This is a genomic window from Actinoplanes utahensis (assembly GCF_016862455.1).
Taxonomy (GTDB): Bacteria; Actinomycetota; Actinomycetes; order Mycobacteriales; family Micromonosporaceae; genus Actinoplanes; species Actinoplanes utahensis.
On sequence record NZ_BOMZ01000095.1, the window covers coordinates 1 to 54736 of the forward strand.

The window sequence follows — 54736 nt, forward strand, 5'->3', positions numbered from 1 at the left end:
CCGGGGCTGAAGCCGACGGCGCCGCCGGGGCCGGGATCAGGACCAGTGCCACGATCGGGGCCCGGGCTGAAGCCGGCATCGACGCCGAAGTCGGGACCGGCGCGGGGGCCGCGAGCAAGGCTCGAGCACAGGCCAGGATCGGGACTGAAGCGCAGGCCAGGGCCGAGGCCGGGAGCGAGGCTCAAGCGCAGACCGGCGACGAGGCCGATGCGCCGGCCGTGATCGAGGCAGACGCGCGGGCCGGAGCCGGGGCCGAGAGGCGGAGTGGGGGCGGGACCCGGAGAGGGTGGCTGAGGCGGCCGGGGACGGCGGTGGTGCTGGGGGCGGGTTCGTCACTGGCCGGGATCATGTTGACCGGGGCGGCGGCCTGGCTGCTGGTTCGGGCGTCGTCGTTGCCGCCGGTGCTCAGCCTGTCGGCGGCGGTGGTGCTGGTACGGGGAAGCGCCGTCGCCCGGCCTCTCCTCCGGTACCTGGAGCGGCTGGTGGCGCACGATGTCGCGTTCGCACGGCTGGGGCGGCGGCGGGCCCGTGTCTACGCCGACCTGATCCCGCACGTGCCCGGGCCGCGCCTGCACCGGCGGGGTGATCTTCTCACCCGTCTCGTCGACGATGTGGACGCACGGGTCGACGGGCTGCTCCGAGGCCGGCTGCCGACCGTCGCCGCGGCTGTCACGGCGGGAACCTGTCTGGCCGCGGTGGCGTGGTTCGTTCCGGCGGTCGCGGTTCCGCTGGCGTTCGGGCTGCTGGTCACCGGTGTGCTGGCTCCGGCGGTCGCCGCGTGGCAGGCCGATCGGCAGGAGGCGGCCACGGGTACGGCCCGGGCCGAACTCCGGGACGCCATGGTGGAGACCGTCGACGGGGTCGAGGAGCTGGCCGGCGGCGGTGGCCGTCCGGGCGTACCCCAGCGGAGAAGCCGCACCCTCGCCGACCTGGAGGCGCGGGCGGCGCGGGCGGCCGGACTCGCCGCGGCGATCGCCCACGTGGGCTGGGGCGTGGCCGTGGCCGGTGTCGCCGTGATATTGGCGGGTGGGGCGCTGTCCGCGGAATGGAGCGCGGTGGCACTGCTCGGCACGGTCGTCCTCGGCGAGGCGGTCGTCGCCCTGCCGGAAGCCGCGATCGCCCGCCGCCGGGCCGCCGGCGCGGAACGCCGGGTCGCCACGCTCACCGCCGCCGACGAGCACGATCCCGCGGTCGCCACGGACAGGGCCGCCGCCATCGACAAGGGCGCATCTGCTGGCGACAGGGACGCGACCGTCGTCGGCGGGGACGCCGAGATGAACAGGAACCCGTACACCGGCACCCGGACGGTGGCGGAAGAAGAAGAGCGGACGGAACCGAGGGCGGGAGAGAAGGAGCGAACCGGTTGGGGGGCGGACGGGACAGAGGGAACCGGTTCGGGGGCGGCGCCGGTCGGCCGGCGGTCCCGACGGGCCGGAGACGGCCCTGACGAGCAGCCGTGCCGGGTTCACGGCGATCCGGGCGGGCTCGCCGGCGTGCGGGTCAGTGGGCTCGTGGCCGACTGGGGTCCCGGGCGGGGCGCGGTGCTGGACGGGCTCGATCTGCGGCTTCCGGCAGGGTCACGGACGGCCGTCGTGGGGCGATCCGGTTGCGGGAAGTCGACGCTGGCGGCCGTGCTGGCGGGGCTGCTGGAACCGCGGGCCGGAACCGTCCGCTCCGGTGGGAGGACGGTGCTCGTCGGGGATGAGACGGGGCATGTGTTCGCGTCGACCGTACGGGAGAATCTGCGTCTCGCCGCGCCGACCGCAAGCGATGATCGGCTTCTCGCGGTGTTGCGGCGGGTCGGGCTGGGTGGGCTGGCGCTGGACACGTGGCTGGGCACCGGCGGCAGCACGATCTCAGGGGGGCAGCGGCGACGGCTCGCGACGGCGCGGGCGCTGCTGGCCGAGCCGGATCTGCTGATCCTGGACGAGCCGACGGAGGGTCTCGACGAGGCGGGCGCCACGGAGCTGATGGCGGATCTGCTGGACGCGGCCTCCGGTCGTACCGTGCTGGTTCTCGCTCATCGCCGGGAGGGTCTCGACCTGGTGGACCGGACGCTCGTCCTGGACGGTGGCACGCTGCACGAGCACGGCGGAAGCTGAGGCGGGATCGGGCCGGCTGGTGCTACATGTCCGATTGGACTGATCGGTCCGTTAAAGTGGCTTTCATGGCACGGACGCCCGCTCCCGGAACCCGGGACACGATCCTGACCGCCGCCGCCGGGCTCTTCTACGAGTACGGCGTCCGCGCCGTCGGCATGGCGCAGGTGGTCGAGGCGGCGGGCTGCGGCAAGAACCTGCTGTACAAGCATTTTCCCAGCAAAGCGGAGCTGGCGGCGGCATATCTCACTCTCGTCCGCCGGGAACGGGAGCGGGCCGCCGCCGAAGCCCTCCGCTGGTCGGTGGATCCGGCCGATCGGCTGATCGCCATGGTGAACGAGATCGCCGACATGGTCCGCCGCCCCGGCTACCGGGGTTGCGCCTTCCGTAACTATCTGACCGAGTTCCCCGGCGAGTCCGACGAGCCGGCCCGGGTCGCGCAGACCTTTCTGGCCGACAGCCGCGCCCAGCTGGATCGCCTGGTCACCGGCATCGGCGGGGACGAACTGCTCGCCGACCGGATCTGGTTGATCGTCAACGGCCTGCACTCGGCCCCGCCCACCCAGGCGCAGGTGGCCGTCGACTGGGTCACCGAACTGGTGCACGCCGCCGCACCCGCCTGACCGGCGCCTACATCCCGGCCAGGGCAGGCGGACGCGAGCACCGCCGCACAGAGCCCGGCTACCGCGGCGAGGAACCACGGGGGTACGGCAACCGGCCAGGGTATTCCGGGACCCGTTCTCCCGCATGCATTGCGACCGTCGCGGGGGTAGATGCGGCCGGATGCGGGAAGCCGGCACCGGGGTAGATTCGGCCGGATGAGGGAAGCCGTCGTCCCCTACGACTGCGCCGACTGCGGCCACGACGCCACCGCGGCGTTCGGCGAGCTTCTCCTCCACGGCCGTCTCCACTGGTCGCTGTCTCACGCCTGCGCCGCCGGCCCGATCGAGGCGTGCGGCCGGGACGAGTCCCCCACCGGCCTGCGCCAGGCCCTCCTCGACCAGTGCGGCACCTACCACCTGCGCCTGCTGTCCGGCGATCACGTCCGGGTGATGAAGGTCCTCCGCGACCGCGGCACCTCGCTGCGGGACATCCCGGCCGCCGTCGCGGCACTGCGGGACCCCGGGCTGCCGGGCACCGAGGCCGAACTGCGCCTGCTGGCCACCCACCTCGCCGCGATCGGTGCGACCGTGCGGTTGGAGCGGCCCGGCTGATCGGGATCGGGCTCGTCGGCGGCGTTGCTGCGCGCGGTGGAGGAGCCGGGCCTGCGGAGTCGCGGATGATCGTCGAGCGCCGGGACGGCGGCGATCTTCTTTCCGTACGGCTACCGGCCCATCGACCAACTCGTAACGTGGTGGACCCACAGTCTTCGATATGACATCATCGTTGTCATGTCAGAGCGAGGCACGATGCTGTACGAACTCTTGCGCCACGTCCGCCCACTGGTGCTGAACTCGGCCCGGGTCGTCGAGGCGTCCCTGCGCGGCGACGGCCTGAGCGTGGGCATGCGGGCGGTCCTGGAGATGCTCGCCGAGCGGGGCCCGATGACCGTCCCCGACATCGCCGACCGCCTGGACCTGGCCCGCCAGGGCATTCAGCGGCACGTCAACGATCTGACCGTCCTGGGCCTCGTCGAGTCCCGCCCGAACCCCGCCCACCGCCGATCCGTCCTGATCGTCACCACCGGCACGGGCGACGCCGTGTTCACCCGGATCCGCAGCGGCGAACTCGCCCGTCTCGGCGCCATGGCCTCCGAACACAGCGACGAGGAGATCGCCACCGCCGTACGGGTCCTGGCCGCGCTGAACCGCGACGTCCGCCATCACGCCGCCGCCCTCCGCGAAGCCGGCGAACCACGCGGCGCCACCGAGCCGCACACGGCCACCGATGCCCGCCCCACAGCCGGACGCGAGGCCACCGAGCCCCGCGGCACCGCCGCACGCGGGACCGCCGATCCCCGCGGGACCGCTCGACACGGGACCGCCGATCCGCGCGGGACTGCCGACACTCGCGGGACCGCCGCACGCGGGACCGCCGCTTCGCGGGGAGCTGCCGGATGACCGAGATCTACCGGCTGACCAGCGAGAACCGGCTGATGATCGCCGACTTCATGGAGGGACTCGACGACGCTGCCTGGCAGACGCCGACCCTGTGCGACGGCTGGACGGTCCAGCACATGGCGGCCCACTTCGTCCAGCCGATGCTTGTCGGGTTCGGCCGGTTCTTCCTGGCCGCGCTGCGCTACCGCGGCGACACCGACCGCACCGTCGACCACTTCACCCGCCGGCTCGCCCGCCACCCCCGCACCGAGTTGATCGCCCTGCTCCGGCAGCACGCGGACGACCGCGTCGATCCGCCCCGGGTCGGCCCGATGGGCCCGTTCGCCGAGACGTGCGTGCATCTGCGCGACATCGCCCGCCCGCTCGGCTCTCCCGCCGACGTGCCGTCCGAGCACTGGCGCATCCTGCTGGACTACCTGGTCTCGCCCGCGGCCGCCCCGGCGCTGGCCCCGCCCGGCCGCCTCGACGGCCTGCGCCTGACCGCCACCGACGCCGACTGGTCCACCGGCGACGGCGCGCTGATCACCGGCCCGGCCGAGGCCCTGGGCATGGCCGCCACCGGCCGCGCCGCCGCTCTCCCCGACCTGTCCGGCCCCGGCCTCCCTCTTCTCACCGCCCGCCTCTGCACGGCTCAGGCTGATCACGGGAGAACTCGCCCCCTGAACTGAACAGGGTGGAGTCCGGCCGACCGGACGGCGCGAAGGCCTGGCGGCTCGCGATCGCCGGGCTGCGCGGGGGTCCTCGACCCGCCGTAGGAGGAACGGACTGCCCGACAACCCCGGGTCGGCTCGCCCGGCGTTTTCGGTTCAGCGGGGCTGGCCGGGGATTCCTACGCTGGCGGCATGCAGTTCACGGAGATGAGCGTCACTGGATTCCGGACGTCGGTGACCGTCTTCCGGCGGGGTGCCGCCGGGCTGCGGTGGGTTCTGATTCCGACGATCCATCTGGGGCACGCGGACTACTACTGGGCGATCTGGCAGCGGCTGCGGTCCTGTCAGGCGGTGATCGCCGAGACGTGGGACGGGCCCAGCTCGACCGGGTTGCTGTATGCGCGGGCGCTGCGCCTGGCCCGGCAGCGGGCCGGCCGGGACCTGGTGAATCAGGACATCGACTACGGCTCGCTGGGCGTGCCGGTGATCTTCCCGGACGCCTATCTGGCGCCGGACGCCGGCCCGGATCGGCGGATGTCCGACGAGGAGCGGGTCAGCGTGGCCGTGCTGACGCCGCTGATGGCGCTGCACATGGCGCTGACCGGGGACGGCGACTGGCTGGGCGGCACGAACCTGGAGGTCACCGACAGCACCGTGTACGAGCGGGACGAGGAGACGATCAAGCGGGACGAGTTGCTGCTCGGGGTGATCCGGGAGATCGACGGCGAGTTCGCGGGCGAGGACATGGAGGTGGCGATCGTCTTCGGGGCGGCGCACATGCCGATCGTGGTGCGGGAGCTGGCGGGCCGGATGGGTTACCGGGTGATGCCGGGGGCGCGGTGGCTGACCGCCATCGACTTCGACGAGCCGCGATACATGGGCAGGCCACCGTTGGACGGCTGGATGGACTGGTGAGGCCGGCTCAGCGGAACTCGCGCAGGTCCAGGGCGTAGAGCAGCCGGTCGTAGCGGGCGTCGCCGACGGCGACGAAGTTCTCCAGCCGGCCGTACTGGTGGAAGCCGACCTTCTTGTAGAGGGCGGCGGCGGCGCTGTTGTCGCCGCGCAGGTCCAGGGTGAGCACTTCGACGCGGTGGCGCAGCGCGGCGGCGATCAGGGTGGAGAGCAGGGTCCGGCCCAGGCCGCGGCCCTGTGCGGCCGGGTCGACGGCGAGTCTCTCCAGGTCGGCGTGCGGCCGGTGGGTGGGCCGCTGGTGCCGCCGCCAGTAGCCGAACCCGGCCACCCGCTCCTCGCCGCCGGCGCCGAACCGCACGGCGACGGCCATCGCCGCGTCCCCGGCCGGGATCCCGGCGGTGATCGTGACGAGCAGATCCCGGATCTCCGGCACCTCGGGCGGTTGCAGCCAGCCCAGGGCGGCCCCGTCGGCGACCAGTTCGCGCGTCAGCGAGGCGATCCCGAGGATCTCTTGTTCGCCCGGCCCGCCGGAGCCGGTCAGCCGGACCTCCCAGTCACCCATCCGCCCAGTCAAGCAGAGTCGTCGGTGAGCAGGTCGATGACGGCCTCTTCGGAGGCGGCGGGCGCCGGCGGTTCGATCACCTCCCCTTCGGCGTAGGACTCGAGGACGCGGGGGTCGACGTACGATTTCCGCGCCACCGTCGGGGTGTTGCCGAGCAGATCCGCGACTTCCCGCATGGCGTGCGCGACGGCCTTGCGGCGTTTCGTCTCGGTCGGCTGCGGCCCGGCCTCGGCGAGGGATTCGGCGGCTTTCACGGTGCCGTGCCAGGTACGGAAGTCCTTCGCGGTCATCTGCTCGCCGCTGATCTCCCGCAGATAGTCGTTGACGGTTCCGGCCCGGATCTCCTGCCACCGGTGCCGGGTCGCGTCCCAGTACGCGAACAGCCGCTCCTCGCCGCGCCGCCGCCGTTTCAGGTCGCGCAGCACCGCGCACACCTCCCCGTCGCCGACGGTCGCCGCGTGCTCGACCCCGGACTTGCCGCGGAACTCCAGCAGCACACATCCACCGCGGGAACGCACGTGGGCGGGCCGCAGCGTGGACAGGCCGAACGTCGGATCCTCCTCGCGGGCCGCCGACTCCTCCCCGCCGACCCGGAACATGCCCATGTCGAGCAGCGCGACGATCGCGGCGAGGACCCGTTCCCGGTGGAGACCGCGGCCGGTCAGGTCGGCGTGGATCCGGTCGCGGACGGCCGGCAGATGTTCGCCGACCTCGAGGGCGTGGTCGAACTTGGCGCGGTCCTGCTGTTCACGCCACGCCCGGTGGTAGAGGTACTGCTTGCGCCCGGCCGCGTCGATCCCGGTGGCCTGGATGTGGCCGCGCGGGTCCGGCGAGATCCACACGTCCCGCCAGGCGGGCGGGATGATCAGGTCCTTGACCCGCTGGATCTCGTCGTCGTCGTGCAGCGGCTCGCCGTCCACGCCGAGATAGCTGAATCCTTTTCCGGCCGGGCGCCGGGAGTAGCCGGCCTTGCGCAGGTCAGTGCGCCGCAGCCGCATGGTGCACCCGTTCGGCCGCCGCCAGGACCTCGTCCTCCCCGATGGCGAGGAGGGCGGGATGGACCGGGCCCGGCAGGTCCCCCCGCTCGCTGCTGGTCCCGTGCCAGAGCGCGTGATGGTACGGACGGTCCGCGGGCGGTCCCCACCGCGCGGGGGAGACCGGCCCGAACAGGACGACCGACGGCGTGCGGTAGGCCGTGGCGAGGTGGGCGATGCCGGTGTCGCCGCTGATCACCAGCCGTGCCCCGGCCACCAGGGCCGCCAGTTCCGCCAGGCCGGTGCGCGGGACGTCGTCCGCGGTCAGGCCGGCGAGTTCGGCCACCCGTACCGCCAGATCCCGCTCGGCGGCGGAACCGGTGATCAGCACGCGGTGGCCGGCCGACCGCAACCGTCGTGCGACGGCCGCGTAGCGGTCCGGAGGCCAGCGCCGGGCCGGGGACTTCGCACCCGGATGGATGATCGTCACCCCCTGCGGCACGTCCACGTCCGGGATCCCCAGATCGAGATCTTCTTCCGAGCACGGTACGCCGTAGTAGCGCACCAGCCGGCACCATCGCCGCACCTCGTGCTCGTCGTCGTGCCAGCCGGGACCGTCGTGATGGCCGGCCGGCGCGCTGGCGAACCCCCACAGCGCGCCCGGCCGCAGCGCCTGCAGCCGCCGATGCGACTCCGGGCCGGAACCGTGCAGGTTGACCGCGAGCCGCGGCATCGCCGGCGCCGTGTCCAGGGGTTCCAGTTCGGACGCCGGAACGATCCGGTCGATACCGCCGATCGCCGTGATCAGCGGGGTGAGCCAGGTGGGGGCGGCCAGGCTCAGCGTCTCGCCGGGGAAGGCGGCGCGGAGCCCGCGCAGGGCGGGCGCCGCGGTCGCCAGGTCTCCCACGCCGAGCGCGCGCAGGACGAGGATCACGGGTACGACGTCTCCGTCTCCGCAGCCACGACGATCTCGCGGACCGCGCAACCGGCCGGCTGGCCGAGCGCGAAGACGACAGCGGCCGCCACGTTCGCCGGGTCGTTGAGGATCGCGTCCGGGCCCGGCTTGTACCGGTCCTCGCGCTCGTCGAAGAACTTGGTACGCATCCCGCCGGGGATCAGCAGGGTGACGTTGACCTGGCCGGCGAGTTCGGCGGCCAGGGCGCGGGTGAATCCGACGACACCGAACTTGGCGGCGCAGTAGGCGGTCGCGTCCGAGACGGCCTTGATGCCGAGCGTCGACGAGATGGTGACGACCCCGCCGTGGGTCTGCTTGAGCGCGGGGATCGCGGCCCGGATCACGGCGGCGGTGGCGAGCAGGTCGACGGCGACGATCCGGTCCCAGGTCTCGCCGGGGATGTCGGCGAGCGCGCCGGGTACGTCCATGCCGGCGGCGGTGACCACGCCGTCGATGCTGCCGCCGGCCCGTTCGATCAGCTCAGCGGTGGCTCGTTCGGCGGCACGGGTGTCGGCCAGGTCGCATTCGATCCAGTCGACACCCTCCCGGGGGGCCTGGCGGTCGATGACGTACGGGCGGCCGCCGGCCTTGATGACGGCGTCTACGACGGCGGCGCCCAGGCCGCTCGATCCGCCGGTGACGATGACAGCGTCCATACAGCTACCTCCTGCGTGCTTGCGCGATGGTTTTCGTGGTGGAACGACCGTCCAGGTACGGCACGATCACGGTCTGGCCGCCCCAGCGTTCGACGACCTCGGCCTCGGGCAGCTCCGGGCCGCCGTCGGCGTAGTCGCCGCCCTTGACCCAGACATCCGGCCGCAGCCAGGTCAACACCGGCACCGGGGTCGGCTCGTCGAACACGACGACGGCGTCGACGCAGTCCAGGGCGGCGAGCAGGCGGGCCCGGTCGTCCTCCCGGGTCAGCGGCCGGCCCTCACCCTTGAGGCGGCGTACCGAGTCGTCGCTGTTGAGGCAGACGATCAGGCAGTCGCCGAGCGATCGGGCGGCGCGCAGGGTGGCGAGGTGCCCGGTGTGCAGCAGGTCGAAACAGCCGCCGGTGGCGACGACGGTGCCACCGCGGGCCTTCACCTCGGCGGCGAGGCGGCCGGCGTCGTCGGCCCCGATCCGCTCGAGGGCGACATCCGGCGTCCCGTCCAGCTCTCGCCCGGTCGGTGGGGAGACGTCGACGTTTCCGGCGACGTAGGCGCTGGCCGCGGCGACCGCGGCCTGGACCGCCTCGGACGTCAGCGCGCCCTCGGCCAGCGCGAGGGCCGCCGCCGTGGCGAACGCGTCCCCGGCGCCGCAGGTGTCCCCACCGGAAGCCGCGGGAACGGGGACGACCAGCGGCGTCGGGCTCCCCTGGCACAGCACCGCGCCGTCGGCGCCGCGGGTGACCACGACCGCCCCGGCCTGCCACCGCTGCCGCAGCGCATGCCCGGCCCGCTGCGCCGTGGCGAGCCCCGGCCCGTGCCCGGCATCGCCGGAGAGCCGCCGCGCCTCGGCCTCGTTCGGCGTCACCAGGCGAACGTTCGGCACCGGCGCGGGCCCCTTCGGATGCGGATCCCACACCACCGGCGCCTTCGACTCCTCGATCGCGGCCCGCAGCGCCGGATGCCCCGCCACTCCCCTGCCGTAATCGCTGACCAGGATCGCGCCGGCCTCGCGCAGCACGGCCAGAACGGTGTCCGGCGCGTCCCCGGGCGGCTGCGGCGCGCCACCCCGGTCCAGGCGCAGCAGCACCTGGCCGCCGGCCCGCATCCGGATCTTCTCCGGTGTGGACCCGGGCAGCGGCAGCGCGTACACCTCGACGCCCGCAGCCGTGAGCAGCTCGCTCAACCGCGCCCCGGCGGCATCCGCGGCCAGCGCGGTGACCAGCGCGACCCGATGTCCCTGCCCCGCGGCGAGCAGAGCCGCGAGGCCCGCTCCACCCGGCCGTTCGTGCGTGGTCTCCTCGTCCAGGACGGGCGCCGGGGCGTCCGGGGCGATCCGGCTCACCGTCCCGAACACGTCCCGGTCCAGCAGCGTGTCGCCGACGATCACGAGCCTCATACGTTGGCCATCTCCTCGATCTCGCCGTGGTCCAGGTCGAAAGGGTGATCACGGTCCGCCAGCGCCGGCCGGCCGATGAACGCCGGCAGGTAGCGGTCCACGTACTCGCACATCAGGTGCACCGAGACCAGGTGCAGCTCCTGGACGACCTGGCTGTCCGGGGACGGGCAGCACAGCGCCTCGTCGCAGATCTCGGCGAGCGGGTTGGGCCGTTCGCCGACCATCGCCCAGGTCCGCACCCCGATCTCGTTGGCGGCGCGGGCCGCGGCGATCAGGTTGGGGCTGCGGCCGCTGGTGGACATCACGATCAGCACGTCGTCGCGGCGGCCGTGCGCGCGGACCTGCCGGGCGAACACCTCGTCGAAGCCGTAGTCGTTGCCGATCGCGGTGATCGCCGACGAGTCCGGAGTGAGCGCGATCGCGGACAGCGGCATCCGGTCGTCGCGCAGTTTGCCGACCAGTTCGGCGGCCAGGTGCTGGGCCTCGGCCGCGCTGCCGCCGTTGCCGGCGACCAGCAGGCGGCCGCCGCCGGCCAGGTGCCGGGCGAGGTACATGCCCCAGCGGGCCAATCGCCCGGCCTGTGCGCGGTACGGCAGAAGTGCCTGGATGAGGCCGGTAAGGTGAGCATCGACGGGGCTCACGTCGGTACCGCGTTCGGTGGCGTCGCGGTCAGCCGGGACGGCGGTCATGCGGCGACCTCCAGGTCGGCGACGGTGGAGTAGACGGCGGTGAGGCGTTCGGCGATCCGCGGCCAGGAGTAGGAGGCGGTGGCTCGGTCGGCGGCCGCGGCGGCGTACGAGAACCGGCGCACCTCGTCACCCAGCAGCCGCCGCAACGCGGTCGCCAGGGCGCGGGGGTCGCGGGGTGGCACCAGGTCGCCGGTGACGCCGTCGACGACGGTGTCGGTGAGCCCGCCGACCTCGGTGGCGACCACCGGCACGCCGCATGCCATCGCTTCCAGGGGAGTGAGCCCGAACGGCTCGTACCAGGGGGCGGCCGCGAGGATGTCCGCCGACCGGTACCAGGCCGGCATCTCGTGCGCGGGCACCGCACCGGCCAGGGTGATCCGGTCGTCGACCCGGCAATGGCGGGCCAGGGCCAGAAGCTTCTGGGCGTACGGGTCGGCGCCGAGTTCCGCCGCGGGCGGCCCGCCGACGACCACCAGCTCGGCGCCGGGAACCGCGGCCATCGCCCGGATGGTGTCCTCGACGCCCTTGCGCTCGACGAGCCGGGCCACGGTGAGGATCCGGGCGAGCCCGTCGCGCCGGGGCACCGCCGGCCCGCGTTCGCTGAACCGTTCGGTGTTCACCCCGGACGGCACGAGCGCCATCCGGCTGCGCGGCACCCCCATCCGCAGCAGTTCGCCGATCTCGTCGCGGCACTGCACGATCACCCGGTCGACGGCCTGCGCGAGGTGGCATTCGAAGGCGATCCGGCGGGGCGGGCTGGTGTCGGCCCGGCCCTGGTGGCGGCGCTTGACCGTGCCGAGCGCGTGGAACGTCTGCACGACCGGGACCCCGCACGCCCGGCCGGCGTCGAGGGCGGCCAGGCCGCTCATCCAGAAGTGGGCGTGCGCCACGTGCGGCATCCACTCGCCGCGCCAGTCCGCGGCCATCCATTCGCCGAACGCGCCCATGTACGGCAGCAGTTCGTCCTTCGGCAGCGCGGTGGCCGGGCCCGCGGGCACGTGCACCACGTCGACCCGTTCGCCCATCGGCACCACGGTCGGCAGGTCCGGGTTGTCGCGCCGGGTGTAGACGCGCACCTCGTGGCCCTGTCCGGCGAGCGCGGCGGCGAGTTCGGCGACGTGCGAGTTCTGCCCGCCGGCGTCGACGCCGCCGAGCGCGGCGAGCGGACTGGCGTGTTCGGAGATCATCGCGATCCGCAGGGGCGCTCCGCCCCCGGTCGTCGTTTCCGGGTCGGTCACAGATCCTCCAGCAGTCGGTCCCAGTCGGCGAGGAAACGGTCGAGGCCGTACCGGGCGAGCGCGACCTGACGGGCACGGGCACCGAGCCGGGCCGCCTCGTCGGGTTCGTCGATCAGCCATTGGGCGGCTTCGACCAGGGTGTCCACCCGGGTGGACAGGACTCCGGCGTCCGGCGGAATCGCCTCGATCGCCTCGGTGGTGGCGAGCGCGAGCACCGGCATGCCCATCTGCATCGCCTCGATCAGGCTCAGGCCGAGCGACGTCCACCGGCACAGGTGCAGGTAGGCGCGGCGCTTGGCGACCTCGGCGTGCATCACGTGCTGCGGCGGGTCCTCGTGGACGGTCGCGCCCTCGAGCCCGGTGACGCCCATGCCGAACACGTCGAGCGGGGCGACGCGGGCGAACCGCGGGAACAGGTCGGTCCCGGTGACCCGGCCGCGGCGGACCGGCTCGTTGGTGACGATCGCGAGCCGGTCGAGCTCGCCGGTCCAGCGGGCCTTCGGTTCGACGATGCCGTGCTCGATCACCGTGGTACGGGTGCCGCCGCAGTCCCAGAACAGGTCGTTGAAGTCGGTGACGTGCGCGATCAGCAGGTCGTCGCGGTCGGCGAGGGGGTGCCGGGTGTTCGGCACGTCGCCCTTCGGGGTGTTGTGCTCGACGTAGACGACCGGAACGTGCGGCGGTATCAGGTCGAGTTCCTCGGGCCGCTGTGCGATCGCCACGTCCACGTCGCGGATCTGGTCGAGCGGCAGTTCCTCGACGGTGTCCGGCCAGTCGAAGGTCCGGGCCCGGCCGCGGCCCCACGCGTCCCGGCTTTCGTTGACCGGCACCAGATAACGGTGCTTGCCCTGGACGAACGAGGTCGTCCAGGAGCCGTGGACGTGCCAGAGCAGGATGTTCACGCGGCAACCTCAATCTGGTCGGCACGCGGCACGCCGAGCCGGCGGACCGCGGAGAGGACATCGTCCGGATCGATTCCGGACAGGCAGGGATGACCGGGGACCGGGCAGCGGGTGGCCCGGGTGTCGCGGCAGGCCGCGGCGGCGTCGCCGAGCCGGACCACCGGCACCCGGTACGGGCCCCACTTGCCGAACGGGACGGTCGGCGCGAACAGGCTGACCACCGGGGTGCCGACGGCCGCGGCCAGGTGCGCGGGGCCGGTGTTGGCGACGATCAGGCAGTCCGCGGCGGCGATCAGCGCGGCCAGGTCGGCGAGCGGCATCGGCCCGGCGTCGACGCCGTCGGTCCCGGCGACGTAGCCGGCCAGGTGCCGTTCGCCCGGCCCGCCGGTCACCACGACCCGGTGACCGGCCTGGGCGAGAGCGGTCACGATGCGCCGCAGGTCCTCCGGCGGGCAGGATCGGGCCTGGCAACTCGCGCCGGGGTGCACCACGACGTATCCGCCGCGCGGCCGGGGCGCGACGGTCACCCGCAGGCGCCCGTCGTCGCCGGGCGGGAGTCCGAACCCGGCGGCGGCGGCGACGCTGCGGGCACGTTCCGGTTCGGGCATCTCCTCCGGTACGCGATGACGGACGTCCAGCAGCGTGCCCGGGTAGTCCTCGCTGATCGCGGTGATCCGGCCGATCCCGGCCATCCGCATCAGCAGGGCGAGGGGCAGCGCCGACTGGTGGAACGACGTGAAGATCACGGCCTCGTCGGCGCCGACCTCGCGCAGCCGTTCGACGAGCTCGTGCATGTCCTGTTCGTCGACCGGGCCCGGTTCCGGGTCGATCCACGGCAGCCGCCGCTCGACGATCTCGTCCACGCCCGGCAGCAGTTCCGCGGCGGTCCGCCCACGCGGGCCGCAGAGCAGCACCACCCGTTCGGCGCCCGCCGCCAGCGCCCGGATCGCCGGCCCGGTGACCAGCACATCCCCCGCCGAATCCGACCGCACCGCGAGCACCGTCCCGGCCCGCACCGCGCCAGCCGTTCCGGCCGCTCCGGCGCCGGCCGTTCCGGGGCGCGCCGCGGCGACGGTTCCCCGCTCCGCGGCGTCGCTTCGTGACTCTCCCGCGGCGGCCGATTCCCGCTCCGCGGCGTCGCTTCGTGACTCTCCCGCGGCGGCCGATTCCCGCTCTGCGGCGTCGCTTCGCGACTCTCCCGCCGCGGCCGTTCCGCGCCCTGCCGCGGGCACCGCGCCCGGCCTCGGCGCGGGTGTCAGCAGCTCCTGCCGTTGCAGGATCAGGTCGGCGGCCGCGTTCAGGTCCCCGGCACGGTAGGGGGCGGCCGCGACCTCGGCGGGCAGCGTGATCGCGGTGGGCACCAGGATCCCGGTCGCGCCGGCCGCGAGCGCCGCCTCCATGTCCCGGCCGATGTCGCCGACCATCACGCAGCGCTCCGGGATCGTGCCGAGCGCCTTCGCGGCCGCGTACACCATGCCCGGCTCGGGTTTGCGGCACCGGCAGCCGGCGGTGTCGTCGTGCGGGCAGATCTGCCACGTGTCGAACGGCCCGAGCAGTTCCTCGATCCGCCGGTGCACCGCCTCCATCCGCTCCGCGGTGAACCGGCCCCTGGCCAGCCCGGACTGGTTGGTGACGACACCGATCCGCAGTCCCGCCGCACGCAGCCGGTCGAGAGCGGCCCGGGCGCCGGGCATCAGCCGCACCTGGTCCGGGTCCCCGTTGTACGGCACGTCCACGACCAGGGTTCCGTCCCGGTCGAAGAGCACCGCCTCATAGAGAACGTTGCCTCGTGCACCGATCACCGATGCGCCCCGGTTCTCGCGCCGGTCCGCCGTTCCCCCGCGTCACCGGCGGCTTCGTCGGCACGCCGGGCCGGCATCGCCGGACCGCCCGCCGCGGCACGGTCGTCGTTCTGCCCGGCGTCATCCGCGGTCCCGGCCGCCTCGGAGTGACCGTTGACCCCGGCACGACCGGCGGACTCGACGTGATCATCGGCGCCGGTGTGGCCGGTCGGCTCGGCGTGGCGGGGGGCACGGCCGACGGGGACGGCCAGACCGGACGCGGGCGTCACCCGGGTCAGCCCGGCGGGGGTCCCGGTCAGCGGTTGCGCGCCACGCCAGCGGAACCAGCCGCGCAGCCAGTGAGCGATCGCCACCGGGGGGATGGCGACGCTGGTCAGCAGCATGGTGGTCACCTCGCGGCGGTCCCGGGGGCCGGGGGCGATGCGGGCCGCGGCGAACTCGGTGGTCCCGGCCGCCCACCCGGCGGCGGCAAGCGTCGCGGCCACCGACAGGGCCCGGACCGCGCCGGGCCGCTCGGAGGCGGCGGTACCGAACCACGAGCGGCGGGAGCGGGAACGGGAGGCGGCGGTCAGGCCGGTCGCGGCGCCGGTGCAGACCACGGCGGCGGCGAGGCAGGCGGTGATGGCGGCGTGCCGGTGGCGGCGGCCCGGGGGGATGCCGAGGACGGTGCGCCACGAACGGCCGTAGAGGCGGCGCAGCAGGGCGTCGTCGGCGTTGCCCCGCTGGGTCCGCACGCTGATCCAGCGCTGCTCCGGACGTACCGGATGAGCGGTCGATCTCGCCCCGGACCGCAACTCCCAGCCCGCCCGCCGCACCCGGTGGGCCAGCTCCGCGTCCTCGCGGAACGCGCGCGGCAGCCGCTCGTCGAAGCCGCCGACGCGGGCCAGCGCGGCCCGGCGGTACGCCATGTCCGCGGTGATCCACTCGCCGTCGGCGAGGCCGGCGGTGACCCGCTCCCAGTCGGTGAGCCGGCGTCCGGCGGGCAGCGGCACCCACAGCCGCCCCTGCACGCCGCCGACCCGCTTCTGCTCGGCATCGGCGTCGCGCAGGTCGTCGACGAGGCGGGCCGGCCAGCCGGGCTCGGGGATCACGTCGTCGTCGAGGAACGCGATCCACTCGTGGCGGGCGGCCTGCCAGCCGATGTTGCGGGCGGCGGCCGGTCCGGCGGACCGCCCGGCGACCACCCGGGCGGGCGTGTCGGGCGGAAGATCGAGGGGGGTACGCCGATCGGGCCGGTCGTCGACGATCAGCAGTTCCATCCCGTCCGGCAGCGGGCCCAGCGCGCGGAGCAGCGCGCCGAGGCTGGGCCGCCCGAGGGTGGGCACGACGATGCTGACGCCGGTCACCGCGGGCCCCCGTACACCTGGCTGCGGTGCACCGCGAACGGGCCGAGTGCGAGCAGGTCCACCGGGGCGGAGCCGAAGAGCTCCAGGGCTTCGCGCGGGGTGTCGACCATCGGCCGGCCGGCCGTGTTCAGCGACGTGTTCACCACCACCGGCAGACCGGTGAGCTGCTCGAACTCGGCGAGCATGGCGGCGACCAGGGGTTCGGTGTCGGTGTGCACGGTCTGTACGCGGGCGGTTCCGTCGACGTGCGTGACGGCCGGGATCCGGTCCCGCCACTCCGGCTTGACCTTGTGCACGAAGAGCATGTACGGGCTCGGGTACACGCCGTCGAAGATGTCGTGGAACCGTTCCGCCCGGACCATCGGTGCGATCGGCCGGAACTGCTCGCGGCCCTTCACGTCGTTCATCCGGGTCTGGGTGTCCTGGTCCCCGGGATGCGCGAGCAGGGACCGGTGGCCGAGCGCGCGCGGCCCGTACTCGCTGCGCCCCTGGTACCAGGCCACGATCCCGTTGCGGGCCAGCACGGCGGCGGCCTCGGCGGCGATCGACGCGGGCCGGGTGTACGGCACCGCGGCGCGCTTCAGTTCGGCCTCCAGGTCGTCGTCGGACCAGCCGCGGCCGAGCGCCGCGCTCCCGAACGGGATGTTCCGTTCACCGATCGCGAGCGCCGCGCCGAGAGCGGTGCCCGCGTCGCCGGCGGCCGGCTGCACCCACACCCGTTCGAACGGGCCCTCGGCCGCGATCCGGGCGTTGGCGACGCAGTTCAGCGCGGTCCCACCCGCCATCGTCAGGGTCTTCAGGCCACCGGACGCCTCGTACGTCCACCGGGCCAGGTCGAGCAGCACCTCCTCGAGGCGCACCTGCACGCTGGAGGCCAGATCGGCGTGCGCCTCGGTCATCTCGCCGTCGGCGCTGCGGGCCTTGGCGAGGGCGTCCCAGTCGATCCGGTCGACGGTGAAACCGCCCGCCCCGTCGGCGCGGACCAGCTCGCGGAGGATGTCGAGGAACTTCGGGCGGCCGTACGAGGCGAGCGCCATCACCTTGTACTCGTCGCTGGAGTGCATGAAACCGAGATGCCGGGTCAGGTCCTCGTAGAGGAGCCCGAGCGAGTGCGGCAGCTCCTGGCAGCGGAACGTCTCCAGGCTGCCGCCCCGGTACGCGCCGGCCAGGTGGCTGGCCGACTCCCCACGCCCGTCGAGCACCAGGACCGCGCTGTCCTCCGGCACGCTCAGCCCCGCCGACGCCGCGTGCGCCACGTGGTGCGGAACGAACCGGACCTGGTCCGGGTCGAGTCCGGGCAGCGCCGTGGCCAGGAACTGCGGGGCCCGCCGGGCGTAGTCGACGCGCAGGTGGTCCCACGGGTCGTTGATGCCGAGCGCGGACTGGTCCTGGCAGAGCGCCGGATCGAACGAGTAGGCGACCGCGTCCAGGTCGCCCGGCCGCAGCCCCGCCTCCCGCAGGCACCAGGCCGCGGACAGCTCCGGCAGCTCCCACGCGGAGAACGGCACCGGCCGCTTGCCGTGCTTACGGCGGCTGAACCGCTCCTCCTCCGCGGCCGCCACCACGCGACCGTCGACGATCAGGGCAGCCGATGGATCGTGGAAGATCGCGTTGATCCCGAGAACACGCATGACGGGGCGGATACCCCGGAGAAACTCACTTACTCACATGATCATCGACTTCTCCCAAAAGACTGACTTCTTTCTGGAATCCGGCCGTGAGCTGCACTGATCGCCACTGTCCACACGGGGACTTTTGCTGGAAGCCAAGTTTTATGCGATGCAGTGTGGGCAGACTGCCGCCATGTATGAGGTCGTTCAGCTCATCGACGGCAGTTGGGCTCCCGGCACGTCCGGCCGCACCCTGACCGTCTCCGACCCGCGCGACGACAACCCGGTCAGCCGGGTGCCGGTCGCCTCCGACGCCGACGTGGCCGCCGCCGTACGAGCAGCCCGCGCGGCCGCCCCCGAATGGGCCCGCACCGCCCCCGCCGCCCGCGCCGCCGCCCTGCACGCCGCCGCGAACGCGATCGAGGCCGCCGCCGGCGAACTCGCCGAGATCATGGCCGCCGAGATGGGCAAACCCGTTGACGGCGCCCGCGACTCGATCGGCGCCGGCGTGGGCACCCTCCGCCAGTACGCCGAACTCGGCCCCACCCACCGCGGCCGCGCCCTGGCCGGCAACGACGACGCGATCGACCTGATGGCGTACCGCCCGCGCGGCGTGGTCGCCGTGATCACCCCGTGGAACGACCCGGTCGCCGTGTCCTGCGGCCTGCTCGGCGCCGCGCTGGTCACCGGCAACACGGTCGTCCACAAGCCCAGCGAGCGCACCCCCGCGACCGGCTGGCGGCTCGCCGAACTGATCGCCCCGCACCTCCCGGACGGCGTCCTGTCGGTGCTGCACGGCGACGGGCCGGTCGGCGCCGCCCTGGCATCGTCGGAGGTGGACGTGGTCGCGCACGTCGGTTCCACGGCCACCGGCCGGTCGATCGCCGCCGCGTGCGCCCGTACCGGCGCGAAAGCCCTCCTGGAGAACGGCGGCAGCGACCCGCTGATCGTCGACGCCGGCGCCGACCCGGGATGGGCGGCCGGGCAGGCGGCGCTCGGCGCGTTCGTCAACTCGGGACAGATCTGCGTCGCCGTCGAACGCATCTACGTGCACCGCGACCTGGCCGAACCGTTCACCGACGCCCTCGCCGCGGAAGCCGAGACGTGGGCCAAGCAGATCGGCCCACTCGTCGACCGGCGGCTCCGGGAGACCGTGCACCACCAGGTGCGGGCCGCGGTCCGCGACGGCGCCCGGCTGGTGTGCGGCGGCGAGATCCCGTCCGGGGCCGGCGCCTACTACCCGCCGACCGTACTGGCCGGCTGCACCGACGACATGCCGGTGATGCGCGAGGAGACGTTCGGCCCGGTCGCGCCGGTGGCCGTCGTCGACTCCTTCGACGAGGCCCTGACCAGGGCCGCCGACTCCCCGTACGGCCTGGCCGCCACGGTCCTGACCCCGTCGATGAGCCACGCCCAGCGCGCCTGGCGGGAGTTGCCGGTCGGCACCGTGAAGATCAACGCGGTGTTCGGCGGCGCTCCGGGCGGCGCCGCCCACCCACGCCGCGGCAGCGGGCAGGGCTTCGGTTACGGCCCCGAACTCCTCGACGAGCTGACCACCACCACCGCCGTCCACCTGGAGGCCCCACCCACCGGCTGGTGACGAACTCCCGGCGCGCCCTCCCACCCGGCGGGCGCGCCGCCCCCACCTCCCCACAGAGGCGCCGCCACCACCTCCCATCCCACAGGCGCGCCGCCCTCACCTTCGGCCCGACAGGCGCGGGGCCCCCATCACAGGCCCAACAGGCGAGAAGCCTCCTCCGACGGCGTGAAGGCCGGCTCCCCCGAGTCCGGCATCACCGCTGCCGCCCGGGCATCCGCGTCTCCCGCCTGCCCCCTGACACCGCTTCGGCGTTCGGTCCGCTTCCGGTCCGCGGTCGCCGGCGCTTCAACCCTTCTCCGGTACGGGCCACGCAACGTCCCGTGACTCCCGGCGGCCACGGCAGGCGTTCCCTCCCCGCCGTCCCCCGGTGCCACTCATGCATGCCCGTCACGGTCACCCCTCGGCTGGTCGTGGGTGCTGTCTCAGCCGCGCTGAGACAGCACCCACGACCAGCCGGACAAAACCGGCGCGCCCGCGGCTGTTAAGCACATGCGGAACAGCGGGCACCGATGCCAGGATGTGCCGTGCCCCACGTCCCGCGTCCCGTGCCCGGCGCCCGGCGCTCCGGACGAGGTTTTCCGGCATCCCGCGTCCCTCCGCCCTGGCTGCACCGGGTTCACGCCGCGAGCAGGTTCCACGCCGTCAGCAGGTCCCACGCTTGAGCGGGGTGGTCCACGCCGTGAGCGAGATCCGCGCCGCGAGCAGGATCCACGCCGCGAACGAGTCCGCGCCGTGAGCGGAGTCCACGCCGCGAGCAGGGTTCGCGCTGTCAGGGGGTTCGGGCTGTGAGCAGTTTCGCCGGTCAGGCGCGCCGCGTTCGGGACGAGCGACTTCCGTTGCCGGTTCGGGTGCTCGCGCTCCGGGAGTGTGTCCTGCACTTCGCGCCCTACGGTTTCCGGGACACCTGGCACCATCTGATCCTCAGTGCCGGCATCCCCCTGGTGCTGGAGGACGATCCCGGTTCGCTGATCCGCGCCGTCGACGAACTCGAGGAGGCTCGCGCCCGCTGGCTCGCCGCAGAGGCCGAATACCGTGCCCGGCGCCGCAGTGAGGATGCCGCCCGGATACCCAGACAGCCTGCCGTCGACTTCGGGCACACGCTGCCGCACCACTCGGCCGGACGTCCGGTGACGACCGGCCGTCCGCACGACCGCCTCGTCGTGGTCACCGAACGCTTGATCGCCGCCTACCACTCGACGGGACCCGCTCCCGCCGTCTGCCCCGCCTGCGGCATGGCCGGCAGGTCCCGGGCGACCGGTCCCGCCCGGCCCTGGCAGCTGATCTGGCTGCGGGCCGTGGAGCGGGCCGGCACGGTCGGCGGCGGCGACATCCACCATCTGCGCGTCGAGTTCACGCCCACGTCAGGCGGCGGACGGGCGGGGCAGTTCCTGCTCTACGTGCGCGGCGAGCTGTTCGGTGACGGCTCCCCGACCGCTCCGGAACCGCAGCTACGCCGCCTGCGGCCGCTCTGGGCAGTGGCCGGGCGCCCCGGCTCGCAGCTTCCGGAACCGCTCGATCTCGGCGGCCCGTTCGCCTACCTGGACGTGACCGCCGAGACCACCGCGGAGGACCTGATCCTCACCTTCACCACGCGCCCCGACCGGCCGGACCCACCCCGCTGGGCCCGGCCGCCCGGTCTGCCCTGGCGGTTGCGGGTGCGCCGCCGCGAAGTCCTCGACGCCTGGCGAACCGCGAAACCTCACTTCCGCGCGCTTCTCCGGTCCGCGGGCGCCGAACCATGCGGCTGACGGGACGGGCGTCAGCCCGGCAAGTGGGGCGTGGCGGGGGGTGGGTGCTCCAGGCGCAGGAGGGACGCCTCCACGGCGGGTGGCAGCCGGCGGCGGTGACGGAGGGCCCAGGGCAGCGCGCGGGCCACGTCCCACACCGCGACCGGTGACTGCCGCACGGTGGATGCCAGGTTGCGGGCGACCACGGTGGGTGGGCGGCGCAGCAGGGCGGTGAGCAGGCGGTTGCGGGCTTCGATGCGGTCGCGGGCGGAACGGTCCCGGCCGGCCGGCAGCGGGAAGTGGCGGACCGTCAGGGACGGCTCGTAGCACAGCCACCACCCGGCGGCGGTCATGTCCATCGCCAGCAGCGCCTCCTCGCCGTAGACGAACAGGCGCGGCTCGAATCCGCCGGCGTCGAGGAACGCCTCGCGGCGGACCACCACGGCGCAGGACAGGAAGCCGAGCACCGACGGTCCGGGAGCGCCGCGTGGCGCGGCGAGCGGGGCGGCGGCCTGGGCGGCGGAGATGGGGTCCGGCCGGGACGACGGGCCGATCAGGACCTGACCGGTGAGCAGTCCCAGACGCGGATGCGCGTCGAACAGTTCGGCGGCGCGGGCCAGGGAGCCCTCGGTCCAGAACGAGTCGTCGTCGGCGAAGGCCACGTAGGGGGTGGTGGCGCGGCGTACCCCCTCGTTGCGGGCCGCCGCCCCGGCGTTGCGGTCCAGCCGTACCACCCCGATGTCCGGGAACGCCGCGCCGATCGCTTCGGGGCTTCCGTCGGTGGAGGCGTTGTCGACGAGGATGATCGGGGCCCGGTGCTGCGGGAGGGTCTCGAACAGGCGGTCCCGGCGGTCCCGGGTCGCCACCACCACGGTGACACGGGACGTCTCCGCGGGCCGCGGCGGCGCGGCGGGCGGCGTACCGGGAAAGGTCCGGGAAGTGGCCGTGACCGGACCGCTCACCGCGGGAGCCGATCGCGCAGTTCGCCGGTGAAGAAGTCGAGGAAGCCGTCCGGGTCGGGGCCGGCGTTCATCAGGACGATGTGGTCGTAGCCGGCGTCGAGGTGTTCCTGGACGGCGGCGACGTACCGGGCGGCGTCCGGGCCGGCGACGAACTTCTCCCGTACGTCGTCCTCGCCTACCGTCGCCGCGGCGGCCTCGAAGTTGACCGGGTTCGGCAGTTCGGCCATCACCTTCCAGCCGGTGACCGCCCAGCGGGTGGTCCGGTGCGCCTCGGTGACCGCGGCCTCCGCGGTGGGCGCCCACGCGACCGGGATCTCCACGTACCGCGGGCCTTTCCCGCCGTGCGCGGTGAACGTCTCGACCAGGTCGGCGCGGGGCTCGGTGGCGAACAGGCCGCTACCGTGCGTGGCGGCCAGTTCGGCGGCGCGGGGGCCTCCGGCGGCGACCGCGATCGTCGGCAGCCGGTCCGGCAGGTCGAACACCCGGGCGTCCTCCAGCTGGAGGTGCTTGCCCTGGTAGGACTGGTATCCGCCCTGCCAGAGCAGGTTGATGATCTCCAGGGCCTCGGTCAGGCGCTCGTGGCGTTCGCGCACGCTGCCGAAGCCCTGCCCGACCACGTGCTCGTTGAGCCGCTCCCCCGAGCCGACGCCGAGCGTGAACCTGTCGTCGGACAGGATGGCCAGGGTCGCGGCGGCCTGCGCGATGATCGCCGGGTGGTACCGGACGGTCGGGCAGGTCACCCCGGTGGCGAGGCCGAGGGTGCGGGTCTGCGCGGCGATCGCGCTCAGGACGTTCCAGGCGAACGGCGAGTGTCCCTGCACGTCGAGCCACGGATGGAAATGATCGCTGATCTCGACGAAGTCGAATCCGGCCTGCTCCGCCCGGATCGCCTGCCGGACCAGCTCCTTGGGCCCGAACGCCTCGGCGGCGAGTTTGTATCCCAGTTTCATGTGGTCGCGATTCCCGTGTTCCGGACAGACAAACGTGGCGGCCGAAGCCGCCACGTCATGCCTGTCCACCGCGGTCAGGACGTCGCGGTGCCGCGCAGGTCCTGCGCGTTGGAGCGCGCCGTGTCCTTGGTGGTCTGCGCCGCGTCCTGGGCGGTCTCCCGGACCTGCCCGGCGGCCTGCTGGACGGTGCCGCCGATCTCGTCCTTGAGATCGCTCGCCACGTCCTTCACCTTGTCGGTGAGACCGCCGCTCTGCTCCTTGAGCTGCTGCCCGGCCCGCCTCTCGGCGTCGGTGACCGGGATCAGCGAGGCGCTGAGCAGCCCGACACCGAAGGCGATGATCCCGGCGGCGAGCGGGTTGCCCTGCGTCTGCCGCGCCACCGTCTGCGGGGTCTGGCGAACCCGGTCGGCGGCCACGGACGCCTTGTCACTCACGGTGCCGGACAATTCCGATGCCTTGTCGCTCACGGTGCTGGACACCTCCGATGCCTTGTCGCTGGCGGCGCCGGACAGCTCGGACGCCTTGTCACTGATGCGGTGCGCCTGCTCGCGGGCGGCGTAGCGGGTGTCCTCCGTGGTGCCCATGACTCTCTCCTTCACCGCGGTCCATCGCCGGCGGGCGACCTGGCGGGGGCTCGTCTTCTCGGCCAGCAGATCGACGTCGCGGGTCAGGGACGCCCGCGTGCTCTCGATCTCGGCCCTCAGCCGGTCGGGTTCTTCAGCCATCGGGCGTCCTCCTTCAGCGTTTCGGTGGTGCGGCGCGGCACCGGGTCGACGGTCTTGAGCTTCTTGCGGCCGTTCACGAACAGGACCGCGCCGATGGCGCCCCAGATGACCGCGACGATGAGCGCCGCCCAGCCGGGGTCCATCACGTTGCTGAGGCCGAACACGACGGCGAAGCTGAGCAGCACCACCGCCAGATAGCTGGCGAAACCGGCGCCGCCGAGCATCCCGGCGGCCTTGCCGGCCTTGGTCGCCTCCTGCTGGATCTCCGCCTTGGCGAGCGCCACCTCCTGCCGGAACAGCTGGGAGAGATCGTCGCTGATGTTGCCGATGATCTCGCCGAGGGAGCGTTCCTCGACGGGTTTGCCGGCACCGCTCGGTTCGTCGGCGGCCCAGGCCGCGGCGACCGGGTCGGCGGGGTCGTTGCGGTACGGCGAGGTCATGACCGGAACTCCGGATCGGTGTCCACCACGGCGGGCCGGCCGGTGCCGGTGGCCTCGTACTGGGTGGTGGCCGGGGTGACGTAGCCGGTGCCGGTGGCGGCGGGCGTGTATCCGAGGGTGTCGTCCTGGAAGCCGGTGCCGACGTGGCCCTGCTGCGCCGTGCGGCTCGGCTCGTAGTCCGGCGTGAAGCTGTCGGTCGCCGGCTTGCCGGCGCCGGCGGACGAGTCGGCCTTGGCGATGCTCTTGCCGAGCCGGCCGACCACGAATCCGGCGGCCAGGGCGGTCGCGAGGAACGCGCCGGGACGGCGGCGGGCGAAGTCCTCGACCTCGCGCAGCACCCCGTCGGGGCCGTTGCGGTCCAGGTAGTCGGCGAACTGGCGGCCGCCCTCGGCGACCCGCGACACCACGGCGGCGGCCGGCGAGTCCTCCCGCGCGCCGCGCATCTCGTCGAGGTGGTCGGCGGTCTGCCGGATGCTGCCGACCAGGCGGCCGTTCTGCAGGCGGGCCTGCTCGTCGAGCTTGTCGCGGACCTCCGAGGCGACGTTGCGGGCCTGGGTGCGCGCCTCGGCGCCGACCCGCTGGGCCTGCTCCTTGGCGGTGTCCTTGACGTCGCCGGCGGCGGCCTTGCCCTGCTCGGCGACCTGCCGCGGCTTCGACTGCTCCTGGCCGTACGACTCCTGCTCCTGCCCGTACGACTCCTGCACCTGAGCGTAGGAGCCCTGCCCCGGCGTCGTGACCGCGGGCGTGACCGCGGGCGTGACCGGAGGCGTGACCGGGGGCGTGAGATCGTAGGCGGGATCCGGCACGCGGCCGGGTGAGACGTCACTCATGGGTTCCTCCGAGGGGTTGTTGCGCTCACCGCATGACCTACCCCGTACACGGCCGTCGATTCACCTCCTCTTGTGATGAATGGCGCTAAAACCCGGGCGATAAAAGACCTGATCTTGGGTACGGCGTACCGGCTGGTACGGCAGACGGGCTTTGTTAGGGTCGCTGACCGTGAGCGAACTGCAGCGGGTCATCGGTGGCCGGTCCTACGACTTCTCCCGCCGGGTCGTGGTGATGGCGATCGTCAACCGGACCCCGGACTCCTTCCACGACAAGGGCCGCACGTTCGCGCTGGAGAAGGCCACCGAGGCGGTCCGGGCCGCCGCGGCGGCCGGCGCCGACTGGATCGACATCGGCGGCGTCCCGTTCGCCCCCGGCCCGGAGGTCACCGCCGCCGAGGAGCTGGACCGGGTGCTGCCGGTCGTCGAGGCCGCCCGTGGCCTGGCCGTCGTCTCGGTCGACACGTTCCGTCCCGAGGTGGCCCGCGAGGTGATCGCGGCGGGCGCCGGGGTCGTCAACGACACCTCCGGCCTGCGCGACCCGGCGATGGCCGACGCCGTCGCGGGCACCCATGCGCAGCTGGTCATCTGCCACAGCCTGGCCGCGCCGCGCACCGAATACCCGAAACCCCGTTACGGCGACGTCACCGGCGAGGTCGGCGCGTTCCTGCGGGAGAAGGTGGACCTCGCCCTGTCCCGCGGCGTGCGGCCGGACCAGATCATCATCGACCCGGGCCACGACCTGAACAAGAACACCCACCACTCCCTGGAGCTGACCCGGCGGCTCGACGAGATCGCGGCGATCGGCTACCCGCTGCTGGCGGCGCTGAGCAACAAGGACTTCATCGGCGAGACCCTGGACCGGCCGCAGCAGGAACGGCTGGCCGGCACCCTGGCCACGGTGGTGTTCTCGATCCTGCGCGGCGCCCGGATCATGCGGGTGCACGACGTGCGGGCCGCCTGCGACGCGATCCGGATGACCGAGGCGATGCTGGGCTGGCGCGAGCCCGTTTACACCCGCCACAACATGTGAGCGGCTACGCCGGGTCGCCCTCGTGCGGCAGGGTGCCGATGATCTCGGCGATCCCGGGTGGCGGCTCCACTCTGCCGGGGCCGAGCACCCGCATCGTGCCGAGCACGGTGACCAGCATGCCCATCGCGAAGAAGTCCCGCGCCTCGGTCGCCGTCGCGCCGGTGAGCTCGCGGACCACGTAGTAGAGCCGGCTGTAGCATTCGCGGACCGCCGCGCCGATCGCCGGGTCGGCGGCGGCCGCGAACCCGTGCAGGAACACCGCCAGCAAGTCCCGTTCGGCCAGTAGCTCCTTGTAGGCCCGGCCGAGTCCGTCCATCGTGGGCTCCACCGCGGCGGCGGCCCGCCACTTCTCCTCGAGACGGTCGCTGACGTGCCGCTGGGTGGCCAGGAACAGCTCCTGTTTCGACCCGAAGAGACGAATCACGTACGGCTGGGAGACGCCGGCGATCCGCGCCACCTGATCCGTCGTCGTGCCCGCGTAACCGCCCTGGGCGAACGCGGTGACGGCCGCCCGCACGAGCTGGGCGTGGCGTTCCTGGGCGGTGAGGCGGGTCCGGGTCACGTTGACAGGTTATCAGTCGATGCATACGGTCTTTAGTTATCAGTGGATAACAACTTTCAGGGGAGCAGTCCGTGTCCACCACCCTTGCGAGACCCGTACCGAAGACCCGCCCGTTCGGTCTCGTGATCGCCGCCGTCGGCATCCCGGCCTTCATGGCCGCGCTCGACAACCTCGTCGTCAGCACCGCCCTGCCGGTCATCCGCACCGACCTCGGGGCCTCCATCTCGCAGTTGCAGTGGTTCGTCAACGCGTACACGCTGCCGTTCGCCGCCTTCCTGCTCACCGCCGCCGCGCTCGGCGACCTGCTCGGCCGCCGCCGGATCTACCTGACCGGCATCACCGTCTTCACGCTCGCGTCCGCGGCCGCCGCGCTCGCCACCGAGCCGTGGCAGCTCACCGCCGCCCGCGCCGTGCAGGGCCTGGGCGGCGCGATGACCGCGCCGCTGTCGCTGACCCTGCTGGCCGCGGCCGTGCCGGACCGGATGCGCAACAAGGCCGTCGGCATCTGGGGCGGCATCACCGGCCTCGGCATCGCGGTCGGCCCGGTCGTCGGCGGCGCCGTCGCCGACGGCCTGACCTGGAACTGGATCTTCTGGATCAACGTCCCGGTCGGCGTCGTCGCGGTGATCCTGGCCGGCGTCGTCCTCGACGAGTCCCGCGGCGGGGCCCGCCGCCTCGACCCGCTCGGCCTGCTGCTGTCGTCCACCGGCATGCTGCTGCTGATCTGGGGCGTCGTCGACGGCCCGGAACGCGGCTGGACCACCGGCCGGGTGCCGTTCATGCTGGCCGCCGGGGCCGCGCTGATCGCCGGGTTCCTGTTCTGGCAGAGCCGCAACCGGACCCCGATGCTGCCCCTGAGCCTCTTCCGCTCCCGCACGTTCAGCCTGGTCATCCTGGTGACCCTGACGTTCTCCGCGGGCGCGTTCGGCTCGGTCTTCCTGCTCGCCCAGTTCTTCCAGGTGGTGCAGGGCCTCAGCCCGCTGGAAGCCGGCCTGCGGACCCTGCCGTGGACCGGTGCCCCGATGCTCGTCGCCCCGCTCGTCGGCATCTTCGGCCCGCGGATCGGCCTGCGCAACCTGATCGTCGCCGGGCAGGTGTTCCTGGCCGCCGGCATGCTGTGGATCGGCCTGGTCACCGCGCCGGACACCGCCTACAGCAGCCTGGTCGGCGCGTTCGTGCTGGGCGGCATCGGCATGGGCCTGACCATCGTGCCGATCAGCACGCTCACCCTGGCCAGCGTGCCCGCGCAGCAGCGCGGCATGGCCTCCGGCACCAACAACACCGTCCGCGAGTTCGGGGTGGCGGCGGGCGTCGCGGCCCTGTCGTCGATCTTCAGCACGTACGGCGGCTTCGCCGGTCAGGACGACTTCGTCGACGGTGTGGTACCCGCCGTCCTGACCGGCTCGGCGATCCTGGCGGCCGGCGCGCTCCTCGCCACCCGGCTGCCCCGCGTCGTTCCGGCAGAACGGAATTGAAACAACCTGTTGCGCGTACGCAACACGGCTGCAACGATGACCTTCGATCCAGTGTCGCCCGACACTCCCGGCCCCGTCCTCGCCGGTTCTGTCCGTAACCCCGGGCCGCCCTGAGTCAGCGATCAGCGCCGCATGCGCCGGCCCACCGACCGGCACATGCGGCGCTCGCCTTCTCCCCCGGATCCCCGCTTCGAGCGATCCGGGGGGTCGGCCGCGCCGGCGTCCGGCCGGTTGACGAAATCCCGCCGGCGTCCGGCCGGTTCACGGAACCCCGCCGGCGCCCGGCCGGTTCACGGAACCCCGCCGGCGCCCGGCCGGTTCACGGAACCCGGCGCTGAACGGCCCCGGAGCAGCCGCGGTCACCCCCGGCTGGTTGGCGGAACCCGGCGCTGAACGGTCCCGCGACGGCCGCAGTCACGACCAGCCGGGGGTGACCCGGAGGTGCATTCATGAGCGGCACCCGGGGACGGTGGTGAGGGGACGCCTGCCGTGGCCGCCGCGAGTCGCGGGACGCTGCGTGGCCCGTACCGGAGCATGGTGTGACAGACGAGCCGCGGACCGGAAGTGATCATCCCTCCGGTGAGAACGGGGAACCGCGGTGGCGGTTCCCCGTCAGCGATTCGGGGGACCGCCGCGGTCAGCCGACCTTGACCCAGACGTCGTCGAGGGTGCCGTGGAACTGGTCGTTGTTCTGGCCGACGCCCTTGCCGCCGACGGTGAACGGCTGGTTGGTGTCGACGGACAGGGTGGCGGGGACGGCGGTCACCGACTCCAGACGGTCGTCGACCAGGATCGCCAGCGTCGGGCCGGTACGGCGGCACTCCAGGGTGTGCCACTTGCCGTCGGCGACCGAGATCCGGCTGCGGGCCACGTGCACGACCGTGCCGTTCTTGTCGCTGAGGCCGCAGCTCGGCTTGCCGGAGAGGCCGTCGACCTGGAGCTTGTACTGGCCGCCGGTGGAGCCCACGTTGGCGTGCCCCTTCTGCAGGATGTTCTCGCCGCGGCCGGTCTCCGCGGGGGACAACAGCACGCTGGCCCCGTACCGCAGAGGTCTGGTCTGGGGGTTGAGTTCCTGGGTGTCGGCGGCCTGCAGGATCAGCCGCGGGCAGGCGTCGCCGGCGCACTTGGCCGGGAACCCGAGGGCGTGCCCGGCGTCGTGCGGCACCAGACGCGGCGCGCCGCCGTTGCGGGTGACCGCCCGCAGCAGATGCCCGTGCCCGGAACCGTCGTCGAAGGTGCCGTCCGCGATCGTGGTGTCGAAGTTGTAGGCCGCGACGTTCCCGCCGGCCGGGACCGGGCCGGAGACGGCCGGGGTCGCCTCCAGACGCGGCGACACACCGTGGAACTCGACGTACCTCTTCCGGATCACACCACCGACCACGGTGAAGTCGCCGACCGCGCTGACCGCGCCGAGCCGCGGGCTGGCCGCCAGCTGGCGGGTTCCGGCGACCCCGTTGGCCTGCGGCGCCCAGCCGAGCAGGTTGCCCTCCCGGTCGACGGCCGCGAGCTTGCCCCGCGCCTCCGACCCGTCGGTGCAGACGCCGCGTACGCCGTTGTTGGTGGTCGTGCACGCCTTGTCGAAATGCCCGCCCACGTAGATCGTGTCGTCGAGCAGCGCGATCGCCTGCGCGTCGCCGTCGAACACCCGGGTCCAGCGGGTCTGACCCTCCCGGGTGTACGACACCGCCCGGCCACCCCGCCCGCCGAGCGCCGCGTACACCCCGTCGGCGTGCGCGGCCAGCGCGAACACCTGCGACACCGGTTTCGGCGCGAATCCGCGGTCGAGCGCGCCGGTCGCCGGGTCCACGGCGCTGAGCCGCAGCGTGGAGCGGACGTCGTTGGTGCGGTGGAAACCGCCACCCACGTACACCCGCTCCGGTGTGACCGCGAGCGCGTTGACCGTGTCGTCGGTGGTCGGCTTCCAGTTCGGGTCGAGGGCGCCGGTCGCCGCGTCGAAGGCGGCCAGGTTCGCCCGCGGCGCCCCGTCCACGCCGGTGATCCGCCCGCCCAGGTAGACCCGGCCGTTCCCGGCCGCGATCGCGTTGGGCTGCCCGAGCACGGTGTGGCGCAGCGGGGTGAGGGCGCCGCTCGCGCCGTCGATGCCGGCCACCGCGTCCCGGGACTCGCCGTTGATCGTGTCGAAGTCCCCGGCGGCGTAGACGACACCGCCGTCGACGGCGAGCGCCCGCACGTTGGCGTCCGCGGCCGGCTGCCAGTCCCGCAGCGCGCCGGTGCGGGCGTCGAAGGCGGCGAGCCGGTTCCGGGCGGCGATACGGCCACCGTCCGACGCGGTGGTGAAGTCGCCTCCGACGTAGACGGTGTCACCGCCGTAGGCGACCGCGTACACCGGACCGTTGAACGAGGGGGTGCTGGCCGGCTGGGTCGAGACGATCTCCGCGAACGCCGTGCCCCCGGCCGCGACGAGAACCGTCGACAGAGCCGTGATCATCACACGGCGAAGCGCGTTCTTACCTTTTCTGGGGTTCTGTGCCACGTCTGAGCTAACTTCCGCGATCCGCAAAAGTCGCGGCGAGCTTTATGCTCCCCGTACTCTCCGTACGTCATCGAGGAAGGGGAATGCACGTGCCGCAACGCCGCCGCACCGCCCTGACCGCCGTGATCCTCGCGGCCCTCGCGGCCCTGGCCGCGGGTTGCGACGGGATCGAGATCGAGGTCCCCGCCGGCTCGCTGCCCGCCCCGGTCAGCATCGACCCGATCCCGTCCGCCTCCGCGGGCGAACCGAGGTACGTCTGCTCCGCCGCCTACCAGATCCTCACCGACGGCGCGGTCCGGCTCGCCGAGCACGCGTCCGGTGAACGCGTGGACGGCCTGCGGCAGACCCTCTCCGACATGTCCGCGAAGATGTCGGCCGTCAGCGCCCGCGCCGACGACGCGAGCCAGCGCGCCACCGTCGACCGGATCGCCGGCTCCCTCGCCACCGGCTCTCAGGAGCCCGACCCGAGATCCTTCATCGACGGCGACTTCACCACCATCGCCCAGAGACTCGACGGCACCTGCCGCTCCGCCGCGAAACCCTGATCGTCCACATCGATGGACCGTCGGCTAGCCTGAAAACCTTTCGGCGTAGCGGGGGAGGCTGCATGGAATCGGCTCCGGCCATGGCGAACCCGTGGACGTGGGCCGCCGAGGCGCTGCTCGAACCGGGTGAGCGCCTGCTCGCCGCGGAGGAGATGCAGACACCGGAGGGCACCACTCCGCCGCCGCCACCCGACCCGGAACGCCACACCCCGCTGGGCCCGCTCGGCAAGGTCGGCGTGGCCTTCCTGAGTCTGCTGAACCTGAACGAATTCGGTCCCGGGTCGAGCCTGCTGGACCGCCTCCTGTTCGGCGTCGCCGCGGACGGGCCGGCCGGCTCACTCGCCAGCAGCCTCACCGCCACCCTCCTGCGCACCGGGGCAAGGCGCCGGAGCGTGCTGGTGGTCAGCGACCGGCGGCTGGTGGTCGGCCTGACGCCGGAGGCCAAGCTGTTCTCCTGGGCCGAGCAGAGTCAGGACCGTCTCGACGTGGTCTGGGCGGTGCCACGCACCGCGATCAGCGCCGCCGCGATCCACCGGTACCGGCTGCGGCGACGACTGCTGATCACGTTCGCGGACGGTTCGTGGGCGGCGTTCCGGCCCGCGTACGGCGCCGACCTCGACCCGGCACGGCGACTGGCCGGCGCTCTCGACAGCGGCGCCGGCCGCCTCGAGGTGTGATCACTTCCAGACGTGCATGATGACCCGGTCGAGCTCAGCGTCCGGTGGGAGCACGACCGGGAGGGTGTGGCGGCTGACCCCGAGGGGATACTCGTCGGTCTCGCCCTTCGGCAGTGCCGACTCGATGTCCACCCAGTGCGCACGGTCAGCACTCGCATCGCGATCCGCGCGACCCGGGCCGCATCGTCGGCGGGAAACAGCTGGCCGTCGCCGAATTCGACGGCCCGGCCCGGCGGCAGGTATGCCCATCCGGTGCCGATGATCGCCGTCCAGTCGTTCAGTTCCTCGGACCACCGGCCGCGGCCGGCATCGTCCAGGAGACGTAGGCTCGTTCCCATGATCGATAGGCCGGTTCGCATCGGGCTGCAGTTGCAGCCGCAACACATGGACTACGCCACCATCCGCCGTACGGCTTCCGAAGCCGAAGACCTCGGTCTGGACATCCTGTTCAACTGGGACCACTTCTTCCCTTTAAGCGGCGAACCGGACGGGTTGCACTTCGAGTGCTGGACGATGCTGGCGGCCTGGGCGGAGTCCACGTCCCGCGTCGAGATCGGCGCTCTCGTCGCCTGCAACAGCTACCGCAACCCCGACCTCCTCGCGGACATGGCTCGCACGGTCGATCACATCTCCGAAGGCCGTCTGATTCTTGGCATCGGCTCGGGTTGGTTCGAACGTGACTACGTCGAGTACGGCTATGAGTTCGGCACGGCCGGCGGCCGACTCGACGACCTGGCGACCGCCCTCCCCCGCATCGAATCCCGCTGGAAGGAGCTCAACCCGAAGCCGACGCGCGACATCCCAGTGCTGATCGGTGGCGGCGGGGAGAAGAAGACCCTGCGCCTGACGGCGAAGCACGCCGACATCTGGCACAGCTTCTCCGACCCCGAGACCCTGGAGCGCAAACTCGGCATCCTCGGACAGCATTGTGCCGACATCGGCCGCGACCCCTCCGAGATCGAAATCTCGGTCATGGGCAAGACCGAAGACCGCGACAAAATGTACGAGCTCGGCGCCCGCCTCTTCACCATCCACACCGGGGGGCCCACACCCGACCTCACCGAACTCCGCGAGTTCCTCACCTGGCGCGACAAGCTGAACGCATAGCGACCACGGCGAGGGGCCCAATCACCGGTGCCCCTCGTTCGCCGTCTGCCATTTCGAGCGTCACGCCGATCCGTGCCGGACCATGCTGGCTACGATCGCCGGCCTACGCGGCATGCCGCCCCTCGTACAGTTCCTAAGGGTGAGTCCAAGTCAGGACCACAGCCAAGAAAAGCTCGCGCCGTCGCAGCCCAGCTCACGCCAGGTCCTCGGATTCCTGCTTCGCCGCAGACACGGGGTGGCCCGGCACGGTGGCGGCCAGGCCGGGGATCCGGCGGCCGACGAACAGGTAGATGGCGACGCTGGCCAGAGCGAACAGTCCGACGCCGAGGAACATGGTGGTGCCGCCGTAGGCGCCGAGCAGCAGGCCGCCGGTGAACGGGCCGATGAAAACGCCGATCTGCGCGAAGGTCTGTGCCCCGAAGTAGGCGCCGCGGTTCTCCTCCGGGGCGATGCGGTCGATGATGGCGAACTCGGCCGGGTAGATGAGGATCTCGCCGAGGGAGAACACCACCATCGCAGCGACGAAGTGCCACAGGGTGCCGGCGACCGCGAAGCCGGCCATCCCGGCGACGGTGAGCAGGCCGCCGACGGTGATGGAGGTGACCGGGTTGCGTTTCTCCATGAATCGGGACACGAACACCTGCAGGACCACCACGGTCACCGCGTTGGTGGCCAGCACGAACCCCAGGATGGTGACGCCGTCGGCGAATCCGACCGACAGGTGCTGCGCGAGTAGGGAGGAGATTCGGCCGTGTACCGCCTCCAGCAGCAGCCCGGCGAGGATGAGGAACAGCATGCGCCGGTCGACGGCCACGATCCGTGCGCTGGCCGCGAGTCCGCGCAGCACGCTGGCGACATGCTGTTTCGGCTCGCCATCGCCGCCCGCCCGGCCGGCCGCGGCGGCTGCGGGCACCAGCAGCAGCACGCAGACCAGTCCGATCAGGTAGATGCCGTAGCCGGCCGCCCCGGCCAGAAACGCCGTGCGGCCGCCAGCCAAGCCGACCGCTGCACCCACGACCGGGCCGATGGCGTACCCCATGTTGGTGGCCATGTACTGGTAGGAGAACGTCTGGGCCCGCCGGTCCCTCGACAGTAGGTCGCCGAGCAGTGCCTTACCCACCGGGGCGAAGGTGCTGCTGCTTAATGCCAGCGCTGCGTTGAAGGCGAACACCGCCACGACACCGTCGGCGAAGTAGAGGCCGATGAACGACCCGATCACCCCGAACAGCGAGAACACCAGCAGCCGGGTCCGGCCGAGGATGTCGGACAGGGAGCCGCCGACGAACCCGGCGAAGATCGAGAAGAACACCGACGACCCAATGATGAATCCGATCAACCCCGGTGCCAGGCCGAGGTCACGGTGCAGGAACACGGCCAGGAACGGGATGGTGACCGAGTTCGCGAGACTCATGATCCCGGCGCCGGCGATCAAGACCCGGGCGAGAATCGGAATCGGTGCGGCACTGGTGGGGGTCATCGCGGTGTGGTGCCCTTCCCTGGTCGCTCACGGGCTGGCTGGGGATCGCTGGACGACTTGGCCACTGGTGTGGTGGAAGTCAGGTAGCTGCGCGCACGTCGCGGATGGTCAGTGCTGAGGTGCTGTCCGGCCAGGGGTGAGGAGGCTGGCGATGACGGCTCCCGCGGCGGCGGCGATTGCGGCGACGAGGAATCCGTTGCGGAAGCCAGTGACGCTGTCGCCGGCGAAGCTGGCCGCGGCGACGCTGGAGACGACGGCGGCGCCGACCGAGGCGCCGAATTCGTGGAAGGTGCTGACGATGCCGGAGGCGACGCCGGATTCGTGCGGTGCGACGTGGCCGAGGGCGGTGGCCGAGGCGACGACGAACAGCGCGCCGGTTCCGGCGGCGGCGATCGCGACACCGGCGGTGACGGCGACCGGCTGCATGGTCAGGGCGGGCACGGCCATGCCGGCGGCGGCGATCAGCAGGGCGGCGGTGGCGAGTGTCCGGGCGCCGACGCGGCCGAGGAGGGTGCCGGTGAGGTGGGCGCCGAGCATGGTGATGACGGCGACGGGCAGGAAGAGCAGGCCGGTGTGCAGAGCGCCGTAGCCGCGGCTGTGCTGGAAGTAGAAGGTGCCGAGGAAGAACGCGGCGACCATCAGTGCGGTCGCCATGAGGATGAGGAACGCACCACCGGCGACGGGCCGGCGGGCGAGCATCGTGATGTCCATCAGGGGTGAGCGGGCGTGCTTCTGCCAGAGGGTGAACAGGGTGTAGCCGATCGCGGCGGTAAGTATGAGCCCGCCGGTGGTGGTGGTGAGCCAGCCGTGGTCGCCAGCGCGGATGAGTGCGTAGATGAGTGCGGCGGTCGCGCCGGTGACGAGCAGGGCACCGAGGAGGTCCAGTTGCGGGCGCGGGCGGATTACGCCGGTGGCCGGCAGCAGGGTGGCGAGGGCGGCGATGATGACCAGGCCGATGGGTACGTTGATGAAGAAGACCCAGGGCCAGCCAGGACCGCTGATGATCAGGCCGCCGAGCAGGACGCCGAGGGCTGCACCACCACCGCCGAGTGCGGACCAGACGCCGAGGGCCTTGTTGCGTTCGTCGCCGGAGAAGAGGGTGATCACGAGCGACAGTGCTGCGGGTGACAGCAGCGCGGCGCCGACGCCTTGGGCGATGCGGCCGCCGATGAGCGTCTCGGCGTTCGCGGCGAGGCCGGTGGCCAGGGATGCCGCGGTGAAGACGAGCAGTCCGGCGAGGACGACGCGTTTGGCGCCGATGAGGTCGGCGATGCGGCCGCCGAGCAGCATCAGCCCGCCGAAGGTGAGGGTGTAGGCGCTGACGGTCCAGGTCAGCGCTGCCCGGTCGAGGCCGAGGTCGGTCTCCATGTGCGGCAGGGCGATGGCGACCACGGTGACGTCCAGGATGAGCATCAGCTGCGCAATGCCGAGGAAGGCGAGCAATCGCCATCGCAGCGGGTGCCGCGTCTCGGTCTCGTGGGTGTCGTATGTGGTCATGGCGCCCTCCGGAATAACTCGTATCCTCTTGTACGACTTACAAACGGAAGGCTAACTCGTACATTCCCGTACGCGCTAGGGTGGGGGCATGAGTTCCGCCGACACCCGCCCGCGGCGGCGCGCCGACGCCGAGCGCAGCATCGCGCGGATCGTGTCCGCCGCCCGTGACTGCCTCAGCCGTGATCCGGACGCGACCGTCGATGACATCGCCAAGGCCGCCAGTGTCGGGCGCATGACGGTCTACGGTCATTTCCGAACCCGACCCGAGCTGGTCGAGGCCGCCCTCGCCGAGGCGCTGCGGGCGGGCGAGCAGACACTGGCCGGCGTGGACCTGGGCGGGGACGCACGGCAGGCGATGAGCCGGTTGCTGGCGTCGAGCTGGTCGCTCGTCGCGGAGTCCGCGGCATTGCTGTCGGCGGCGCAGCGCGTGCTGCCGGAGGGCCGGTTGCGGGAGTTGCACACCGGCGCCGCGGACCGGGTGGAGCTGTTGATCGTCCGAGGCCAGAGCGACGGGGTCTTCCGAACGGACCTGCCGGTCACGTGGCTGGTCAACGCGGTGCAGTACGTCCTGCACGGTGCCGCGGAGGAGATCCGGCTGGGGCGTTTGGACGCGGCTGCGGCCTCCGGAATCGTGACCGCCACGGTGCAGTCGATTCTTGCCGTCCCGGACCCCGTCGGGCAGGTCCGGTCCGGGACCTGACGCCTGTCGACCTCGATATCGCCATGGCCGAAGCCCGCTCCACCAGATGGTGGGGCGGGCTTCGGAGCGGCGGCCGGTTCGGTGCGGCTCACGTGGTGTGGAGCCGGGGCAGGCGAACGGCCAGGGCCGCGGTCGCGGCGGCGAGGGCGAAGCCGGTCCACGGCTGGGCGGGTTGCAGGGCGAAACCGGTGATGGCGAAGGCCGGCAGCAGGACGGCGTAGGCGATGCCGTGCCGGCGCAGTCGGCGGTCGGTGCGGGCGATGGCGGTGCCGAGGACGATCGCGGCCACGATGAGCAGGAACGTGGGGGTCAGGGCGGTGGCGAAGAAGGTGGGACCGTAGGCGGTGTCGGCGTTGAGCGCGGGCATGCCGGCGGTACCGGCGAGGTGCGCGCGGCCGATGCCGGGCTGCACGAAGGTGGCGCTGCCGAACGTCGAGGCCAGGAACACGTTGGCGATCGTGGTGAGGACCAGCCCGGCGACCGCGGTGCGAGCAGCGCGGCCATGGGCGAGGAACGCGGTGGCGGCGGCCGTGCCGAGGACGGCCAGGGCGGTGGCGAAGATGCTGGCGCCGAGGTGACTGATCAGGAAGACGTCGGTGGTGATGTAGCGGGCGTAGGCGTCGAAGTCGTCGATCGAGGGTTGATGGGTCCAGGTGCTCAGGCCCAGCAGCAGCCCGTAGGCAGGCAGTGCCCATAGCCCGATTCGGGGGGCGTGCCCGATGTTGCCGGTGGCGCGGGCAAGCGTAGACATTTTAATCGTCTCGTTTCGTCGTGGCGTGGCGTTGAACAGGACGGATCCGGTGCCCCGCCGGGACCGGTGGCCCCGGCGGAGCGTGGCGACAGCACCCGTCGGTCATGGGGTGGCCGGCGCGTTGTCCGGCTGCGCGGCGGAGGCGGTGTCGCGGCTGGTGAGGGTGATCGCGGCGAGGACGGCGGCTGCGGCGGCGATGCCGGCGGCACCGAAGAGGGCTGCGGAGTAGCCGTTGGTGAGGGCGGCCGGGTCGCCCAGGGTGTCGGCGCCGTGGGCGGCGGCGAGCGCGGTCATGGCGGCCAGGCCGAGGGCGGAGCCGATCTGGTAGCTGGTGTTGACGATGCCGGAGGCCAGGCCGCCTTCCTCCGGGCGGGCGCTGGACAGGGCGGTGCCCAGGGAGGGGATGAAGGCCAGGGCCATGCCGAGGGCGGCGACCAGGGAGGCGGGCAGCACGTCGGTCAGGTAGCTGCCGGTCGGGCGGATCAGGGCGAGCCACCCGAGCCCGGCGGCGAGAACCGCCAGCCCGGTCACGAGGGTGGTCTTGGTGCCGTAGCGGGCGATGATCCGCGGGGCGAGGACGATCATGCCGACCATGATGAGCACGGTCATCGGCAGCAGCGCGGCGCCGCTGGGGAAGGCGCTGAAGCCGAGGACCTGCTGGAGGTAGAGGTTGAGGTAGAACCACATCGGGATCCACGCCGCGCCGAGCAGCAGCTGGGCGAGGTTGGCGGCGGACAGGTTGCGGCTGGCGAAGATGCCGAGCCGCATCAGCGGCTCACGGCGGCGGGCCTGCAGGACCACGAAGGCGGCGAGCAGGACCGCGGCGCCGGCGAGGGTGAGCCAGGTCTGCGCGGTGTTCCAGCCGATCTGCGGGGCGAGGACGATGGCGTAGACGGCGGCGGCCAAGCCGCCGGTGACGGTGAGTGCGCCGGCAAGGTCGAGGCTGCCGGGCCGGTTGCCGCCGGCGGGCATCAGCGCCGGGGTGGCGATCAGGGCGAGGACGGCGATCGGGATGTTGAGGTAGAACACCCACGGCCAGCTGACGTATTCGGTGATGACGCCACCGAGGAAGACGCCGGCGGTGCCGCCGGCCGGGGCGGCCGCCCCGTACAGGGCCAGGGCCTTGGTGAGCTCGGCGGGCCGGTTGCCGAACAGCATCATCAGCAGCGTCAGCGCCGACGGCGCGATGAGGGCGGAGCCGGCGCCCTGTACGGCGCGGGCGGCGAGTTCGGTCTCGACGGTGCCGGCCAGGCCGGCGGCGGCGGAGCCGGCGAGCAGGATGGCCCAGCCGGTGGTGAAGATGCGGCGGGCGCCGTACAGGTCGGACAGGCGTCCGCCGAGCAGCAGCAGGCCGCCGAACGCGACGACGTAGGCGTTGAACACCCAGGACAGGTTGCTCGGGGTGAAGCCGAGGTCTTCGCGGATCTGTGGGAGGGCGACGCCGATGATCGAGGTGTCCATGATGACCATGAACTGGGCGAGGGCGATGAGCGCGAGGGCCCACCACCGGGATGGATTGCGGGACATAACCGAACCTCCTCTGTACCCCCAGGGGGTATCTATGTTCGGCGCCATTGTTACCCCCAGGGGGTATTCGCGGTCAAGCGTGGCCGTCGATTGACTTCCGCGTCACATCACCCGAGAAGGAGCTTTACCGATATACCCTAGGGGGGTAGGGTAATGCCGCTGGAGGGAGTTCGGTCATGGCTCACGGCTACATCAAGGACAAGGACGACTACCGCAAGCGCCTGCGCCGGGTGGAGGGCCAGATCCGCGGCCTGCAGCGCATGGTCGACGACGAGGCGTACTGCATCGACATCCTCACGCAGGTGTCCGCCGCGACCAAGGCGCTGCAGACCGTGGCGCTCGGGCTGCTCGATGACCATCTGGGGCACTGCGTCGTCGACGCGGCCCGTGAGGGTGGCCCGGACGCCGAGGCGAAGTTGAAGGAAGCCTCCGATGCCATCGCCCGGCTCGTCCGCGCCTGACCCGTTCCCCACCAGCAGCATTTGATTACCGCAACGAGAAGGAGAAGCCGATGTGCGGCACCGAGACAGCGTGCGCCTGCGCCACCACCCCTGCCACCGAGGCGGTGACACCGGCGGACGGGACCCGGACGGTCTACCAGGTCGCGGGGATGACGTGCGGCGGCTGTGCTGCCCGGGTCAGCAAGCAGCTCACTGATGTTACGGGCGTGCAGGACGTCAGCGTCGACGTCGCCGCCGGGACAGTGACGGTGACCAGCGATGCTGTCCCCGATGACGACAGCATCGCTGCGGCGGTCACCGCGGCCGGTTATCAGCTCGTACGCTGACCGTTCCCATGGACGTACCCAGGCCCGGCGGAGGGGTGAAACCTTCCGCCGGGCCTTTGCTCACTCGGTAGCGGCGAGACGGGCCTGGTAGCCCGCATCGGCGATGACCGCGATCAGTGTCGGCACATCGGTCACGGCAGGATCGGCGTCGACGACGGTGCGCCCGGCACGTACGGACGTCTCGGCGCGGTACACACCGGCGGTCTGCTCCAGCGCTTCGTCGATGAGCATGCCGCAGCTGCCGCAGTGCATGCCGGTGACGTGGAAGGTGTAGGTGGTGTCGTTCACGTCGTCGTGTCCCTCGTCAGCAGTGCGGCGGGTGTCAGAGCAGGGCGCGTAGGTCGGTGATGAGGCGGCGACCTGCGGTCAGGTGCGCGAACCGGCCGGGTACGTCGTAGATCTCATGCCGCCACTGCCCGGCGTCGCCCGGAAGGCATGGCGGCGAAGGTTGGCTGTGGACGGCCAGCCGCGTCGGCGTCACCCCGGACGCCGGCGGTACAGGCGAGGTTTGCAGGCCGTTGGCGTAGGCGGCGAGCAGGCCGGCGTCGCGGGTGACCCGCACAAGGTCGTGGTACTGCTCCGGGACCGCCTCGAGATCCCACGTGCGCAGGTAGCTGTCGACGCCGACGGACAGGTCCGCTGCGGGGCTGGGGTCCACGGCGATCACGGCGTGCGTGGCGTACCGGGCCGCGAACAGGTCGGCGAGCAGCGCCGACGGCCCGTGACCGACGATCACCGGCGCGCGTCGCAGTTGCAGACTGTCGACGAGGCAAGCGAGATCGTCGACGAGTTCGGCGGGATCGTAGGAGTCACGGCGGGCGGAGGTGCCGTGGCCGGGTAGGTCGACGGCGATGACGGTGGCGTGCGGGCGCAGGTCGGCGGCGGTCGGCCACCAGCCGGTGCGGTCGAACAGTACCGCGGGCAGCAGAACGACGGGCCGGCCGTTGGCACCCCACAGGTCATAGCACCACTGTCCGGCCGGTGCGGGGAAGTGGTGGGTGGTTCGCATCGGCGGCAGGCACTCGGTCACGGTCACTCCCCCGCCCCGGCAGGCCGAGATGAAGCGGTGAGCCGGCCGCCGTACATGCCCATGCCGCAGGAGTAGTCGAGCCGGCCGGGTTCGAGGGCGCCGAGATCGATGACGGTGTCACCGTAGACCGGAAGGATGCGTTCCAGGTTCCAAGAGGCGATGACGAACGCCCGCACACACCCTTCGGCCTCCCGCGACCGGATGATGAGCCGGGTCGGCACACCGGCGGCCACCTCGATGACTGCGGGGAGGTAGGCGCCGGTCACGGCGGTGACGATGACCTCCTGGACACCGTCCGCGGTGACCGACACCGCGGGGCCACCGTCCGGGGCCACCCGGGCGGGCGCCGGCTGCGAACCCAGGCCGAGCGCCTCGGCGACGCGGGACGCCAGCGGGGAGCCGGTCAGTTCGAGGCCGCCGTTGACCGTGTACAGGCCCATCGCGACGACGACCAGGCCGGTGACGGTGGCGAGCCGCCCGCGCCAGGCCCCGGCGGCTTTGCGGGCCAGGTAGCCCAGGACGGTGAACAGTGGGGCGGTGCCGGCAACGAAAACGGCCATGACGGCGGCTCCGGCCAGCGGGGAACCGGAGGCCAGGGCGAGTGTCTCGACCGACAGGGTGACACCGCACGGGATGAGCACGCTGGCCATGCCGAGCACGGCGGGCGCGGCGGCGCCGGCCGAGCGGGTACGGCCGCGTACCAGGCGGCCCCAGCGCGCCGGTGGCTGTACGACGATGCGACGGAACCCGGGCACGCCGAGCTGGGCGAGGCCGAACACGACGATCGTGACACCAGCCGCCAGCTGAACGACGGTGCGGGCGGTGACCGACAGCTGCACGGCGGCGCCCAGCGTGCCGAGTAGCGCACCGAGGATGGTGTGGGAGACGAGTTTCCCGGCGAGGAATCCGGCGGCCGGGGTCAGGTCGTCGGCCAGGCGGGCGGCGGCCGAGACGGCGCTTGGGGCAGCGGGTTGGCGTTGCCGCATGACGAGGGCGGTGAGCAGGCCGCCCTGGACGGCGGCGCAGGAGACTCCCCCGGCGAAAAGGCCGGTGAGCAGGATGGCATACAGATTCACGAGAAGGTTCGGCTTTCAGCGCGAGAACAACGAGGGACACCGCCGCGGTACGGGGTGTGAAGGCGGTCCACGCGTTTCGCGGGTGGACCGTCAGGAGGCACGAACGGCCAGACCTGCTGGCGTCGTACGGCGTCGGTGTCCTATATGCGGCTGATACCGAGTTGGGTCAGCGTGACCGTGGGTGCCCGCAGCGGGGTGAGCGTCCTGGCCCTGACGGGAGGGCAGTCGCTGCTGGTGGTGGTCACGGCGATGGTGACGGTGCCGGCCAGGACCGCCGGGTCGGCGGCGGGGGCGCTCACATGGCATTCCCCAGCCGCGGTGCCCGCGGAGACGTCGCCGGTCGTCGACGCGTGAGGGTGAGCATGCCGGTGTCCGTCGTCGGCCAGCGGCGCCGTCGCGGTGTGGTGCCCCACCGTCGGGGCCGCGCAGTGCGTTACCTGGACCAAGCCGACGCCGGCGAGGACGGACACGATCAGCAGCCATCGCAACAGCCAGGTGGCCGGTCGCTGCTGGGGACGTGTCACCGGGCCAGGTTACGACATCGCCTGAGCACGATACGCAGGCCCGGCGCCCGGCGTCGGGGCTGCGCGGATCTTCGGGTTGATACGGGTGCGGGGTATCTTGCTGAGCATGAGTGAGGCGAGGCCGGCCGGGCCGCATGGGTATTCGGCGGAGAAGCAGGCGCTGATGGCCCGGTTGAAGCGGGTCGAGGGGCAGATCCGTGGGTTGCAGCGGATGGTCGACGAGGACACCTACTGCATCGACATCCTGACGCAGATCTCGGCGGCCAAGAGCGCCCTGCACGCGGTGGCGGTCGGCTTGCTGGAGGACCACCTGCGGCACTGCGTCGTGCATGCCGCCGCGGACGGCGACGTGGACGCCAAGATCAAAGAGGCGAGTACGGCGATCGCCCGGCTCGTGAAGTCCTGACCAACCACAACAGCGACGCGGTGCCGCCCGGGTTTGCCGGACCGGCACCGCGTCGCGGTGTTCCTGCCTATCGTGTTGCGGTGGTGAACCGGCGCAGCCGCAGGCTGTTGGCGACCACGAACACCGAACTGAACGCCATCGCCGCTCCGGCGATCATCGGGTTGAGCAGTCCGGCCGCAGCCAATGGCAGCGCCGCCACGTTGTAGGCGAACGCCCAGAACAGGTTGCTCTTGATGATCCGCAGCGTGCGCCGCGACAGCCGGATCGCGTCGGCGGCGACCCGCAGGTCACCGCGAACCAGGGTCAGGTCAGAGGCTTCGATCGCCACGTCGGTACCGGTGCCCATCGCCAGGCCGAGATCTGCCTGGGCCAGGGCCGCGGCGTCGTTGACGCCGTCGCCGACCATCGCGACGACATTGCCCTCGCTCTGCAGCCGTTTGACGACGTCGACCTTGTCGGCGGGCAGCACTTCGGCGATCACCTCGTCGATGCCGACCTCGGCGGCGACCGTCCGGGCGACCGTCTCGTTGTCGCCGGTGAGCAGAACCGGTGTCAGTCCGAGGCCCCGCAGTTGCGCGACCGCGTCACGACTGGTCGGCTTGACCACGTCGGCGACCGCGTACACCCCGCGGACCCGGCCGCCCCAGCCGGCGACCACGGCGGTACGGCCCGCCTGCTGCGCCGCCGTGACGGCCTGTTCAATGCCGGCGGGCACGTCAAGTCCGCGTTCGCGCATCAGCGTCAGCCGCCCGATCAGCAGATCGCGGCCGTCGACCGTACCGGTGACGCCCAGTCCTTCGAGGTTACGGAAGCCGGTGACCGGCCAGAGCGGGGCGGTGTCGGCGGTGGCCCGGGCGATGGCCTGCGCGATCGGGTGTTCCGAGGCGGCTTCCACCGCACCGGTCAGGCGCAGCAGTTCGCGGCGGTCCTGACCATCGGCCGGGGTCACGTCGACCAGGGTCATCTGGCCGGTGGTGACGGTGCCGGTCTTGTCGAGCAGGACCGTGTCAACGCTGCGGGTGGATTCGAGGACCTCCGGGCCTTTGATCAGGATGCCGAGCTGGGCGCCGCGGCCGGTGCCGACCAGCAGGGCGGTCGGGGTGGCCAGGCCGAGCGCGCACGGGCAGGCGATGATCAGTACGGCGACGGCGGCGGTGAACGCGGCCGTCCACCCGGATCCGGTGCCGACCCACCAGCCGAGGGTGCCCACGGCGAGGGCGATGACGATCGGCACGAAGATGCCGGAGATCCGGTCGGCGAGCCGCTGCACCGGCGCTTTGCCGGTCTGAGCCTGCTCGACCAGCTTCGCCATCTGCGCCAGCTGGGTGTCGGCGCCGACCCGGGTGGCCCGCACGATCAGCCGGCCGCCGGCGTTGACGGTCGCCCCGACCACACTGTCGCCCTCGGTGACCTCGACCGGCACGGACTCGCCGGTCAGCATGCTCGCGTCGACGGCGGAGGATCCGTCCTCGATGATCCCGTCGGTGGCGATCTTCTCACCGGGCCGGACCACGAACCGGTCCCCCACCGCCAGTTCGGCGACCGGAATCCGATGTTCGGTGCCGTCGCGCAGCACGGTGACGTCGCGGGCACCGAGTTCGAGCAGGGCCCGCAGGGCGGCCCCGGCCCTGCGCTTGGAGCGGGCCTCGAAGTAGCGGCCGGCCAGGATGAACGTGGTGACGCCGGCGGCGGCCTCGAGGTAGATGGCGCCGGTGCCGTCGGTACGGCTGATGGTCAGCTCGAACGGGTGCGTCATGCCGGGTGTTCCGGCGGTGCCCAGGAACAGCGCCCACAGCGACCAGCCGAACGCGGCGATCGTGCCCAGCGAGACGAGGGTGTCCATGGTCGCGGCGCCGTGTCGCACGTTCGTCCACGCCGCCTTGTGGAACGGCCACCCGCCGTAGACGACGACCGGTGCGGCCAGTGTCAGCGACGCCCACTGCCAGTAGGTGAACTGCCAGGCGGGCACCATCGCCAGGGCGATGACCGGGACGCTGAGCGCGATCGCAATGAACAGCCGCGTCCGCAGGGCCCGGAATTCGTCGGCCGGCTCGGCGGCGGCGCCCGGGTAGTCGGCGGCCGGGGGTTGCGGGACGGCTGCGGTGTAGCCGGTCTTCTCGACCGTGGCGATCAGTTCGTCGACGGTCACCTCGCCGTCGACGGTGACGGTGGCCTTCTCGGTGGCGTAGTTGACCGTCGCGGTGACGCCGTCGATGCGGTTGAGTTTCTTCTCGATCCGCGAGGCGCAGGAGCTGCAGGTCATGCCGCCGATCTGCAGCTCGATCGGGTTCGGGGCCACGGGCAGCGGCCGCGTGATCGCCATGATGCTTCTCCTAACCGTGGGTGTGGCCGTCGTCGCCGTGCCCGGAGGCACTCGGCGACGGCGTCGCCGACGGGACCGGGGTGGGACTGCTGGTCGAGGTGGTCGGCGCGGGCGGGGTGCCTGCGCTCGCGGTGAACTCGGCAGTGCGGACCTTGCCGCCGTGCTGGAAGTCCAGGTAGAGCCGGTAGGCGCCCTCGGACGGGACGTCGGCGTGGAAGACGATGTCAGGTCCCGCGGCGGTCTTGCCGTCGCCGGGTTCGCCGTCGGGGTGTACATGGAGGTAGGCCAGGTCGGCGTCGCGTAGGGCGACGAGGTGGCCGTACGCGCCGAGGTAGGGCTGCAGGTCGGTGACCGGCGCGCCGTCCTTGCTGACCGACAGGGTGAGCCGGGAGGAGCCGCCCGCCTTGAGGTCACCGGTGAGGGTGACGGTGTAGCCGTCGACCGTTGCGGTCCGCCCGGGTGCCGGCAGCGGCGTCGGCTGGTAGTCGCCGCGGGCGGGCAGGTCAGCGCCGAGCGTGAGTCCGTCCGAGTGGCCGGCCGGCTGGAAGTCGGCGAAGACCCGGTACTGCCCGGCTGCGGCGACGGAGAGGGGGATCGACCAGGTGCCGTCGGCGGCCCGTTCGGGGTGGACGTGCTGGAAACCGGACAGGTCGCGGCGGACCACGATCAGGTGCAGGTCCTTGTCGTGGCTGACGGTGTAGCCGGTGACCGGTGCGCCGTCGGGGCCGTCGATGCGGAACTGGAACGGTCGGGGTTCGCCGACGGCGAGTTCGGTGCTGATCGGCTGCAGGCGGTAGCCGTCCTGGGTGACCTGCAGGCCCGCCGGCAGCGCCGCCGTCGCGGTGGTGTTCTGGCCCGTGGCCGGCTTGTGGTCGTTGTGGGCGGTGGTCGCCGCGGGCGCCGGAGTGGGGCCGAAGGCCCGGCCGAGGCCGAGGGCGGCGGTGAAGACGACCGCCAGCCCCAGGCCGAAGGCTCCCAGCTTGGTGGGGGTGTTCATGACTACCTCGCGAGTTCGTATCCGGCCTCGTCGATAGCCGCGGCGACCGCGGTCTCGTCGAGGGGCTGTTCGCTGGTGACGGTGACGCCGCCGGAGGCGAGGTCGACCTGCACGTCGGTCACGCCGGGGATCTGCCGGAGCTCGGCGTCGACGGAGTTGACGCAGTGCGAGCAGGTCATGCCGGTCACGGTGTAGGTCTGCTGGGCCATGACGATCTCCTCCAGGAATCGAACGGCGACGGCCTGCTGCCGCCGACAGCAACGACTATACCAATACCCCCTAGGGGTATCAACGCGGGCCGTAGAACGAGTCCTGCCCGCCGCCATGACACCGTGCGGTGCCGGGCGTCAGCCGTGGTGGCGGGTGTGTTGTTGCGGGGCCGGAGCCGAAGGAACCGCCGGGCCGGGGGTGCCGTTCACCGCGCCCCGCAGAGCGGGACCGATCAGCAGCGTCGACACGGCGAACATGGCAGCGAACACGGCCACCGCGATGCCCGGCGCCCACCAGCTGCCGAACCGGCGGCGCAGCCGCAGCAGCATGGGCGCCATGGCCGCCAGCCCCAGCGCGCCGAACAGCACGGTGCCGCCGAGCCCGGTCAGCAGAGCCGTCCCGGCGAGCAGGCCGATGTGGTGAAGCAGGTGCGGAGCCAGGCCCATCGCCGCACCGAACACTGCCCCCAGACTCCAGCGGCCGCCGGGGCGCCGGCTCACCCGAGCGCCCGGTGCGGAAACCACCGGCCCGGGCTTCGCCGGGTCAGCCATGAGCGACCCGGCCCGCATCCACCGGCAGCGGATGCCCGGCAGCGGCATCGACCAGAGTTGTCAGCGCGTCGATGACCACGGGCCGCTGCTCGGCCGGAATGTTCTGCAGAAGCTGCGTGAACCTGGTCGCCCGGGCGACAGCCAGCTCACCGGCCGCACGAACACCGTCCGGCGTCAGCTCCAGCCACACCAGCCGGCCGTCACCGTCACGTTTGGCCCGTCGCACCCAGCCCCGGCTGATCAGCTGGTTGACCAGACGGCTGACAGTGCTCTTCTCCAGCCGCAGCCGGGCGCCCAGGGCGTTCTGCGTCATCGGCCCGTCCCGGTGCAACTCCCCCACCGCGTGGGCTTCCGAGGCCGGCACCGGTGTTCCGCACGGCGTGCGATCAGGCTGATGCAGACCGAACGCACGCACGAACGCGGTGATCCGGCCCTGCAACAGCAGCGCCTGGTCGAGCTCCTCATCCGACATGGTTCGACCCTACAACCAATTAGTTCGACGGAACAACTATCTCGTCGGGGTGCCGGTGCGCGGCCACGACGCGATGCTGATTTGTCGTGGCCGCGTCCTATGGCTTCAGCTGCGAGGTACTGACGTTGCCGTGATCACCGTCGGCGGTGCATCGAGGCGTCCCGCTCGGGTCAGCACGGCGAGGGCCGTCGCGCACCCGGAGCCGGTGAGGATCAGGCACAGCCAGGGCAGAGCCGGCCAGCCGTGTCGTTCGCCGACGTCGAGGGCGGCACCGGTGAGCAGGTTCCCGGCGGCGATGCCGATACCGGCGAGGGTGTTGTACAGGCCGTAGTAGGTGCCGACCAGGCGAGGTCCAGCGAATTCGACGATGGTGGCCATCTCGAACGGGTAGACGATCATCGTCGCCAGTGTCAGCAGCACCGTGCTGAACAGCACCGGGACCAGCGCGACCCCCAGCCGCCATGGCTCGGCCCCGCCCACCGGGCCGATGCCGGCGGCGACGGCCACCGGCACGAAGGCGACAGCCATCAGCGCCAGCCCACGGACGATCGCCTGCGGCGGCGTCCACCGGTTCTTGGCCCAGGCGGTGACGCGGACCTGACCGGCCACGGTGAGCAGCCCGGAGACGGCGAACACGATCGCCACCCCCGCCTCGGAGCCGGTGAGCCGGCGTACCTCGATGGGCAGGGCGAGGTAGACCTGGAAGTTCAGGACGTAGGAGCCGATCATCGCGGTGGAGAACAGCAGGAACGGGCGGTGGCGCAGTACCTGCCGCCAGTCGGCCCGCGCGCCGGGGTCCGCGCCGCTGGGTGAGCGGCGGGCCGGCAGGGCGCGGGCCTGGGCGATCAGCAGCAGCAGAAACAGGACGGCGGCGATGACGCAGACCCAGCGGAACGAGATGGTCAGCAGGGCGAGGCCGATCAGCGGGCCGGCCAGGATCCCGGCCTGGTAGAAGACGTTGAACACGGCGAACGCCTCGGTCTTGCGGTCACCGGCCTCGGCGGCCAGGTAGGCGCGGACCGCCGGGTTGAACAGCGCTCCGGCCAGGCCGGTCAGCAGCGACGCCACGATCAGGCCGGGCAGGTTCTCGGCGAAACCGAGCAGAGCGAACCCTGCCACCCGCAGTGCCAGCCCGGCGAGGATGAGGGGTTTGTAGCCGAGCCGGTCGGCGAGGGTTCCGCCGACCAGGAACAGGCCCTGCTGACTGAGGTTGCGCACGCCGAGGATGAGCCCGACCGCCCAGGCGGCCATCGCGAGATCGGTGGACAGGTGCCCGGCCAGGTACGGCATCAGCATGTAGAAGCCGATGTTGATGGTCAGCTGGTTGACCAGTAGCAGCTGCACCGGCCGGTTGAAGGAGCGGATCTGGGCGACGGTGCCGGTCACGGCGTGCCCCTCAGAGTCGGGTCGATGACGTGGGTGCAGCGGGTCCACCGGGTCGCCTCGCCCTCACCCGGGTGGCTGAGGCGGTCCGGGTGGGGTGCGGGCGGTCCGCCGAGCAGTCCGTGGCGGTGGCAGTAGTCGTCGCTGTAGACGGTTTCGGCGTACCGGTGCGGCCCGTCCGGAAAGACCGCGGCGATCCGGGTGTCGGCCGGCTCGGTGCGGGCCAGCCAGGAGGCGACCATGGCGACCGCGCCGACGCTCCAGCCGCCGCTGACGTAGTGGGCCGCGGCGAGCCGGCGGCAGGCCCACACCGCTTCGGTGGCGGCGACCCAGTGGACCTCGTCGAAGGCCGGGTAGTCGACGTTGCGGGGATGGATGCTGCTGCCCAGCCCGCGCATGAGCCGGGTCCGGGCGGGCTGGCCGAAGATGGTGGAGCCGCAGGCGTCGACACCGACCAGCCGCAGATCGGGGAAGAACTCGCGCAGGACGCGGGCGGTGCCGGCGCTGTGCCCGCCGGTGCCGACACTGCACACGAGCACGTCGACGCGGCCGAGTTGCGCCGCGAGTTCAAGGGCGAGGTTCTGGTACGCATCGACGTTGTCGCGGTTGTTGTACTGGTCGGGGCAGAACCCGCCCGGCTGGTGACCGAGCAGTTCGGTGACGCGGTCGCGGCGGGCCTGCTGCCAGCCGCCGGCCGGGTGCGGGGTGTCGACGACCTCGACGCGGGCCCCGTACGCGGCCAGAAGGTTGCGCATAGACGGTTCCATGCCGGGGTCGGTGACCAGGGTGACCGGATGGTGGTAGATCATGCCGGCCAGGGCCAAGCCGAGGCCGAGGGTGCCGGAGGTGGACTCCACGATCGGCGCTCCGTCGGCGAGGTCGCCGCGGTCGCGGGCCTGCTGGATCAGGTGCAGGCCGGGCCGGTCCTTGATGCCACCCGGGTTGTGGCCTTCGAGTTTGGCCCAGAACCCGCGGTCCGGTGTTCCGGTGAGGTCCGATGTCCACAGGACCGGGGTGTTGCCGACGAGCTGGTCGAGGTGGTGGCATGTCGAGCTGGAGATGAGCTGGCTGGGCGCCGGCCGCCGGGTGAGCCGGGGAAAAGTCACGTCGATCATGTGCGTAGCCGCTTTCGGGACGTGGTTCGCCGCCCGGACGCCGGTCGGATCACAGCGTCGGGTACGGCGCGAACAGAAGGTCACGGGCACGCGCCGCCGTCCCTGCCGCTCGATCGGTCGCGGTGGCCTCAGTGGGCTACCAGCCAGTCCGGGCAGGGTGATGACGTCGGCGCGGGGACCTGTCAGTTACGCAGTACGCACGTCGCGGACAGCACGTCCCCGACACATCTACCGGGCGGGTGCGCGGCATCAGCAGCAGACACCGCAGCAGCGGCCGGGCCAGAAGAAACCTGCGTGGTCACGGCCTCGCTCAGTGCAGGATCGTCCATGGTGACCGGCTGCTGAACGGCCACCGGTACGCACGGGTGCGCCGGATGAACCTGATCAACCGCGCTGTGCGAAGAGGCGCCGTCCGTCGGTGGCAATGTGCAGGCCGTATCGGTGGCGGCATGCGCGTGGTGCGGCGGGTGCACGGCATGGTCGAGAGCGCTGATGCAGATCAGCATCAGCGTCACGCTCATCACGCGCAAGATCAGTCGGTACATGACCCTTCCACACCGCACCCGGCCAAACCGAACGGCAAATGTACCAAAGGTCCGGTTATTACGGTGCGGATTCCGCTCTTTCGAGTGTCCGCGCGGTGTGGAAGGGTGCGGCCGGGCGCCACAGCGCCCGGCCGCGATGACGACGAAGGTCAGAGCCCGGCGAGGATGGTCTTCATCGTGGCGATCTCGGCCTGCTGATCGGTGACGATCTTCGCGGCCAGGTCGGTGGCCTCGGTGTTCTTACCCTTGGCGACTTCCTCCTGAGCCATGTCGATAGCGCCTTCGTGGTGGCTGATCATCATGGTCAGGAACTGCTTGTCGAACGCTGCGCCCATGGCGTCCTTGAGCTTGGTCATGTCGGCGTCGGACATCATGCCCGGCATGGAGCCGTGGTCCATGCCGGCGCCCTCGCTCATGTGCGGCATCGGCGCCGACTGGCCCCACGCGGTGAGCCAGCCCGTCATGGTGTCAATCTCGGGCTGCTGCGCCGCCTGAATCTTGGCGGCGAGTTCCTTGACCCGGCTGTCGGTCGCCCGGCCGTCGGCCATGTCAGCCATCTCCACCGCCTGCTGGTGGTGCGGGATCATCGACTGGGCGAAGGTGACGTCGGCGTCGTTGAACGTTCCGGCCGCCGAGGCCGCCGCGGACGGCGGCGTCGTGCTGCCGTGGTTCATGCCGGAGCCGGACGAGGAGTGGTCGCTGCTCCCGCAGCCGGACAGGATCAGCGTGGCGGTGACGGCCGCGCCGGCGAGCAGGCCGCGGCGCAGCACACTGGTGGGCAGCATGGAAGAACGCATCATTGCTGGTCAAAACCTTTCGACAGACTTTCGGGTACGCGTGAGCGAACGCCTCGCCGCAGCCCGCTGTGGGCGACGGTCGAGGTGGTGCCGCTATATGCGCAGTACCGCTGTCGAAGCGAGAGTCAGTCCGGTCGGGCGATCCGGTGGCGCCCGCGGTGAGCGGACCCGCAGTGCGCCCGGGGAGGGCATCGGCTGGCGGCGTGCGATGGCCGCCGCGAGGACCAGCAGCAGCACGGCCACGGCGAGGCCGGCCAGGATCGCCAGGCAGGCGCTCCACAGCCCGGAACCGTGACCGCCGTGGCCGTCACAGTGCCCGCCCTGGCACGGGTCCGCAGCACTCACCATCACCTGCATCGCCCCGGTACCGGAAACCTGCGACGCCATGCCAGCCATGGCCTGATGTACGTCGGCGCGGACACCGGTGTGACCGAGGGTATGCATCAGCGCGAGCCCGAGAGCGGTCGCCAGCAGCACAACGGTCCGGGCCGTACGGCCCACCGCAATCGCCGGCGACTGGTTCACGCACCCACGGTAGCGCGCACTCGCAGTGACGAGCCCGGTGACCCGCCTCGTGGTAGCGGGCACCGATCTGGTCCGTCAGGTTGTCGACGCGCAGAACGGGGTGGCGCCACATTCTCGGCCGACTGCACCGCTGCCCACCCGGATACCGCATCGACGACGAAGTCCATCTCTTGTTCGCGCCAGGACCCACCCTGGTCACACCCTCGCCGAGATCACCAGCCACGGTGATCGGCTCGTACTGGCCGCCAACGTGATCCACCACCCGTTGCAACCACACCGCCGAATCTCGGCACCTCTGCTCCCCTTGTTGTCAGCGCGCGACGCGACTACCCGGAACGGCACGGCGGTTCCGGTACCCCGCTGGGGTGAGCCCGCGCGGCTTGTACACCGACAACGCCAAGGCCACGAACAGCAGCGCCATCGCTCCAACCGTATGGATCACCGGTGAGAAGCCGGGCACGATCTGCGAGCCACCTGCCGTCATGGCCAGAGCCGTGTCGGCGAGGGCTCCCAAAGTCTGCATGTACAGCAGCAGCACCGCGACGGCGAGCACGTTGAGCAGCAGTTTGATCAGCACCCAGTAGTGCCGCACGAGGCCCCACACCGTGATCAGTGACTGCGCTACACCGGTGAACAGACTGGCAATGCTCAGCGGAACCAACAGCAGCCAACCGAGGGGCTCCAGCACGACGTACGCCGCGGACACCGACCGCGGGTCCTCCGCGGCCACTGCGAACCCGGCGAGCGCCAACGACGCGGCCACGGCACCGAGCCACCCCACCGAGACGGCGATATGCACCATCAGAGCCGCCTTGCGTAATCCGGTTCGGACCGTCACCCGTGGCCACCCCAAGCGACTGCCGGCGCCGCAGCACCGTACGACAGGTGCCAGCCGGGGCCGTGCCCGCTCAGCAACGCGACGACGATCAGCACCATCACCGCCAGCCCGATGGCCGCGAAAACCTTCACCCACCGCGGCACGCCTTCGCCCTGCATCTCGGTCTCTTCGCGGTCCATCACAGCCTCCCGGCCTCCAGGGCGTTTACAAGACAGAGTGTATCGCTCCGAGACACACTGACGCTCCCGTTGCGGTGCGTACGATGTCGGAGTGCCGAAGTTGTGGACTACGACCGTCGAGGAACACCGGCGCACCGTGCACACCGCGATCCTGGACACCACCGCCGCGCTGGTCGCCGAACACGGCCTCACCGTGACCATGTCGCAGATCGCCCAGAGAACTGGCATCGGCCGCGCCACGCTCTATAAATACTTCCCGGACGTGGAGAGCATCCTGGCCGCCTGGCACGAACGTCAGATCACCACACATCTCGACGAGCTCGCCGCGGTCGCTCCGGCCGACGATCCCGGTGAACGGTTGCGGACGATGCTGACCACCTACGCCCATCTGTCCAGCGGCGCGGCGCCGCACTCCCCCGGCGACGGTGCGGCCCTCGCCCGTGCATTGCACCACGCCGCGCACATGACACCGGCCCGGCAGCGGCTGCACGACCTCGTCACCCAGGTCATTGCCGCGGCCGTCGAGGCAGGCGGCGCCCGCAGCGACGTGCCTGCCACCGAGCTCGCCACCTATTGCCTGCACGCGCTGGGCGCCGCGGCTGGCTCGGATTCGCCGGCCGCACGGGACCGGCTCGTTGAGGTCACCCTCTCCGGCCTCCGACCGCGATAGGCCGGAGGACCCGAGATCAAGTGCCCGGACGCCGCCCGAAGGTGTGCACGGTGGCACCAACGCTCAGCTGGTCCCACATCTGCACGGCATCGCGGTGCAGCAGGTTGACGCAGCCGTGCGAGCCGCGTGTCGCGTCGTGCAGATAGGTGGTGGTCTCGTGGAATCCGATGCCGCCGACGAAACGCTGCCAGAAGGGCAGCCACACCTCGTACGGGTCGGACCACTCCCTGTCGGCCCGCTTGTTGATCCGGTAGACACCGGCCGGAGTGGCATGGCCGCGGAAACCGGTGCGGACCACGGTCGGGCCGGCCACGACGGCGCCGTCACGCATCACCCACGCGGTCTGCAACGTCAGGTCGACACAGGCGGTGACACCCGGTCCCGGGTCGCACCGCTGAAGACGCTGCGGGGACGAGCTGGCGGCGATACGGCTGGCGACGTCCGCCGTCGTCGCGTCGGCCTGCCCCTGGGCGGGTTCGATTCCGAACCGGTGCTGGAACGCCCTGATCGCCAAGCAGTCACCCGGTGATTGGCGGCCGTTGACGGTTACCGCGCCGAAGCTGCGCAGCTCGGCAAGAGATTCTTCGATGGCACGCTGCCCTGGGCCCGTGGCGCACGGCACCGCCGCAGTCGCCTCCGAAGCCGGCTCCGAATTCGTCGCGGCCTGCTGCTTCCCGGCCACTGGCGCCGAAGCAGGTTCATGACGGATCACCATGACGAATGGTTTACCCGCTGCGGCGGCGACAGCGCCCGCCGGCGCAGCGGACGATGACGCCGAGTTGGCGAGACTCGCGACGTCGGTGGCACCGAGCGCGACGGAAAGCCCCACCATTGCGGCGGCGCCCATGAGATAGGCAGCTGCGCCAGATCTCGACACCCGCGATCCTCCGATTCCTCACCTACCCGACATTGATGGGATCGGACATCACCGCAGATTGCTTCGCCATGACAGGTAGCACTCGAGGTGCAGTATTACCGCCGAAGGCGCGCGAATGCCGCAACAAGTTCCGTTGCCGTATTCCGATCCTCGGAGCCGTTGGCGCATCAACATGATGCGCCAACGGCAGTCTGCAGGAATTCAACCCTGTGAGGTGAGCCGCGCGCCGCCGTCGCTGGCGTCGCTGGCGTCGCAGCATCCTTCTCCTACTCAGCCGTTGCGTCGTAACCAGGCGCTGTTTTTGAGTTCGGTAGTCGTACCGCTGGCCCGACCGAGTATGGGTTCGGAGGCACCGCCAGCACCTGCCTGCCTGCGGGCAAATTGCTTCGTCTGGGTCGGCGTGGGCTTGAACGTGACGGCCTCGCTACCACGCCTGCGCGCCCGTCAGGTAGGTACTCCGGCGTTTGATCGTGCGCTGAATGCCACGAAGGGGATGACCGCAAGAGC

59 protein-coding genes (1 of these 59 cut by a window edge) are annotated in these 54736 nt (G+C 72.0%); 18 read left to right on the forward strand and 41 right to left on the reverse strand.

Annotated elements, in window-relative coordinates:
* The first annotated feature begins 314 nt into the window (after positions 1-314).
* From Aut01nite_RS34820 to Aut01nite_RS34845, 6 genes are all read left to right on the forward strand, one after another.
* Positions 315-2102, forward strand: a complete 1788-nt coding sequence (locus Aut01nite_RS34820; RefSeq protein ID WP_307837544.1) for an amino acid ABC transporter ATP-binding/permease protein — start codon at positions 315-317, stop codon at positions 2100-2102.
* A 65-nt stretch (positions 2103-2167) separates the two neighbouring features.
* Positions 2168-2722: a TetR/AcrR family transcriptional regulator gene (locus Aut01nite_RS34825; RefSeq protein ID WP_052164416.1), complete on the forward strand. Its 555-nt coding sequence runs from the start codon at positions 2168-2170 to the stop codon at positions 2720-2722.
* 195 nt (positions 2723-2917) lie between these two features.
* Positions 2918-3313: a hypothetical protein gene (locus tag Aut01nite_RS34830; RefSeq protein ID WP_043531451.1), complete on the forward strand. Its 396-nt coding sequence runs from the start codon at positions 2918-2920 to the stop codon at positions 3311-3313.
* 177 nt (positions 3314-3490) lie between these two features.
* The gene (locus Aut01nite_RS34835; protein WP_083999848.1) at positions 3491-4159 is read left to right on the forward strand and encodes a MarR family winged helix-turn-helix transcriptional regulator; all 669 of its coding nucleotides are present in this window, start codon (positions 3491-3493) and stop codon (positions 4157-4159) included.
* A complete protein-coding gene (locus tag Aut01nite_RS34840) occupies positions 4156-4827 on the forward strand; it encodes a maleylpyruvate isomerase family mycothiol-dependent enzyme (RefSeq protein ID WP_052164417.1) in 672 nt (223 codons plus the stop codon). Before Aut01nite_RS34835 ends, Aut01nite_RS34840 begins: the two co-directional genes overlap by 4 nt.
* 174 nt (positions 4828-5001) lie before the next feature.
* Positions 5002-5724: a hypothetical protein gene (locus tag Aut01nite_RS34845; RefSeq protein ID WP_043531453.1), complete on the forward strand. Its 723-nt coding sequence runs from the start codon at positions 5002-5004 to the stop codon at positions 5722-5724.
* 7 nt (positions 5725-5731) lie between these two features.
* On the opposite strand, the gene Aut01nite_RS34850 is transcribed toward Aut01nite_RS34845, so the two are convergent.
* Genes Aut01nite_RS34850 through Aut01nite_RS34900 form a run of 11 tightly spaced genes read right to left on the reverse strand, consistent with a single transcriptional unit; the run spans position 5732 to position 17869 of the window.
* The gene (locus Aut01nite_RS34850) at positions 5732-6283 is read right to left on the reverse strand and encodes a GNAT family N-acetyltransferase (RefSeq protein WP_052164418.1); all 552 of its coding nucleotides are present in this window, start codon (positions 6281-6283) and stop codon (positions 5732-5734) included.
* Positions 6284-6291: 8 nt separating this feature from the next.
* Complete coding sequence (locus Aut01nite_RS34855; RefSeq protein WP_043531455.1) at positions 6292-7281, reverse strand: DNA topoisomerase IB; 990 nt, start codon at positions 7279-7281, stop codon at positions 6292-6294.
* A complete protein-coding gene (locus Aut01nite_RS34860) occupies positions 7262-8191 on the reverse strand; it encodes a glycosyltransferase family 9 protein (RefSeq protein ID WP_043531458.1) in 930 nt (309 codons plus the stop codon). The genes Aut01nite_RS34855 and Aut01nite_RS34860 overlap by 20 nt, the downstream gene beginning before the upstream one ends.
* Entirely contained in the window at positions 8188-8868 is a 681-nt protein-coding gene (locus Aut01nite_RS34865) for an SDR family oxidoreductase (protein WP_043531460.1), read from the reverse strand. Before Aut01nite_RS34865 ends, Aut01nite_RS34860 begins: the two co-directional genes overlap by 4 nt.
* Before the next feature lie 4 nt (positions 8869-8872).
* Positions 8873-10261 (reverse strand): PfkB family carbohydrate kinase, encoded by a 1389-nt coding sequence (locus tag Aut01nite_RS34870; RefSeq protein WP_043531462.1) that lies wholly within the window; start codon positions 10259-10261, stop codon positions 8873-8875.
* On the reverse strand, positions 10258-10950 hold the full coding sequence (locus tag Aut01nite_RS34875) for a D-sedoheptulose-7-phosphate isomerase (RefSeq protein ID WP_152629043.1): 693 nt from the start codon (positions 10948-10950) through the stop codon (positions 10258-10260). The genes Aut01nite_RS34870 and Aut01nite_RS34875 overlap by 4 nt, the downstream gene beginning before the upstream one ends.
* Complete coding sequence (locus Aut01nite_RS34880) at positions 10947-12149, reverse strand: glycosyltransferase (protein ID WP_043531535.1); 1203 nt, start codon at positions 12147-12149, stop codon at positions 10947-10949. The genes Aut01nite_RS34875 and Aut01nite_RS34880 overlap by 4 nt, the downstream gene beginning before the upstream one ends.
* A gap of 35 nt (positions 12150-12184) precedes the next feature.
* A complete protein-coding gene (locus tag Aut01nite_RS34885) occupies positions 12185-13090 on the reverse strand; it encodes a glycosyltransferase (protein WP_043531464.1) in 906 nt (301 codons plus the stop codon).
* The gene (locus Aut01nite_RS34890; protein WP_236643092.1) at positions 13087-14892 is read right to left on the reverse strand and encodes an HAD-IIIA family hydrolase; all 1806 of its coding nucleotides are present in this window, start codon (positions 14890-14892) and stop codon (positions 13087-13089) included. Before Aut01nite_RS34890 ends, Aut01nite_RS34885 begins: the two co-directional genes overlap by 4 nt.
* Positions 14889-16238: a glycosyltransferase family 2 protein gene (locus Aut01nite_RS44495; protein WP_063958864.1), complete on the reverse strand. Its 1350-nt coding sequence runs from the start codon at positions 16236-16238 to the stop codon at positions 14889-14891. The genes Aut01nite_RS34890 and Aut01nite_RS44495 overlap by 4 nt, the downstream gene beginning before the upstream one ends.
* Positions 16235-17869, reverse strand: a complete 1635-nt coding sequence (locus Aut01nite_RS34900) for a carbamoyltransferase family protein (protein WP_043531466.1) — start codon at positions 17867-17869, stop codon at positions 16235-16237. Before Aut01nite_RS34900 ends, Aut01nite_RS44495 begins: the two co-directional genes overlap by 4 nt.
* Before the next feature lie 172 nt (positions 17870-18041).
* On the opposite strand from Aut01nite_RS34900, the gene Aut01nite_RS34905 reads away from it, so the two are divergent.
* Positions 18042-19448, forward strand: a complete 1407-nt coding sequence (locus Aut01nite_RS34905; RefSeq protein ID WP_043531468.1) for an aldehyde dehydrogenase family protein — start codon at positions 18042-18044, stop codon at positions 19446-19448.
* Between the two features lie 785 nt (positions 19449-20233).
* Entirely contained in the window at positions 20234-21196 is a 963-nt protein-coding gene (locus tag Aut01nite_RS34910; protein WP_152629044.1) for a hypothetical protein, read from the forward strand.
* 11 nt (positions 21197-21207) lie between these two features.
* Here Aut01nite_RS34910 and Aut01nite_RS34915 read toward each other — a convergent pair whose 3' ends face one another.
* From Aut01nite_RS34915 to Aut01nite_RS34935, 5 genes are all read right to left on the reverse strand, one after another.
* Complete coding sequence (locus tag Aut01nite_RS34915; protein WP_201775617.1) at positions 21208-22137, reverse strand: glycosyltransferase family 2 protein; 930 nt, start codon at positions 22135-22137, stop codon at positions 21208-21210.
* Positions 22134-23087, reverse strand: coding sequence for a TIGR03557 family F420-dependent LLM class oxidoreductase (locus tag Aut01nite_RS34920; RefSeq protein WP_043531470.1), 954 nt, complete (start codon positions 23085-23087; stop codon positions 22134-22136). The genes Aut01nite_RS34915 and Aut01nite_RS34920 overlap by 4 nt, the downstream gene beginning before the upstream one ends.
* Positions 23088-23161: 74 nt before the next feature.
* The gene (locus Aut01nite_RS34925) at positions 23162-23812 is read right to left on the reverse strand and encodes a DUF3618 domain-containing protein (RefSeq protein WP_043531472.1); all 651 of its coding nucleotides are present in this window, start codon (positions 23810-23812) and stop codon (positions 23162-23164) included.
* Positions 23788-24252, reverse strand: coding sequence for a phage holin family protein (locus tag Aut01nite_RS34930; RefSeq protein ID WP_083999850.1), 465 nt, complete (start codon positions 24250-24252; stop codon positions 23788-23790). The genes Aut01nite_RS34925 and Aut01nite_RS34930 overlap by 25 nt, the downstream gene beginning before the upstream one ends.
* Complete coding sequence (locus Aut01nite_RS34935; RefSeq protein WP_236643093.1) at positions 24249-25082, reverse strand: hypothetical protein; 834 nt, start codon at positions 25080-25082, stop codon at positions 24249-24251. The genes Aut01nite_RS34930 and Aut01nite_RS34935 overlap by 4 nt, the downstream gene beginning before the upstream one ends.
* A gap of 232 nt (positions 25083-25314) precedes the next feature.
* Here Aut01nite_RS34935 and folP point away from each other — a divergent pair, with 232 nt between their 5' ends.
* The gene (folP, locus tag Aut01nite_RS34940; RefSeq protein ID WP_083999862.1) at positions 25315-26112 is read left to right on the forward strand and encodes a dihydropteroate synthase; all 798 of its coding nucleotides are present in this window, start codon (positions 25315-25317) and stop codon (positions 26110-26112) included.
* A gap of 4 nt (positions 26113-26116) precedes the next feature.
* Here folP and Aut01nite_RS34945 read toward each other — a convergent pair whose 3' ends face one another.
* A complete protein-coding gene (locus Aut01nite_RS34945) occupies positions 26117-26674 on the reverse strand; it encodes a TetR/AcrR family transcriptional regulator (protein WP_043531476.1) in 558 nt (185 codons plus the stop codon).
* A gap of 71 nt (positions 26675-26745) precedes the next feature.
* Between Aut01nite_RS34945 and Aut01nite_RS34950 the strand changes: the two genes are divergently transcribed.
* A complete protein-coding gene (locus tag Aut01nite_RS34950) occupies positions 26746-28149 on the forward strand; it encodes an MFS transporter (RefSeq protein WP_043531478.1) in 1404 nt (467 codons plus the stop codon).
* 637 nt (positions 28150-28786) lie between these two features.
* Here Aut01nite_RS34950 and Aut01nite_RS34955 read toward each other — a convergent pair.
* The gene (locus tag Aut01nite_RS34955; RefSeq protein ID WP_052164423.1) at positions 28787-30598 is read right to left on the reverse strand and encodes a LamG domain-containing protein; all 1812 of its coding nucleotides are present in this window, start codon (positions 30596-30598) and stop codon (positions 28787-28789) included.
* 128 nt (positions 30599-30726) lie between these two features.
* Between Aut01nite_RS34955 and Aut01nite_RS34960 the strand changes: the two genes are divergently transcribed.
* Both Aut01nite_RS34960 and Aut01nite_RS34965 read left to right on the forward strand, forming a co-directional pair.
* Complete coding sequence (locus tag Aut01nite_RS34960) at positions 30727-31188, forward strand: hypothetical protein (protein WP_043531482.1); 462 nt, start codon at positions 30727-30729, stop codon at positions 31186-31188.
* A gap of 62 nt (positions 31189-31250) precedes the next feature.
* The gene (locus Aut01nite_RS34965; RefSeq protein ID WP_204037803.1) at positions 31251-31865 is read left to right on the forward strand and encodes a hypothetical protein; all 615 of its coding nucleotides are present in this window, start codon (positions 31251-31253) and stop codon (positions 31863-31865) included.
* On the opposite strand, the gene Aut01nite_RS44500 is transcribed toward Aut01nite_RS34965, so the two are convergent.
* Positions 31866-31997 carry a hypothetical protein gene (locus Aut01nite_RS44500; protein WP_275409739.1) on the reverse strand — a complete coding sequence of 44 codons (132 nt, stop codon included), beginning with the start codon at positions 31995-31997 and terminating at the stop codon, positions 31866-31868.
* A gap of 204 nt (positions 31998-32201) precedes the next feature.
* Between Aut01nite_RS44500 and Aut01nite_RS34970 the strand changes: the two genes are divergently transcribed.
* Entirely contained in the window at positions 32202-32972 is a 771-nt protein-coding gene (locus Aut01nite_RS34970; RefSeq protein WP_204037805.1) for an LLM class F420-dependent oxidoreductase, read from the forward strand.
* A 193-nt stretch (positions 32973-33165) separates the two neighbouring features.
* On the opposite strand, the gene Aut01nite_RS34975 is transcribed toward Aut01nite_RS34970, so the two are convergent.
* Together Aut01nite_RS34975 and Aut01nite_RS34980 are read right to left on the reverse strand one after the other, a co-directional pair.
* Positions 33166-34449 (reverse strand): MFS transporter, encoded by a 1284-nt coding sequence (locus tag Aut01nite_RS34975; protein WP_204037807.1) that lies wholly within the window; start codon positions 34447-34449, stop codon positions 33166-33168.
* 108 nt (positions 34450-34557) lie between these two features.
* On the reverse strand, positions 34558-35946 hold the full coding sequence (locus Aut01nite_RS34980) for an MFS transporter (RefSeq protein WP_204037809.1): 1389 nt from the start codon (positions 35944-35946) through the stop codon (positions 34558-34560).
* A gap of 88 nt (positions 35947-36034) precedes the next feature.
* Here Aut01nite_RS34980 and Aut01nite_RS34985 point away from each other — a divergent pair, with 88 nt between their 5' ends.
* Positions 36035-36646, forward strand: coding sequence for a TetR/AcrR family transcriptional regulator (locus Aut01nite_RS34985; RefSeq protein ID WP_204037811.1), 612 nt, complete (start codon positions 36035-36037; stop codon positions 36644-36646).
* 88 nt (positions 36647-36734) lie between these two features.
* On the opposite strand, the gene Aut01nite_RS44505 is transcribed toward Aut01nite_RS34985, so the two are convergent.
* Both Aut01nite_RS44505 and Aut01nite_RS34995 read right to left on the reverse strand, forming a co-directional pair.
* A complete protein-coding gene (locus Aut01nite_RS44505) occupies positions 36735-37397 on the reverse strand; it encodes a hypothetical protein (protein WP_204037813.1) in 663 nt (220 codons plus the stop codon).
* A 102-nt stretch (positions 37398-37499) separates the two neighbouring features.
* The gene (locus tag Aut01nite_RS34995; RefSeq protein WP_204037815.1) at positions 37500-38924 is read right to left on the reverse strand and encodes an MFS transporter; all 1425 of its coding nucleotides are present in this window, start codon (positions 38922-38924) and stop codon (positions 37500-37502) included.
* A gap of 176 nt (positions 38925-39100) precedes the next feature.
* Between Aut01nite_RS34995 and Aut01nite_RS35000 the strand changes: the two genes are divergently transcribed.
* Both Aut01nite_RS35000 and Aut01nite_RS43965 read left to right on the forward strand, forming a co-directional pair.
* On the forward strand, positions 39101-39385 hold the full coding sequence (locus Aut01nite_RS35000) for a metal-sensitive transcriptional regulator (protein ID WP_204037817.1): 285 nt from the start codon (positions 39101-39103) through the stop codon (positions 39383-39385).
* Between the two features lie 50 nt (positions 39386-39435).
* Positions 39436-39711 (forward strand): heavy-metal-associated domain-containing protein, encoded by a 276-nt coding sequence (locus Aut01nite_RS43965; protein WP_204037818.1) that lies wholly within the window; start codon positions 39436-39438, stop codon positions 39709-39711.
* 60 nt (positions 39712-39771) lie between these two features.
* On the opposite strand, the gene Aut01nite_RS35010 is transcribed toward Aut01nite_RS43965, so the two are convergent.
* From Aut01nite_RS35010 to Aut01nite_RS35025, 4 genes are all read right to left on the reverse strand, one after another.
* On the reverse strand, positions 39772-39999 hold the full coding sequence (locus Aut01nite_RS35010; protein WP_239124626.1) for a heavy-metal-associated domain-containing protein: 228 nt from the start codon (positions 39997-39999) through the stop codon (positions 39772-39774).
* 34 nt (positions 40000-40033) lie between these two features.
* Positions 40034-40741 carry an alpha/beta hydrolase gene (locus Aut01nite_RS35015; protein ID WP_204037820.1) on the reverse strand — a complete coding sequence of 236 codons (708 nt, stop codon included), beginning with the start codon at positions 40739-40741 and terminating at the stop codon, positions 40034-40036.
* Positions 40742-40743: 2 nt separating this feature from the next.
* Positions 40744-41817 carry a sulfite exporter TauE/SafE family protein gene (locus Aut01nite_RS35020; protein WP_204037822.1) on the reverse strand — a complete coding sequence of 358 codons (1074 nt, stop codon included), beginning with the start codon at positions 41815-41817 and terminating at the stop codon, positions 40744-40746.
* 140 nt (positions 41818-41957) lie between these two features.
* Positions 41958-42341: a hypothetical protein gene (locus Aut01nite_RS35025; RefSeq protein WP_204037824.1), complete on the reverse strand. Its 384-nt coding sequence runs from the start codon at positions 42339-42341 to the stop codon at positions 41958-41960.
* 106 nt (positions 42342-42447) lie between these two features.
* Between Aut01nite_RS35025 and Aut01nite_RS35030 the strand changes: the two genes are divergently transcribed.
* Positions 42448-42747, forward strand: coding sequence for a metal-sensitive transcriptional regulator (locus Aut01nite_RS35030; protein ID WP_204037826.1), 300 nt, complete (start codon positions 42448-42450; stop codon positions 42745-42747).
* A 67-nt stretch (positions 42748-42814) separates the two neighbouring features.
* Here Aut01nite_RS35030 and Aut01nite_RS35035 read toward each other — a convergent pair whose 3' ends face one another.
* From Aut01nite_RS35035 to Aut01nite_RS35090, 12 genes are all read right to left on the reverse strand, one after another.
* On the reverse strand, positions 42815-45070 hold the full coding sequence (locus Aut01nite_RS35035) for a heavy metal translocating P-type ATPase (protein ID WP_204037828.1): 2256 nt from the start codon (positions 45068-45070) through the stop codon (positions 42815-42817).
* A gap of 10 nt (positions 45071-45080) precedes the next feature.
* The gene (locus Aut01nite_RS35040; RefSeq protein WP_204037830.1) at positions 45081-46067 is read right to left on the reverse strand and encodes a DUF8832 domain-containing protein; all 987 of its coding nucleotides are present in this window, start codon (positions 46065-46067) and stop codon (positions 45081-45083) included.
* Between the two features lie 2 nt (positions 46068-46069).
* Positions 46070-46276 carry a heavy-metal-associated domain-containing protein gene (locus Aut01nite_RS35045; protein ID WP_204037832.1) on the reverse strand — a complete coding sequence of 69 codons (207 nt, stop codon included), beginning with the start codon at positions 46274-46276 and terminating at the stop codon, positions 46070-46072.
* Positions 46277-46414: 138 nt separating this feature from the next.
* Complete coding sequence (locus Aut01nite_RS35050; RefSeq protein ID WP_204037834.1) at positions 46415-46723, reverse strand: hypothetical protein; 309 nt, start codon at positions 46721-46723, stop codon at positions 46415-46417.
* 97 nt (positions 46724-46820) lie between these two features.
* A complete protein-coding gene (locus Aut01nite_RS35055) occupies positions 46821-47300 on the reverse strand; it encodes a MarR family winged helix-turn-helix transcriptional regulator (RefSeq protein ID WP_204037835.1) in 480 nt (159 codons plus the stop codon).
* 105 nt (positions 47301-47405) lie between these two features.
* On the reverse strand, positions 47406-48686 hold the full coding sequence (locus Aut01nite_RS35060) for an MDR family MFS transporter (protein WP_239124627.1): 1281 nt from the start codon (positions 48684-48686) through the stop codon (positions 47406-47408).
* Entirely contained in the window at positions 48683-49798 is a 1116-nt protein-coding gene (locus Aut01nite_RS35065) for a PLP-dependent cysteine synthase family protein (RefSeq protein WP_204037836.1), read from the reverse strand. The genes Aut01nite_RS35060 and Aut01nite_RS35065 overlap by 4 nt, the downstream gene beginning before the upstream one ends.
* A gap of 182 nt (positions 49799-49980) precedes the next feature.
* Positions 49981-50343, reverse strand: a complete 363-nt coding sequence (locus Aut01nite_RS35070) for a hypothetical protein (protein WP_204037837.1) — start codon at positions 50341-50343, stop codon at positions 49981-49983.
* A 149-nt stretch (positions 50344-50492) separates the two neighbouring features.
* On the reverse strand, positions 50493-51143 hold the full coding sequence (locus tag Aut01nite_RS35075) for a DUF305 domain-containing protein (RefSeq protein WP_204037838.1): 651 nt from the start codon (positions 51141-51143) through the stop codon (positions 50493-50495).
* A 90-nt stretch (positions 51144-51233) separates the two neighbouring features.
* Positions 51234-51665 (reverse strand): DUF6153 family protein, encoded by a 432-nt coding sequence (locus tag Aut01nite_RS35080; RefSeq protein ID WP_204037839.1) that lies wholly within the window; start codon positions 51663-51665, stop codon positions 51234-51236.
* A 310-nt stretch (positions 51666-51975) separates the two neighbouring features.
* Positions 51976-52467: a DUF2269 domain-containing protein gene (locus tag Aut01nite_RS35085; RefSeq protein ID WP_204037841.1), complete on the reverse strand. Its 492-nt coding sequence runs from the start codon at positions 52465-52467 to the stop codon at positions 51976-51978.
* A 32-nt stretch (positions 52468-52499) separates the two neighbouring features.
* The gene (locus Aut01nite_RS35090) at positions 52500-52682 is read right to left on the reverse strand and encodes a hypothetical protein (protein ID WP_204037842.1); all 183 of its coding nucleotides are present in this window, start codon (positions 52680-52682) and stop codon (positions 52500-52502) included.
* Between the two features lie 91 nt (positions 52683-52773).
* Here Aut01nite_RS35090 and Aut01nite_RS35095 point away from each other — a divergent pair, with 91 nt between their 5' ends.
* Positions 52774-53352, forward strand: a complete 579-nt coding sequence (locus Aut01nite_RS35095) for a TetR/AcrR family transcriptional regulator (protein WP_204037844.1) — start codon at positions 52774-52776, stop codon at positions 53350-53352.
* Positions 53353-53368: 16 nt separating this feature from the next.
* Here Aut01nite_RS35095 and Aut01nite_RS35100 read toward each other — a convergent pair whose 3' ends face one another.
* Both Aut01nite_RS35100 and Aut01nite_RS35105 read right to left on the reverse strand, forming a co-directional pair.
* Positions 53369-54199, reverse strand: coding sequence for a L,D-transpeptidase (locus tag Aut01nite_RS35100; RefSeq protein ID WP_204037846.1), 831 nt, complete (start codon positions 54197-54199; stop codon positions 53369-53371).
* Between the two features lie 474 nt (positions 54200-54673).
* Positions 54674-54736, reverse strand: the final stretch of a protein-coding gene (locus tag Aut01nite_RS35105) for an MFS transporter (RefSeq protein ID WP_204037848.1). It continues 1194 nt past the right edge of the window; 63 of the gene's 1257 nt are visible here — the last part of the coding sequence; its start codon lies off the right edge, out of view; its stop codon occupies positions 54674-54676.

Excerpts from the sequence above, each read along its gene's own strand:
- Aut01nite_RS34900 (WP_043531466.1), bottom strand. The coding sequence starts at position 17,869 with ATGCGTGTTCTCGGGATCAACGCGATCTTCCACGATCCATCGGCTGCC.
- Aut01nite_RS34855 (WP_043531455.1), bottom strand. The coding sequence starts at position 7,281 with ATGCGGCTGCGGCGCACTGACCTGCGCAAGGCCGGCTACTCCCGGCGC.
- Aut01nite_RS34925 (WP_043531472.1), bottom strand. The coding sequence starts at position 23,812 with ATGGCTGAAGAACCCGACCGGCTGAGGGCCGAGATCGAGAGCACGCGG.
- Aut01nite_RS35050 (WP_204037834.1), bottom strand. The coding sequence starts at position 46,723 with ATGGGCCTGGCTCCGCACCTGCTTCACCACATCGGCCTGCTCGCCGGG.
- Aut01nite_RS34830 (WP_043531451.1), top strand. The coding sequence starts at position 2,918 with ATGAGGGAAGCCGTCGTCCCCTACGACTGCGCCGACTGCGGCCACGAC.
- Aut01nite_RS35035 (WP_204037828.1), bottom strand. The coding sequence starts at position 45,070 with ATGGCGATCACGCGGCCGCTGCCCGTGGCCCCGAACCCGATCGAGCTG.
- Aut01nite_RS34985 (WP_204037811.1), top strand. The coding sequence starts at position 36,035 with ATGAGTTCCGCCGACACCCGCCCGCGGCGGCGCGCCGACGCCGAGCGC.
- Aut01nite_RS34840 (WP_052164417.1), top strand. The coding sequence starts at position 4,156 with ATGACCGAGATCTACCGGCTGACCAGCGAGAACCGGCTGATGATCGCC.
- Aut01nite_RS34920 (WP_043531470.1), bottom strand. The coding sequence starts at position 23,087 with ATGAAACTGGGATACAAACTCGCCGCCGAGGCGTTCGGGCCCAAGGAG.
- Aut01nite_RS44505 (WP_204037813.1), bottom strand. The coding sequence starts at position 37,397 with ATGTCTACGCTTGCCCGCGCCACCGGCAACATCGGGCACGCCCCCCGA.
- Aut01nite_RS35085 (WP_204037841.1), bottom strand. The coding sequence starts at position 52,467 with ATGGTGCATATCGCCGTCTCGGTGGGGTGGCTCGGTGCCGTGGCCGCG.
- Aut01nite_RS34965 (WP_204037803.1), top strand. The coding sequence starts at position 31,251 with ATGGAATCGGCTCCGGCCATGGCGAACCCGTGGACGTGGGCCGCCGAG.
- Aut01nite_RS43965 (WP_204037818.1), top strand. The coding sequence starts at position 39,436 with ATGTGCGGCACCGAGACAGCGTGCGCCTGCGCCACCACCCCTGCCACC.
- Aut01nite_RS34955 (WP_052164423.1), bottom strand. The coding sequence starts at position 30,598 with ATGATCACGGCTCTGTCGACGGTTCTCGTCGCGGCCGGGGGCACGGCG.
- Aut01nite_RS35045 (WP_204037832.1), bottom strand. The coding sequence starts at position 46,276 with ATGGCCCAGCAGACCTACACCGTGACCGGCATGACCTGCTCGCACTGC.
- Aut01nite_RS34825 (WP_052164416.1), top strand. The coding sequence starts at position 2,168 with ATGGCACGGACGCCCGCTCCCGGAACCCGGGACACGATCCTGACCGCC.
- Aut01nite_RS34930 (WP_083999850.1), bottom strand. The coding sequence starts at position 24,252 with ATGACCTCGCCGTACCGCAACGACCCCGCCGACCCGGTCGCCGCGGCC.
- Aut01nite_RS34850 (WP_052164418.1), bottom strand. The coding sequence starts at position 6,283 with ATGGGTGACTGGGAGGTCCGGCTGACCGGCTCCGGCGGGCCGGGCGAA.
- Aut01nite_RS35070 (WP_204037837.1), bottom strand. The coding sequence starts at position 50,343 with ATGTACCGACTGATCTTGCGCGTGATGAGCGTGACGCTGATGCTGATC.
- Aut01nite_RS35040 (WP_204037830.1), bottom strand. The coding sequence starts at position 46,067 with ATGAACACCCCCACCAAGCTGGGAGCCTTCGGCCTGGGGCTGGCGGTC.
- Aut01nite_RS34845 (WP_043531453.1), top strand. The coding sequence starts at position 5,002 with ATGCAGTTCACGGAGATGAGCGTCACTGGATTCCGGACGTCGGTGACC.
- Aut01nite_RS34875 (WP_152629043.1), bottom strand. The coding sequence starts at position 10,950 with ATGACCGCCGTCCCGGCTGACCGCGACGCCACCGAACGCGGTACCGAC.
- Aut01nite_RS34935 (WP_236643093.1), bottom strand. The coding sequence starts at position 25,082 with ATGAGTGACGTCTCACCCGGCCGCGTGCCGGATCCCGCCTACGATCTC.
- Aut01nite_RS35065 (WP_204037836.1), bottom strand. The coding sequence starts at position 49,798 with ATGATCGACGTGACTTTTCCCCGGCTCACCCGGCGGCCGGCGCCCAGC.
- Aut01nite_RS34975 (WP_204037807.1), bottom strand. The coding sequence starts at position 34,449 with ATGACCCCCACCAGTGCCGCACCGATTCCGATTCTCGCCCGGGTCTTG.
- Aut01nite_RS34980 (WP_204037809.1), bottom strand. The coding sequence starts at position 35,946 with ATGACCACATACGACACCCACGAGACCGAGACGCGGCACCCGCTGCGA.
- Aut01nite_RS35055 (WP_204037835.1), bottom strand. The coding sequence starts at position 47,300 with ATGTCGGATGAGGAGCTCGACCAGGCGCTGCTGTTGCAGGGCCGGATC.
- Aut01nite_RS34905 (WP_043531468.1), top strand. The coding sequence starts at position 18,042 with ATGTATGAGGTCGTTCAGCTCATCGACGGCAGTTGGGCTCCCGGCACG.
- folP (WP_083999862.1), top strand. The coding sequence starts at position 25,315 with ATGGCGATCGTCAACCGGACCCCGGACTCCTTCCACGACAAGGGCCGC.
- Aut01nite_RS34970 (WP_204037805.1), top strand. The coding sequence starts at position 32,202 with ATGATCGATAGGCCGGTTCGCATCGGGCTGCAGTTGCAGCCGCAACAC.
- Aut01nite_RS34835 (WP_083999848.1), top strand. The coding sequence starts at position 3,491 with ATGTCAGAGCGAGGCACGATGCTGTACGAACTCTTGCGCCACGTCCGC.
- Aut01nite_RS35090 (WP_204037842.1), bottom strand. The coding sequence starts at position 52,682 with ATGGACCGCGAAGAGACCGAGATGCAGGGCGAAGGCGTGCCGCGGTGG.
- Aut01nite_RS34960 (WP_043531482.1), top strand. The coding sequence starts at position 30,727 with ATGCACGTGCCGCAACGCCGCCGCACCGCCCTGACCGCCGTGATCCTC.
- Aut01nite_RS34995 (WP_204037815.1), bottom strand. The coding sequence starts at position 38,924 with ATGTCCCGCAATCCATCCCGGTGGTGGGCCCTCGCGCTCATCGCCCTC.
- Aut01nite_RS35100 (WP_204037846.1), bottom strand. The coding sequence starts at position 54,199 with ATGGGCGCCGCCGCAATGGTGGGGCTTTCCGTCGCGCTCGGTGCCACC.
- Aut01nite_RS35000 (WP_204037817.1), top strand. The coding sequence starts at position 39,101 with ATGGCTCACGGCTACATCAAGGACAAGGACGACTACCGCAAGCGCCTG.
- Aut01nite_RS34870 (WP_043531462.1), bottom strand. The coding sequence starts at position 10,261 with ATGAGGCTCGTGATCGTCGGCGACACGCTGCTGGACCGGGACGTGTTC.
- Aut01nite_RS34865 (WP_043531460.1), bottom strand. The coding sequence starts at position 8,868 with ATGGACGCTGTCATCGTCACCGGCGGATCGAGCGGCCTGGGCGCCGCC.
- Aut01nite_RS35075 (WP_204037838.1), bottom strand. The coding sequence starts at position 51,143 with ATGATGCGTTCTTCCATGCTGCCCACCAGTGTGCTGCGCCGCGGCCTG.
- Aut01nite_RS35030 (WP_204037826.1), top strand. The coding sequence starts at position 42,448 with ATGAGTGAGGCGAGGCCGGCCGGGCCGCATGGGTATTCGGCGGAGAAG.